Annotated in this window: 53 protein-coding genes (1 of these 53 cut by a window edge); 14 read left to right on the top strand and 39 right to left on the bottom strand. The window is 67.9% G+C overall.

What is annotated here, in order from left to right:
* The 8 genes from ACUDCK_RS00265 to ACUDCK_RS00230 all read left to right on the top strand — a co-directional run.
* Positions 1-1,017, top strand: the 3' portion of a protein-coding gene (locus ACUDCK_RS00265; protein ID WP_054418762.1) for a BMP family protein. Its footprint begins 15 nt before the window's first position; only the last 1,017 of its 1,032 coding nucleotides appear in the window; the start codon falls outside the window, past its left edge; its stop codon occupies positions 1,015-1,017.
* Positions 1,014-2,543: an ABC transporter ATP-binding protein gene (locus ACUDCK_RS00260; RefSeq protein WP_175167322.1), complete on the top strand. Its 1,530-nt coding sequence runs from the start codon at positions 1,014-1,016 to the stop codon at positions 2,541-2,543. Before ACUDCK_RS00265 ends, ACUDCK_RS00260 begins: the two co-directional genes overlap by 4 nt.
* A 31-nt stretch (positions 2,544-2,574) precedes the next feature.
* Positions 2,575-3,648, top strand: coding sequence for an ABC transporter permease (locus ACUDCK_RS00255; protein WP_049070390.1), 1,074 nt, complete (start codon positions 2,575-2,577; stop codon positions 3,646-3,648).
* Positions 3,649-3,658: 10 nt separating this feature from the next.
* On the top strand, positions 3,659-4,609 hold the full coding sequence (locus tag ACUDCK_RS00250) for an ABC transporter permease (protein ID WP_054418758.1): 951 nt from the start codon (positions 3,659-3,661) through the stop codon (positions 4,607-4,609).
* A gap of 16 nt (positions 4,610-4,625) precedes the next feature.
* Positions 4,626-5,900 carry an amidohydrolase family protein gene (locus tag ACUDCK_RS00245; RefSeq protein ID WP_175143550.1) on the top strand — a complete coding sequence of 425 codons (1,275 nt, stop codon included), beginning with the start codon at positions 4,626-4,628 and terminating at the stop codon, positions 5,898-5,900.
* Between the two features lie 38 nt (positions 5,901-5,938).
* Positions 5,939-6,133, top strand: a complete 195-nt coding sequence (locus ACUDCK_RS00240) for a DUF3396 domain-containing protein (RefSeq protein ID WP_167517673.1) — start codon at positions 5,939-5,941, stop codon at positions 6,131-6,133.
* A 115-nt stretch (positions 6,134-6,248) separates the two neighbouring features.
* Positions 6,249-6,611 carry a hypothetical protein gene (locus ACUDCK_RS00235; RefSeq protein ID WP_049070384.1) on the top strand — a complete coding sequence of 121 codons (363 nt, stop codon included), beginning with the start codon at positions 6,249-6,251 and terminating at the stop codon, positions 6,609-6,611.
* Positions 6,611-7,243: an AAA family ATPase gene (locus tag ACUDCK_RS00230; RefSeq protein WP_063583033.1), complete on the top strand. Its 633-nt coding sequence runs from the start codon at positions 6,611-6,613 to the stop codon at positions 7,241-7,243. The genes ACUDCK_RS00235 and ACUDCK_RS00230 overlap by 1 nt, the downstream gene beginning before the upstream one ends.
* Before the next feature lie 213 nt (positions 7,244-7,456).
* On the opposite strand, the gene ACUDCK_RS00225 is transcribed toward ACUDCK_RS00230, so the two are convergent.
* The 10 genes from ACUDCK_RS00225 to ACUDCK_RS00180 all read right to left on the bottom strand — a co-directional run bounded on the left by ACUDCK_RS00225 (position 7,457) and on the right by ACUDCK_RS00180 (position 16,709).
* Complete coding sequence (locus ACUDCK_RS00225) at positions 7,457-7,924, bottom strand: hypothetical protein (RefSeq protein WP_175167323.1); 468 nt, start codon at positions 7,922-7,924, stop codon at positions 7,457-7,459.
* A 532-nt stretch (positions 7,925-8,456) separates the two neighbouring features.
* Positions 8,457-8,843, bottom strand: a complete 387-nt coding sequence (locus tag ACUDCK_RS00220) for a RidA family protein (protein ID WP_054504489.1) — start codon at positions 8,841-8,843, stop codon at positions 8,457-8,459.
* On the bottom strand, positions 8,840-10,003 hold the full coding sequence (locus tag ACUDCK_RS00215) for an NAD(P)/FAD-dependent oxidoreductase (RefSeq protein WP_175167324.1): 1,164 nt from the start codon (positions 10,001-10,003) through the stop codon (positions 8,840-8,842). The genes ACUDCK_RS00220 and ACUDCK_RS00215 overlap by 4 nt, the downstream gene beginning before the upstream one ends.
* A 9-nt stretch (positions 10,004-10,012) precedes the next feature.
* Complete coding sequence (locus tag ACUDCK_RS00210) at positions 10,013-11,455, bottom strand: FAD/NAD(P)-dependent oxidoreductase (RefSeq protein ID WP_175167325.1); 1,443 nt, start codon at positions 11,453-11,455, stop codon at positions 10,013-10,015.
* Positions 11,452-11,760 carry a (2Fe-2S)-binding protein gene (locus ACUDCK_RS00205; protein WP_175167326.1) on the bottom strand — a complete coding sequence of 103 codons (309 nt, stop codon included), beginning with the start codon at positions 11,758-11,760 and terminating at the stop codon, positions 11,452-11,454. Before ACUDCK_RS00205 ends, ACUDCK_RS00210 begins: the two co-directional genes overlap by 4 nt.
* The gene (locus ACUDCK_RS00200; RefSeq protein ID WP_175167327.1) at positions 11,744-12,901 is read right to left on the bottom strand and encodes an NAD(P)/FAD-dependent oxidoreductase; all 1,158 of its coding nucleotides are present in this window, start codon (positions 12,899-12,901) and stop codon (positions 11,744-11,746) included. The genes ACUDCK_RS00205 and ACUDCK_RS00200 overlap by 17 nt, the downstream gene beginning before the upstream one ends.
* The gene (locus tag ACUDCK_RS00195; protein ID WP_054499250.1) at positions 12,901-13,701 is read right to left on the bottom strand and encodes an ABC transporter permease; all 801 of its coding nucleotides are present in this window, start codon (positions 13,699-13,701) and stop codon (positions 12,901-12,903) included. The genes ACUDCK_RS00200 and ACUDCK_RS00195 overlap by 1 nt, the downstream gene beginning before the upstream one ends.
* A 1-nt stretch (position 13,702) precedes the next feature.
* Positions 13,703-14,569, bottom strand: a complete 867-nt coding sequence (locus tag ACUDCK_RS00190; RefSeq protein WP_054504485.1) for an ABC transporter permease — start codon at positions 14,567-14,569, stop codon at positions 13,703-13,705.
* Complete coding sequence (locus ACUDCK_RS00185) at positions 14,566-15,621, bottom strand: ABC transporter ATP-binding protein (RefSeq protein ID WP_175143552.1); 1,056 nt, start codon at positions 15,619-15,621, stop codon at positions 14,566-14,568. Before ACUDCK_RS00185 ends, ACUDCK_RS00190 begins: the two co-directional genes overlap by 4 nt.
* Positions 15,622-15,677: 56 nt before the next feature.
* Complete coding sequence (locus ACUDCK_RS00180; RefSeq protein ID WP_049070372.1) at positions 15,678-16,709, bottom strand: ABC transporter substrate-binding protein; 1,032 nt, start codon at positions 16,707-16,709, stop codon at positions 15,678-15,680.
* A 229-nt stretch (positions 16,710-16,938) separates the two neighbouring features.
* Here ACUDCK_RS00180 and ACUDCK_RS00175 point away from each other — a divergent pair, with 229 nt between their 5' ends.
* Positions 16,939-17,736 (top strand): GntR family transcriptional regulator, encoded by a 798-nt coding sequence (locus ACUDCK_RS00175; protein ID WP_144656282.1) that lies wholly within the window; start codon positions 16,939-16,941, stop codon positions 17,734-17,736.
* Here ACUDCK_RS00175 and ACUDCK_RS00170 read toward each other — a convergent pair.
* The 3 genes from ACUDCK_RS00170 to ACUDCK_RS00160 are packed head-to-tail and all read right to left on the bottom strand — an operon-like array spanning position 17,723 to position 22,524.
* Positions 17,723-19,453, bottom strand: coding sequence for a hydantoinase B/oxoprolinase family protein (locus ACUDCK_RS00170; RefSeq protein ID WP_116791259.1), 1,731 nt, complete (start codon positions 19,451-19,453; stop codon positions 17,723-17,725). The genes ACUDCK_RS00175 and ACUDCK_RS00170 overlap by 14 nt on opposite strands.
* On the bottom strand, positions 19,446-21,503 hold the full coding sequence (locus tag ACUDCK_RS00165) for a hydantoinase/oxoprolinase family protein (protein ID WP_175167328.1): 2,058 nt from the start codon (positions 21,501-21,503) through the stop codon (positions 19,446-19,448). The genes ACUDCK_RS00170 and ACUDCK_RS00165 overlap by 8 nt, the downstream gene beginning before the upstream one ends.
* A 40-nt stretch (positions 21,504-21,543) precedes the next feature.
* A complete protein-coding gene (locus ACUDCK_RS00160; RefSeq protein WP_238874632.1) occupies positions 21,544-22,524 on the bottom strand; it encodes a Bug family tripartite tricarboxylate transporter substrate binding protein in 981 nt (326 codons plus the stop codon).
* A gap of 169 nt (positions 22,525-22,693) precedes the next feature.
* Here ACUDCK_RS00160 and ACUDCK_RS00155 point away from each other — a divergent pair, with 169 nt between their 5' ends.
* Positions 22,694-23,590 (top strand): LysR family transcriptional regulator, encoded by an 897-nt coding sequence (locus ACUDCK_RS00155; RefSeq protein WP_006389505.1) that lies wholly within the window; start codon positions 22,694-22,696, stop codon positions 23,588-23,590.
* Positions 23,591-23,663: 73 nt separating this feature from the next.
* Here ACUDCK_RS00155 and ACUDCK_RS00150 read toward each other — a convergent pair whose 3' ends face one another.
* The 9 genes from ACUDCK_RS00150 to ACUDCK_RS00110 all read right to left on the bottom strand — a co-directional run bounded on the left by ACUDCK_RS00150 (position 23,664) and on the right by ACUDCK_RS00110 (position 32,653).
* Entirely contained in the window at positions 23,664-24,497 is an 834-nt protein-coding gene (locus ACUDCK_RS00150) for an AraC family transcriptional regulator (RefSeq protein ID WP_175167329.1), read from the bottom strand.
* 368 nt (positions 24,498-24,865) lie between these two features.
* Positions 24,866-25,804 (bottom strand): 2-hydroxyacid dehydrogenase, encoded by a 939-nt coding sequence (locus ACUDCK_RS00145; protein WP_175167330.1) that lies wholly within the window; start codon positions 25,802-25,804, stop codon positions 24,866-24,868.
* A 97-nt stretch (positions 25,805-25,901) separates the two neighbouring features.
* Complete coding sequence (locus tag ACUDCK_RS00140) at positions 25,902-26,969, bottom strand: ABC transporter substrate-binding protein (RefSeq protein ID WP_054485421.1); 1,068 nt, start codon at positions 26,967-26,969, stop codon at positions 25,902-25,904.
* Entirely contained in the window at positions 26,966-28,138 is a 1,173-nt protein-coding gene (locus ACUDCK_RS00135; RefSeq protein ID WP_064527378.1) for an NAD(P)/FAD-dependent oxidoreductase, read from the bottom strand. The genes ACUDCK_RS00140 and ACUDCK_RS00135 overlap by 4 nt, the downstream gene beginning before the upstream one ends.
* Positions 28,135-29,520, bottom strand: coding sequence for an FAD/NAD(P)-dependent oxidoreductase (locus tag ACUDCK_RS00130; protein ID WP_054504477.1), 1,386 nt, complete (start codon positions 29,518-29,520; stop codon positions 28,135-28,137). Before ACUDCK_RS00130 ends, ACUDCK_RS00135 begins: the two co-directional genes overlap by 4 nt.
* Positions 29,517-29,846: a (2Fe-2S)-binding protein gene (locus tag ACUDCK_RS00125; RefSeq protein WP_054418833.1), complete on the bottom strand. Its 330-nt coding sequence runs from the start codon at positions 29,844-29,846 to the stop codon at positions 29,517-29,519. Before ACUDCK_RS00125 ends, ACUDCK_RS00130 begins: the two co-directional genes overlap by 4 nt.
* A gap of 37 nt (positions 29,847-29,883) precedes the next feature.
* The gene (locus ACUDCK_RS00120; RefSeq protein ID WP_049070355.1) at positions 29,884-30,678 is read right to left on the bottom strand and encodes an ABC transporter permease; all 795 of its coding nucleotides are present in this window, start codon (positions 30,676-30,678) and stop codon (positions 29,884-29,886) included.
* 15 nt (positions 30,679-30,693) lie between these two features.
* Entirely contained in the window at positions 30,694-31,581 is an 888-nt protein-coding gene (locus ACUDCK_RS00115; RefSeq protein WP_049070352.1) for an ABC transporter permease, read from the bottom strand.
* A gap of 1 nt (position 31,582) precedes the next feature.
* A complete protein-coding gene (locus ACUDCK_RS00110; protein WP_063584720.1) occupies positions 31,583-32,653 on the bottom strand; it encodes an ABC transporter ATP-binding protein in 1,071 nt (356 codons plus the stop codon).
* A gap of 197 nt (positions 32,654-32,850) precedes the next feature.
* Between ACUDCK_RS00110 and ACUDCK_RS00105 the strand changes: the two genes are divergently transcribed.
* Positions 32,851-33,693, top strand: a complete 843-nt coding sequence (locus tag ACUDCK_RS00105) for an IclR family transcriptional regulator (protein WP_054504475.1) — start codon at positions 32,851-32,853, stop codon at positions 33,691-33,693.
* Positions 33,694-34,163: 470 nt separating this feature from the next.
* Here the strand turns inward: ACUDCK_RS00105 and ACUDCK_RS00100 are convergent, their stop codons facing one another.
* Positions 34,164-35,327, bottom strand: a complete 1,164-nt coding sequence (locus tag ACUDCK_RS00100; RefSeq protein ID WP_054418839.1) for an alpha-hydroxy acid oxidase — start codon at positions 35,325-35,327, stop codon at positions 34,164-34,166.
* A 219-nt stretch (positions 35,328-35,546) separates the two neighbouring features.
* A complete protein-coding gene (locus tag ACUDCK_RS00095; RefSeq protein WP_054504474.1) occupies positions 35,547-36,443 on the bottom strand; it encodes a phytanoyl-CoA dioxygenase family protein in 897 nt (298 codons plus the stop codon).
* A gap of 161 nt (positions 36,444-36,604) precedes the next feature.
* Between ACUDCK_RS00095 and ACUDCK_RS00090 the strand changes: the two genes are divergently transcribed.
* Entirely contained in the window at positions 36,605-36,889 is a 285-nt protein-coding gene (locus ACUDCK_RS00090) for an acylphosphatase (RefSeq protein ID WP_054504473.1), read from the top strand.
* A 68-nt stretch (positions 36,890-36,957) separates the two neighbouring features.
* Here ACUDCK_RS00090 and ACUDCK_RS00085 read toward each other — a convergent pair whose 3' ends face one another.
* The 6 genes from ACUDCK_RS00085 to ACUDCK_RS00060 form a co-directional block, all read right to left on the bottom strand.
* A complete protein-coding gene (locus ACUDCK_RS00085; protein ID WP_054504472.1) occupies positions 36,958-37,866 on the bottom strand; it encodes an EamA family transporter in 909 nt (302 codons plus the stop codon).
* Between the two features lie 39 nt (positions 37,867-37,905).
* Entirely contained in the window at positions 37,906-38,964 is a 1,059-nt protein-coding gene (locus ACUDCK_RS00080) for a threonine aldolase family protein (RefSeq protein WP_116791265.1), read from the bottom strand.
* A gap of 5 nt (positions 38,965-38,969) precedes the next feature.
* Positions 38,970-39,704 (bottom strand): amino acid ABC transporter ATP-binding protein, encoded by a 735-nt coding sequence (locus tag ACUDCK_RS00075; RefSeq protein WP_175167331.1) that lies wholly within the window; start codon positions 39,702-39,704, stop codon positions 38,970-38,972.
* A gap of 51 nt (positions 39,705-39,755) precedes the next feature.
* Entirely contained in the window at positions 39,756-40,445 is a 690-nt protein-coding gene (locus ACUDCK_RS00070; protein WP_049070337.1) for an amino acid ABC transporter permease, read from the bottom strand.
* 8 nt (positions 40,446-40,453) lie between these two features.
* Positions 40,454-41,206: an amino acid ABC transporter permease gene (locus tag ACUDCK_RS00065; RefSeq protein WP_054504470.1), complete on the bottom strand. Its 753-nt coding sequence runs from the start codon at positions 41,204-41,206 to the stop codon at positions 40,454-40,456.
* A 103-nt stretch (positions 41,207-41,309) separates the two neighbouring features.
* Positions 41,310-42,218: an amino acid ABC transporter substrate-binding protein gene (locus tag ACUDCK_RS00060; RefSeq protein ID WP_054504469.1), complete on the bottom strand. Its 909-nt coding sequence runs from the start codon at positions 42,216-42,218 to the stop codon at positions 41,310-41,312.
* A 171-nt stretch (positions 42,219-42,389) separates the two neighbouring features.
* Between ACUDCK_RS00060 and ACUDCK_RS00055 the strand changes: the two genes are divergently transcribed.
* Complete coding sequence (locus ACUDCK_RS00055) at positions 42,390-43,322, top strand: LysR substrate-binding domain-containing protein (protein ID WP_006389526.1); 933 nt, start codon at positions 42,390-42,392, stop codon at positions 43,320-43,322.
* 73 nt (positions 43,323-43,395) lie between these two features.
* Here the strand turns inward: ACUDCK_RS00055 and ACUDCK_RS00050 are convergent, their stop codons facing one another.
* From ACUDCK_RS00050 to ACUDCK_RS00025, 6 genes are all read right to left on the bottom strand, one after another.
* Positions 43,396-43,851, bottom strand: coding sequence for a DoxX family protein (locus ACUDCK_RS00050; RefSeq protein ID WP_054504468.1), 456 nt, complete (start codon positions 43,849-43,851; stop codon positions 43,396-43,398).
* An 11-nt stretch (positions 43,852-43,862) separates the two neighbouring features.
* The gene (locus ACUDCK_RS00045) at positions 43,863-45,758 is read right to left on the bottom strand and encodes an amidohydrolase (RefSeq protein WP_054504467.1); all 1,896 of its coding nucleotides are present in this window, start codon (positions 45,756-45,758) and stop codon (positions 43,863-43,865) included.
* A 129-nt stretch (positions 45,759-45,887) separates the two neighbouring features.
* The gene (locus ACUDCK_RS00040) at positions 45,888-46,148 is read right to left on the bottom strand and encodes a XapX domain-containing protein (protein WP_054504466.1); all 261 of its coding nucleotides are present in this window, start codon (positions 46,146-46,148) and stop codon (positions 45,888-45,890) included.
* A gap of 24 nt (positions 46,149-46,172) precedes the next feature.
* The gene (locus tag ACUDCK_RS00035) at positions 46,173-46,877 is read right to left on the bottom strand and encodes a pirin family protein (RefSeq protein WP_054504465.1); all 705 of its coding nucleotides are present in this window, start codon (positions 46,875-46,877) and stop codon (positions 46,173-46,175) included.
* A 42-nt stretch (positions 46,878-46,919) separates the two neighbouring features.
* The gene (locus ACUDCK_RS00030; RefSeq protein ID WP_175167332.1) at positions 46,920-48,512 is read right to left on the bottom strand and encodes an MFS transporter; all 1,593 of its coding nucleotides are present in this window, start codon (positions 48,510-48,512) and stop codon (positions 46,920-46,922) included.
* A gap of 117 nt (positions 48,513-48,629) precedes the next feature.
* A complete protein-coding gene (locus ACUDCK_RS00025; RefSeq protein WP_047992354.1) occupies positions 48,630-49,316 on the bottom strand; it encodes a hydrolase in 687 nt (228 codons plus the stop codon).
* A 315-nt stretch (positions 49,317-49,631) separates the two neighbouring features.
* On the opposite strand from ACUDCK_RS00025, the gene ACUDCK_RS00020 reads away from it, so the two are divergent.
* The gene (locus ACUDCK_RS00020) at positions 49,632-50,555 is read left to right on the top strand and encodes a LysR family transcriptional regulator (RefSeq protein ID WP_047992353.1); all 924 of its coding nucleotides are present in this window, start codon (positions 49,632-49,634) and stop codon (positions 50,553-50,555) included.
* A gap of 121 nt (positions 50,556-50,676) precedes the next feature.
* On the opposite strand, the gene gyrB is transcribed toward ACUDCK_RS00020, so the two are convergent.
* The 3 genes from gyrB to dnaA form a co-directional block, all read right to left on the bottom strand.
* The gene (gyrB, locus tag ACUDCK_RS00015; RefSeq protein WP_054504463.1) at positions 50,677-53,124 is read right to left on the bottom strand and encodes a DNA topoisomerase (ATP-hydrolyzing) subunit B; all 2,448 of its coding nucleotides are present in this window, start codon (positions 53,122-53,124) and stop codon (positions 50,677-50,679) included.
* Positions 53,125-53,219: 95 nt separating this feature from the next.
* Positions 53,220-54,329, bottom strand: a complete 1,110-nt coding sequence (dnaN, locus tag ACUDCK_RS00010; protein ID WP_024067306.1) for a DNA polymerase III subunit beta — start codon at positions 54,327-54,329, stop codon at positions 53,220-53,222.
* 2 nt (positions 54,330-54,331) lie between these two features.
* Complete coding sequence (gene dnaA, locus ACUDCK_RS00005; protein WP_175167333.1) at positions 54,332-55,792, bottom strand: chromosomal replication initiator protein DnaA; 1,461 nt, start codon at positions 55,790-55,792, stop codon at positions 54,332-54,334.

The raw sequence follows: 55,792 nt of genomic DNA, 5'->3' as shown, positions 1-55,792 counted from the left end.
CTCCCGGCCGCCGGCGGCATCGCCCGCCGTGGCCTGCTGAAGCTGGCCGCGGCCGCCGCCGGCGCGCTGCTGCTGTCGGCTGGCGCCCAGGCCCAGGCGCCCGCCAAGACCAAGGTTGCCGCCATCTACACGGTGCCGGTGGAACAGCAATGGGTGTCGCGCATCCACAAGGCGCTGACCGCCGCGCGCGACCGGGGTGAAATCGAATACACGTTCTCGGAAAACGTCACCAACGCCGACTACGAGCGCGTCATGCGCCAGTACGCCGAGCAGGGCAACAAGCTGGTGGTGGGCGAGGCCTTCGCGGTCGAGGCCGCGGCCCGCAAGGTGGCCAAGGACTACCCGCAGACCGCCTTCCTGATGGGTTCGTCGGGCAAGCCGCAGCAGCCCAACTTCTCGGTGTTCGACAACTACATCCAGGAACCGGCCTACCTGACCGGCATGATCGCCGCCGGCATGAGCAAGACCGGCAAGATCGGCCTAGTGGGCGGCTACCCCATCCCCGAAGTGAACCGCCTGATGCAGGCCTTCATCGAGGGCGCCAAGGAAATAAACCCCAAGACCGAATTCACCGTGACCTTCATCGGTTCGTGGTTCGATCCCCCGAAGGCCAAGGAAGCCGCCTTCGCCATGATCGACAAGGGCGCGGACGTGCTGTACGCCGAGCGCTTCGGCGTGTCGGACGCCGCCAAGGAACGCGGCAAGCTGGCCATCGGCAACGTCATCGACACCCAGCCGCAGTACCCCGAGACCGTGGTGGCCTCGGCGCTGTGGAGCATGGAACCGACCATCGACGAGGCGCTCAAGCAGGTCAAGGCCGGCACCTTCAAGGCCGCCGACTTCGGCCAGTACTCGCTGATGAAATACAAGGGTTCGTCGCTGGCGCCGCTGGGCACCTTCGAAAGCAAGATCCCCGCTGACCTGATCGCCAAGGTGCAGGCCAAGCAGAAGGCCATCCTGGACGGCAGCTTCAGCGTGCAGGTCAACGACAAAGAACCCAAGTCGTCGGCACGATGAATCAAGCGCCTCTCGCCCTGCGGCTGGCAGGGATCACCAAACGCTTCGGCAGCCTGACGGCCAATGACGATGTCTCGCTGACGCTGGCGCAAGGCGAAGTGCTGGCCCTGCTGGGCGAGAACGGCGCCGGCAAATCGACCCTGGTGTCGATCCTGTTCGGCCATTACGTGGCCGACGCCGGCAGCATCGACGTCTTCGGCCAACCCTTGCCGCCGGGCCGGCCCGACGCCGCGCTGGCGGCGGGGGTCGGCATGGTGCACCAGCACTTCACGCTGGCCGACAACCTGACCGTGCTGGACAACATCATGGTCGGCACCGAGTCGCTGTGGAAGCTGGCCTCGGGCCGCGGCCCGGCGCGCCGCCGCCTGGTGGAACTGGGCCAGCGCTTCGGCCTGGGGGTGGATCCGGACGCGCGCGTCGGCAGCCTGTCGGTGGGCGAGAAGCAGCGCGTCGAGATCCTCAAGGCGCTGTACCGCGGCGCCAAGGTGCTGATCCTGGACGAGCCCACCGCCGTCCTCACGCCGCAGGAAGTACAGGACCTGTTCGCCACGCTGCGCGGCTTCGTCGACGAGGGCCTGGCCGTCATCTTCATTTCGCACAAGCTGGACGAGGTCATGGCCGTGTCGCGCCGCGTCGCGGTGCTGCGCCAGGGCAAGCTGGTGGCCGAGCGCGACACCGCCGCCACCACGCCGGCCGAGCTGGCCGAGCTGATGGTGGGCCGCAAAGTCGCCATGCCGCACGCCGAAGCCATGGCGGCGGCCGGCCAGGCCGCGCCGGTGGTGACGCTGTCGCAGGTCACCGTGCGCGACCCGCGCGGCGGCGCGCCGCGCCTGGACAGCCTGGACCTGGTGGTGCACAAGCATGAGATCGTGGCCATCGCCGGCGTCGCCGGCAACGGCCAGCAGGCGCTCGTGTCGGTGCTGACCGGCCTGCGCCAGCCCGCCGACGGCACCATCCGCCTGGGCCCTGAACACGCCGCCGCGCCTACCACGCCGGCCGGCTGGACCGCCGCCCACGTGGGCCGCATTCCCGAGGATCGCCACGGCGAAGGCATGATCGGCGACAGCCCGCTGTGGGAAAACGCCATCGTCGAAGACCTGAAGGACCCGCGCTTCTCGCGCTTCGGGCTGATCCGCGCCAAGGCCGGCCGCGCCTATGCGGCGGCGCTGGCCAGGCAGTTCGACGTGCGCGCCGCTTCGCTCGACGTGCGCACCCGCAGCCTGTCGGGCGGCAACATGCAGAAGCTGATCCTGGGCCGCACCCTGGCGCGCGAACCGCGCTTCATCGTCGCCGACCAGCCCACCTGGGGTCTGGACATCGGCGCGGTGGCCTACGTGCGCGAACAGTTGCTGGCCGCGCGCCGGCGCGGCGCCGGCATCCTGCTGGTGTCGGAAGACCTGGAAGAGATCTTCGCGCTGGCCGACCGCATCGCGGTGCTGTGCGGCGGCAAGCTGGTCGCCGACAAGCCGGTCGCGCAATGGACGCCCGCCACCGTCGGGCTGGCCATGACGGGCACGCGCGCCTGACGCCGTGCCCCCTCTACTGAGCATTTCTCGAATGAAACTGATCCTGGAACGCCGCCCCGAGCCCAGCCGCGCCGCGCTGGCCCTGGCCCCGATCGCGGCCATCCTCTTTACGCTGGCGGTCTGCACGCTGCTGGTGGCCTGGGCCGGCGCGCCGGTGGGCCGCACCTACGCGCTGCTGTTCGAAGGCGCGTTCGGCTCCAAATTCGCGCTGTCCGAGACCCTGACGCGCGCCACGCCGCTGATGCTGACCGGCCTGGCCTGCGCCGTGGCCTTTCGCGCGCGCTTCTACAACATCGGCGCCGAAGGCCAGTTGTACCTGGGCGCGCTGGCCGCGGTGGCGGTGGGCGGCCTGCATGACGGCACCGGCTTCGACCTGCCCCTGCCGGCGCTGTTCGGCGGCATGATGCTGGCGGCGGCGCTGGCCGGCGCCTTGCTGCTGCTGATCCCGGCGCTGCTCAAGACGCGCCTGGGCGTGGACGAAGTGGTGACCACGCTGCTGGGCAACTTCATCGTGCTGCTGTTCGTCTCGATGATGCTGGACGGCCCCATGAAGGACCCGATGGCGATGGGCTGGCCGCAATCGGTCGCGCTCAACCCCGACCTGGAGCTGGGCAAGCTGATCGAGCGCACCCGCGCCCACACCGGCCTGCTGTGGGCCGCCGGCCTGGCGCTGGGCCTGTGGCTGCTGAACCGCTACACGGTGTTCGGCTTCCAGATGCGCGCGGTCGGCGCCAACGCCCACGCCTCGCGCTTCCTGGGCCTGCCGGTCAACCGCGTGATGCTGGGCACGGCCATGCTGTCGGGCGCGCTGGCCGGACTGGCCGGCGCCATCGAGGTGGCCGGCCGCACCGGCTACGTCACGCTCGACATGTCGCCGGGCTACGGCTACACCGGCGTGGTGGTGGCCATGCTGGCCGGCCTGCATCCGCTGGGCGTGATCCTGGCCAGCGTCTTCGTGGCCGGCATGCTGGTGGGCGCGGACAGCATGAGCCGCGCCATCGCGGTGCCGAACTACATCGCCGACGTCATCGTCGCCACCTCGTTGCTCGCCATGCTGGTCGCGACGCTATTCGCGCAGTACCGCCTGCGCCGCAACCGGGCTTGAGGAGCACGCCATGGAATGGATGGACCTGTTGAGTTCCGCGGCCTTCTGGGTCGCGGTGTTGCGGCTGGCGACGCCGCTGATCCTGGGCACGCTGGGCGTGCTGCTGTGCGAGCGCGCCGGCGTGCTGAACCTGGGCATCGAAGGCATCATGGCCGCCGGCGCCTTCACCGGCTGGCTGGTGGTGTACCTGGGCGCGCCGCTGTACGTGGGCGTGCTGGCGGCCGCGCTGGCGGGCGCCGTATTCGGCCTGCTGCACGCGGTGCTGACGGTGCCGCTGGGCCTGTCGCAGCACGTCTCGGGCCTGGGCGTGACGCTGCTGGCCACCAGCCTGAGCTACTTCGCCTACCGCGTCACCTTCCCCAGCGTGAACACGCCGCCGACGATCACGCCGTTCGCCGAAATGAAATTCCTGGACGGCATTCCGCTGATCGGCCCGGTGCTGGCCGGGCAGACGCCGATGACGCTGCTGGCGCTGGCCGCGGTGCCGATCCTGGCCTGGGTACTGAACCGCACCCCGGTCGGCCTGGCGATCCGCATGGTGGGCGAGAACCCCGCCGCCGCCGAGGGCCAGGGCCTGTCGGTGACCAAGCTGCGCATGGGCGCCATCGTCGCCGGCTCGGCGCTGATGGGCGTGGCCGGCAGCTTCCTGACGCTGGCGGCCTTCAACGCCTTCTTCTTCAACATGGTCAACGGCCGCGGCTGGGTCTGCGTGGCGCTGGTGGTGTTCGCCTCGTGGCGGCCCGGCAAGGCGCTGCTGGGCGCGTTGATCTTCGCCTTCTTCGACGCGCTGCAACTGCGGCTGCAGCAGGGTGGGGCGGCGCTGCCGGGGCTGCCCGAGCTGCCCTATCAGGTCTACCTGATGCTGCCCTATATTCTGTCCATCCTGGCCCTGGTGGTGATGGCGCGCCGCGCCGCCTACCCGCAGGCCCTGATGAAGCCCTACCGCAAGGGCGAACGGTAATCCAGAAGGTTTGACTATGCTCGATCTGATCCTCAAGAACTGCACGCTGCCGGACGGCCGCCAGCACATCGACATCGGCGTGGCCCAGGGCCGCATCGCGGCGCTCGAACCGGCGCTGAAGGCCGAGGCCGCGCAGACCATCGACGCCGCCGGCCAACTGGTGACTTCGCCGTTCGTCGACGCCCACTTCCACATGGACTCGACCCTGTCGTTCGGGCTGCCGCGCGTGAACCAGTCGGGCACGCTGCTCGAAGGCATCGCGCTGTGGGGTGAACTCAAGCCGCTGCTGACGCAGGAAGCGCTGGTCGAGCGCGCGCTGGCCTATTGCGACTGGGCGGTGGCGCGCGGCCTGCTGGCGATCCGCTCGCACGTCGACGTGTGCGACCCGCGCCTGCTGGCGGTGGAAGCGCTGCTGCACGTGCGCGAGCAGGTCAAGCCGTACCTGGACCTGCAACTGGTGGCCTTCCCGCAGGACGGCGTGCTGCGCGCGCCGGGCGCGCTCGACAACCTGAAGCGCGCGCTGGACATGGGCGTGGACGTGGTCGGCGGCATTCCGCACTTCGAGCGCACCATGCAGGACGGCGCCGAATCGGTGCGCATCCTGTGCGAACTGGCGGCCGAGCGCGGCCTGCGCGTGGACATGCACTGCGACGAAAGCGACGACCCGCTGTCGCGCCACATCGAGACGCTGGCCTATCACACGCAACGCCTGGGCCTGCAGGGCCGCGTCACGGGCTCGCACCTGACCTCGATGCACTCGATGGACAACTACTACGTGTCCAAGCTGATCCCGCTGATGCGCGAGGCCGGCGTGTCGGCCATCGCCAACCCGCTCATCAACATCACGCTGCAGGGCCGCCACGACACCTATCCGAAGCGCCGCGGCATGACCCGCGTGCCCGAGCTGCTGGCCGCCGGCGTGCCGGTGGCCTTCGGCCACGACTGCGTGATGGACCCCTGGTACAGCCTGGGTTCGGGCGACATGCTGGAAGTGGCGCACATGGGCCTGCACGTGGCGCAGATGACCGGGCAGGACGCCATGCGCGCCTGTTTCCAGGCCGTCACGGCCACGCCGGCGAAGATCCTGGGCCTGGACGAGACCGGGCTGGAAGTGGGCAAGCGCGCCGACATGGTGCTGCTGCAGGCCCGCGACCCGGTCGAGGCGCTGCGCCTGCGCGCCACGCGCCTGATGGTGCTGCGCGCTGGCGAGGTGGTGGCGACGACGCCGCCGGCCACGGCGACGTTGAACCTGCCGGGGCGGCCGGGGCAGGTGAGTTTTCAGGTGCGCTGAGGATGTAGGGGGGACTGGCCCATGGCGGCTTCGGCTTTGTGCTGTCCCCCTCCGAATGGAACAGCGACCAACCGACAGAAGCCTTTGCGTCAGAACAGGCCCGCGGCGTTGACGTGGGGGCACCCGTATTCTCCGCCATGGTGCTCAAACCCGACACGCTCAAGACGGTGTCTTGGGTCACCGCAACCAATCGCGACATGGTGACGCGGCACGGTTTATCCGTCCCCATATAAGAAGGGGTCCGCATGCGCGGTCCCAGAGGGCAATTAGTGATAAAAGGCCAAAAAGGGTAAAATTGACCAAGAGGCCATCAAGGCCGATTCGAAAGCCCTCGTTGGGAGAACGATCATGGCTGCTTCCGCATTGCTCGCTGAACCTATCGCCCGCCTGCCGGCGAAGCCTGCTTCGGCAGTCAAGAAGGACGGCTGGCGGGGTGTCGTCCGCAGTCTTGCCGCCGCCGAAGGAAAGCTCGTCGTCACAAACCACGATGAGCCGGAGGCCGTGATCATGACGGTGGCCGAGTACACGCGCATCATAGACGCGCTGAACGCTGCCCAGGCCGCCGTGCCGGACCCGGTCGAAGAGCTGCGCCGCAGCTTCGATCAACGACTTGCCGCGCTGTCCGCCCCCGACGCGGCTGAGCGCCTGCGAAGCGTTATGCGCAACCCAGGCCCGTTGGCTGGCCGAGTTAAGGCCGGCTCCACGTTTTGATGGAACGCCCAATTCTGTATGTGCTGGCGGGAGTGAATGGCGCCGGCAAAAGCTCAGTGGGCGGCCATATCCTGACTCAGGCCGGCATGGCCTGGTTCAACCCTGACACCTTCGCTCGTGAGCTTGTACAGCGCTTGGGCCGGTCCCAAGATCAGGCCAATGCGGAAGCGTGGGCGGAAGGGGTGCGGCGGCTGGACGCGGCAGTCGCGGCGGGCGGGTCGTTCGCCTTCGAAACCACCCTGGGCGGCCAGACCATCGTGGAAAAGCTCATCGCCGCGGCGTCGACCCACGATGTGCTGGTCTGGTACTGCGGCCTGCGCGACGCCGAGCACCATATTGCGCGTGTGCGGGCCCGGGTGGCGCGCGGTGGCCACGACATCCCCGAAGAACGCATCCGCGAGCGCTGCAAGACGTCCTACCGCAATCTGCTGAAATTGATGCCGCACCTGGTCAGTCTGCGGGTCTACGACAACAGCGTGGACGTGGAGCCTGGCGAGGCCGTACCTGAGCCGGCTCTGGCCCTCTACGTGGACGATGGCCAGGTGCTCTATCCCACTTCGCTAGCGGAGATGCGGGACACGCCCGATTGGGCGAAGCCGCTCGTTGAGGCCTCGTTGTCGGCCAGCGAGTAGTGCGGCCTGCGTACCGACGGTGGGGGGCCGTGTTCTTTACATCTCGAACATCCAGCGTGCCCGTCCCGAGCGCGTTTCGGCCTTCCGGCGCCGCGCGCTCGCTGCTGGAGATCGCCGCGCCGACCAAGGTCGTGTTTCGCGCGACATCCAACTGGAAGCCGCCGTCGCCCGCCTTCAGGCCGGCCTGTTCGCTGGCGGATCGAAAGTCGCTGTTCATCCGGCCTTGGGCGACGTTGCCCGACACCGAATCCTGGCCCGCGTTTCCAGGAACTGCCCGACCTGCTTCTGAGCCTCCGACGCAATCTCGAACCCCGCCTCGATCTTCTCCTTGTCGAAGATCGGCTTGAGCGCATTCAACGTATCCGACGACGTGTCGCGATTCAGCGCGGCGACCGTTTGCACCGCCGTCATCCCCGTCAGATCCTGCTGCGCGGCCTCATCACGGATCACGACGCTGCCGCCGCTGATCGCGCTGCGCGTGGTCGAGCTGGCATTGCCGGAAGCGCGCGCGACAACAGGCAGGCCCGCCGACGCCCCGCTCTTGTCGCCCCGGGTCCCGCGCCTTGTCGGCCCCGCCCGCCGCCTGGCCACCGAGATCGGCAGGGTCTGCGCCAGCACGGGAGTCCAGACCTGCGAGAAGGCCACGGACCATACGATCAGGGAACGGAACTTGGACATCATGCGTACTCGGTTGAACCGAGGATGGGCTGGCGTTGTGAATGTCTCGACAACGCAAGGCGGCGGGGTTCCGGCGTCGTCCCCGCCCACATAGGCGCGCCAGCGCTTGCCCGTGCCGGGCTTGATGATGATGATGTCGGAGTCGCCCAGTTCAGGGCCGGGCGCGCGGCGGCGGCGAACCCAGGGCACAGCGTCAGGCTGGCGGCGCTGTGCGCGGCGGCCCGCTTGTGACGCCGCCAGCCTCGCCGCGCACCATGATGGCCGCGGCAAGAGGGCTCGATATTGCGGATGAAAACCTGACCGGCTGGCACGCTACGAATTCCCGAAGGCCGGACTTGCCGGCCCATCCAAAGCACTTCCTTGTCAACGCGCCGATTATCAACAGCGAGGAAGCGCAAAACCGGGAAAATGCATCGCGGAATAACGAAATAAGGCGTGTCCGAGGCCGGACCTCGCCTTCACCCGCCGCTGTCAGGGTCGCGACGGGAGGCCACTCGAAAGATCCGGCAGCACGCTGCCGGATCGTTGTGGCCGGTCAGGCTTCCGACGCCGGCCCGCCGACGTATCCCGGCCGCTTCGCGGCCGTGACGATGATCTCGACCAGCAGATCGGGCGAGGCCAGCTTGGCCTCGCAGGTCGCGCGCGTCGGCAGCGCATTGGCCGGGGCCCACTCGGCCCACACCGCGTTCATGCCGGCGAAATCGCGCTCGATGTCCTTGAGCCAGATCTGCACCGACAGCAGCCGGGTCTTGTCCGAATCGGCCCGCGCCAGATAGCCGTCGATCTTGGCCAGCACGTCGCGCGTCTGCGCGGCAATGCCGCCTTCGGCCGACGAGGTCACGCCCGCGACGTACACAGTGTTGCCGTGAATCACGATGCGGCTCAGGCGCTCGTTGGAATCCTTGCGCACGATGTCATTCATGAGTGCTGCTCCTTTGAAGTGGATGCCGGCGCGCCCGCGGCGCCGGCGAAACGATCGATGGCGAACGGCGCGATCGGCAGATCGGTCGCGCCAGTGGCGATCAGATCGGCCATGATACGGCCGACGATCGGGCCCAACTCGAAGCCGTGGGCCGAGAAGCCGAAGGCGTGGAAGGCGCTGTCGTAACGCTGGCTGCGCCCGATCACCGGGATCTCGTCGGGCATGGCGGCCTCGATGCCGGCCCAGCCGCGGTTCACGACCGCTTGCCGCATGTGCGGAAACAGGTCGCAGACGGTGCGCGCGCCCTCGGCCAGTGAACGGAAGTCCAGCTCGGTCCATTCCGCGTCGCGATCGACCCAGGCGCGGCGGCCACCGCCGATCAGCACGGTGCCGTTGGCGCGCTGCTTGAACGACAACGGCCGGCCGGTGCCCAGCACCACCGCGTCCAGGAAATGATCCATGCGCAGCGTCACCAGCATCATCGGGCTGATGGCGGTCAGCGGCACCGGCTCGCCCCATTCGGCGGCGATGCGGTCCGCCCAGGCGCCGGCGCAGTTGAGCACCTGCGGCGCGGTGTAGACGCCGGCGTCGGTTTCGACCCGCCATTGCCCATGCTCATGCACGGTGCGCAGCACGCGCACGCCTTCCACGAAGCGCGCCCCCAGGCTGGCGGCCTTGCGGCGGAACGCCAGCGTGGTGCGGTAGGGATCGGCGGCGGCGTCCTCGCGCGCGATCAGGCCGCCTTGCACCGTGGGCGTCAGCGCGGGAATCATCGCCAGCAATTCGTCACGGTCGATCCATTGTTCATGCGTGTAGCCATGCTGTTGCATGGTCGCCAGACGCGCGCGCAGCGCCGCCGCGTCGGCCTCGTTCTCGGCCACGCGCACCTGCCCATGCTGTTCGAAACCGCAATCGTCATCGACCAGCTCGCCAATGCGATACCAGAGCTCGCGCGAGGCCAGCGCCAGCGGCACTTCGGCCAGGTGCCGCGCCAGGGTGCGCACGCCCCCGGCGTTCACGCCCGAGGCGTGGCGGCCGACGTAGTTCTTTTCGATCACCAGCGCCGGCACGCCGGCGCGCGCCAGGTGCAGCGCCGCCGAACTGCCGTGCAGGCCGCCGCCGATGATGATGACGGCGGCCGAGCGCGAAGCGTCCGTCATGGCGGGCTCCTATTTCTTCAGCCGCACCACCGCCTGGCGCGATTCGTCGGTCTGCGGCAGCGAGGCCAGCTCGCCCAGCGTCAACGGCTTGGTCGGGAAGCGCAGGCGGTAGTAGCCGACCTCGGGCACCGGCACGCCGCGTTCCTCGGCGATGATCTCCGACACCGTCAGGCCGCAGAAGCGGCCCTGGCACGGGCCCATGCCGCAGCGCAGGAAGGCCTTCATCTGGTTCGGGCCGCTGCAGCCGAGCTTGACGGTGTCGCGCACCTGCGCCGCCGTCACTTCCTCGCAGCGGCAGACGATCGTGTCGCCGGTGGGGCGGCGGAAGGCTTCGGGCGCCTTGTACAGGGTATCGAAGAAATCGCGTCCGCGCACCGCCCGCGCCAGCGCGGCGCGGGGCGCGGCGGCCTCGCTGTCGCGCCCCGCCGCGTCGATGCGGCCCAGCAGATGCGCGGCCTGCAATGCCGCCAGCCGGCCGCGCTGTTCGGCGGCCAGCGCGCCCGCGATGCCGGCGCCGTCGCCCGCCATGCCCACGCCGTCCACCGAGGTCAGGCCCCAGTCATCCACCTCCGGTTCCCAGCAATCGAGCGCCGCGTTCCAGCGATGCTCGGCGCCGATGGCGCGCGACAGGTTGACGTTGGGCACTACGCCCTGATGCAGCATCAACTGTTGCGCCGGCAGCGTCTTGGTGATGCCGCCGGCGGTGTAGCGCACGCTTTCCAGCTTGTCCTGCCCCAGCGCTTCCAGCGCCGTCACGCGCTTGATGATGGGAATCGCCGCCTTGACGGCGCGCAACAGCGACAGCCCTTTGCCCAGATACGGCGAGCGCAGGAAATCCCACACCTTTGGCAAGGCCTGACGCAGGCGGCCCGGCGGCGTGGTTTCGAGCAGCGCGTCGACCTTGACGCCGGCGTTCAGGTATTGCCAGGCCACCAGGTACAGCAGCGGGCCGCAGCCGGCCAGCACGGTACGGTCGGCCGGCACCACGCCGGCGGACTTCAGCAAGATCTGCGCCGCGCCGGCGGTGATGACGCCGGGCAGCGTCCAGCCCGGAATCGGGAACGGCCGTTCCTGCGCGCCGGTGGCCAGCAGCAGGCGCCGCGCATGCAGGATGCGCGCTTCGCCCGCCACCGAATACGCCACCTCGAAACCGCGCTGCGGCTCGGGCGCGGTGCGCTCGGCCACCGCCCACACGGTCGCGCCCGGCACATAACGCGCGCCCGACTGCCGGAACGGCTCGACCAGGGAGGCGCCGTGCCAGTAATCCGGTCCCAGCACCGCGCGGTCAGTGACCGGCGTGGTGGTGATGGCGCGGTAGATCTGTCCGCCCGGCGCGGGTTGCTCATCCAGCAGCACCGTGTCCACCCCCAGCCGGGCGGCGGTGGTGGCGGCGGCCAACCCGGCGGGGCCCGCGCCCACCACCAGCAAATCGCATTGCGTCGTCTCGATCATGCCTGCACCTTGCGCGCGCCAAGCTGGCGCTCGATCTTCATGCCGTCACGCACGGCCGTCATGCAGCCCTGCTGGTTGGCCTGGCCATCGATCGTGACCAGGCAGTCGTAGCACACACCCATCATGCAATAGGGGCCGCGCGGCACTTCACCGACCGCGGTGTCGCGACAGGCCAGCATGCCGCCGGCAAAGAGCGCCGCGGCCACGCTGTCGCCGGGGCGGCACTGCAGTTCGGCGCCGTTCACCGTCACCCGCACCGGCGCGCCCTGCGCCTGGCGCTGCGCCTCGTCAAGCCTCTTGAACATGGAACCTCCGGGTCGAGAAGGGCGCCATGTCGTCGGCCAGTTGGCCGGCGGCGATCATGGGCCCCAGTTTGAGCGCGTGCGCGGCCGCCAGGGTGACGCCGCTGTGACAGGTGGCGACGAAGGCGCCGGGGCACGTCTCGGATTGTTGATAGATGGGGAAACCGTCCTTGGACATCACCCGCAGCGCGGCCCAGCTACGCACCACCCGCACCTCGCGCAAGGCGGGCAGCGTGCGTACGGCGCGGTCGGCCAGCGTGCCCAGGATCGGCAGGCCGACCTGGTTGTCCACATAGCCGGCCTCTTCCTGCGAATCGCCGATCAACCAGGTGCCTTCGTCGGTCTGGCGCAGCGTCGACAGCGGCGTTTCCAGCAGGCGGCGGGTGCGCTCCAGCACCACGATCTGGCCGCGCTGCGGCCGCACCGGCACCGTCAGGCCGACCTGTTCGCCCAGCGCCTTGTTCGACAGGCCGCTGGCCAGCACCAGCTTACGCGCCCGCACCGTGCCGGTGGGCGTGGTCACCTCGAACACGCCGTCGCGCTGGCGGATCTGTTGCGCCGGACAGCGCGGCAGGTAATCCACAGCCCGCTGTGCAAAACTCATGTGCAGCGCCCGCAGCAGCTTGAGCGGATTGGCGATGCCGTCGACCGGCGTCCAGGTGGCGCCGCGCACCTCGGGGCCGATGCCGGGCACCATGTCGGCAAGCTCGTGGCGGTCCAGCATTTTCCAGTCGTACTGCGCCATGCCGGGCTGCGCCAGCAGCGTGCGCATGAAGGTGGCGCGCGCTTCCATCTCTTCGTCGCTCAACAGCGCGTGCAGGCCGCCGCGCTGTTCCAGGTGCACGTCCACGCCAGTCTGCTCCCGCAGCTCGGCCGCCAGTTGCGGCCAGGCGCCGGCCGAGGTCATGGTCCACACACCGTAGCGCGGCAGGCCCATGCCCTTGCTCTGCACCCAGACCAGCCCGAAGTTGCCGCGCGAAGCGCGATAGGCCACGTCGCCTTCGTCCAATACCGCGACGTGGTCCAGTTCGCGCCGCAGCCCGTAGGCCACGGCCGAGCCGACCAGGCCGCCGCCGATCACCACGGCGTCGTAGACGCCGCGATGCGCCGGCGCGCGCGGCGCCTGTTGTATTTCTTCCGTCATTAGCGTCCCTTTCCGACAAACAGCTTTTCCAGGCCGACCAGGCGGTCCAGGATGAAGATGGCGATGATGGTCACATAGATCAGCACGGCCGACACCGCCGTCACCAGCGGGTCGATGGTGTCCTCGATGTGCAGGAAGATGCGCACCGGCAGCGTGGTGGTGGACGGCGAGGCGATGAAGATCGACATGGTCAACTCGTCGAAGCTGGTGATGAAGGCGATCACCCAGCCGCTGACCACGCCCGGCAGCAGCAACGGCAGCACCACGCGCCGGAACGCGGTCCAGTGGGACGCGCCCAGCGACTGCGCCGCGCGCTCCAGCGCCGGATCGATGCCGGTGGCCGAGGCCAGCACCAGCCGCAGCGCATAGGGCATCACCAGGATCACGTGCGCCACCACCAGCCCCACGTAGGTGCCGGCCAGGTCCACCGTGGTGAAGAACTTCAGGAAGGCCAGCCCCAGCACCACGTGCGGAATCATCAGCGGCGACAGGAAGAACGCCACCAGCGCCTCGCGGCCGCGGAAGCGGTTGCGCGACAACGCCAGCGCGCTCGGCACCGCCAGCGCGATCGCCAGCGTGGCCGACAGCGTGCCCAGCCCCAGGCTGAACCAGAACGCCTCGATGAAGCGCGGGTTGTCGAGAATGGCGCGGAACCAGCGCAGCGACAGCCCCCCGCTGGGCAGCGAAATGAAGCCTTCGGACGTGAACGCCACCGCGCACACCATCACGATGGGCGCCAGGATGAACAGGATGAAAAGCGTATGGAACAGCAGGCCGATGGGACCGTTGCGGAAGTTCATGTCAGGCCCCCGACGGATTGAAGACCGCGCCATAGCGGCGCTCGATCAGCCGGTTGGCCGACAACAGCACCACCACGGTCGCCACCAGCAGCACCACCGCCAGCGCCGCGCCCAGCGGCCAGTTGAGCGTGTTCAGGAACTCGTCGTAGGCGGCGGTGGCCACGTTCTTCAGGCGCCGGCCGCCAATAATGGCGGGCGTGGCGAAGGAACTGGCGGCCATCGCGAACACCATGATCGACCCCGACAGGATGCCCGGCATGACCTGCGGCACGATCACGCGACGGATCACGGTGAACTGGCTGGCGCCCAGCGACAGCGCGGCGGCCTCGGTCGACGGATTGATCCGCTGCAACGACGCCCACACCGCGATCACCATGAACGGCACCAGCACATGCGTGAGCGCGATGCCCACGCCCAGGTTGCTGTACATCAGGTCGATCGGCGTGGCGATCAGGCCGATGCCCATGAGCGCCTTGTTGATGAGTCCGGTGGACCCGAACAGCAGCGCCCAGCCCAGCGTGCGCACCACCACCGAGATCAGCAGCGGCCCCAGCACCACCATCAGGAACAGGCCCTTCCACGGATTGGCCATGCGCGACAGCACGTAGGCCTCGGCCGTGCCCAGCACCAGGCAGGCCAGCGTCACCAGCGCCGCCACGCCGAAGGTGCGGGCGTAGATCTCGTAGTAATAGCCGTCGCTGAAAATCTCGATGTAGTTCTTCCAGGTGAAGGTGACCTGCATGCCGCCGTAGAACTGGAAGTCGAAGAAGCTGATCAGCAGCACCAGCGCCATCGGCACCACCAGGAAGGTGGCGTACACCGCCAGCGCCGGCGCGCTCAGCAGCCAGGGGTTGGCGCGCGCGCTCATTTTGCCGGCTCCTGGCCGGCCACCGCGCACATGTCCTGCGCGCGCCAGCGCAGGTGCACGGTCGCGCCTTCGGCAGGCACCGGCACGCCATCGTTCTGGCGGATCACCATGACTTCGCCCACCGAGGTCTCGACCTGGCACAGCCAGTGGTTGCCCTGGAACACGCGCGTCTTCATGCGGCCGGGCAGGGCACAGGCGCCGGCCTCGGCGAACAGGATCTTCTCGGGCCGCACGATCACCGCGCCCTGCGGCACGGGCTGCCCGTCCATGGCGATGTGGGCCTCGCCGACGCGCGCCCGCACCTCGCCGTCATAAGACTGCGGCGTGGGCGTGAACACATTGGCCTTGCCCAGGAAGCCGCCGACGAAGCGGTTCGACGGCCCTTCATACGCGGCGAACGGCTCGGCCACCTGCTCGACCCGGCCCTGGTTCATCACCACGATGCGGTCGGACAGCGCCAGCGCTTCGGACTGGTCGTGCGTCACCAGGATGGTGGTGGTGCCGACGGTGCGCTGGATGCTGCGCAGCTCCAACTGCATTTCCTCGCGCAGCTTGGCGTCCAGGTTCGACAGCGGCTCGTCCAGCAGCAGCACGCTGGGGCGGATCACCAGCGCGCGCGCCAGCGCCACGCGCTGCTGCTGGCCGCCCGACATGCGCGCCGGATGGCGGTCGGCCAGATGCGACAGGCCCACCAGCTTGAGCGCCTCCGCCACCCGCGCCTGCCGCTCGTCCTTGCCGACCCGCTGCATCTCCAGGCCGAACGACACGTTCTCGGCCGCGGTCATGTGCGGGAACAGCGCGTAGTTCTGGAACACCATGCCCAGCCCGCGCTTGTTGGCCGGCGTGCGGCTGACGTCCTTGCCGTCCAGCACGATGCTGCCGCCGCTGGGCTCGACGAACCCGGCGATCATCTGCAGCGTGGTGGTCTTGCCGCAGCCGGACGGCCCCAGCAGCGAGATGAACTCGCCGCGTTCGACCGACAGACTCAGGTCCTCGACCGCCGTCAGGTCGCCGTAGCGCTTGGACAGGCGGTTCAATACGAGATAACTCATGGATGCTCCCGCTGGCGGCACGCCCGCGCCGCCGTTGCGTCCTGGTGTACGAAACGTCAACGCTCGATTTCACGCGTCCAGCGCTTGTTCCAGTCGTCCCGGTTCTGGTTGACCGTGTCCCAGTCGATCACGATCAGGTCGGCGGCGCGCTTGCCGATCGGCAGCGGCACGCGCGGATCGTCGGCCACCTTGGCCTGCTTGTTGACCGGGCCATAGCCGTAGGCGCTGGCCAACTGCTCCTGCACCTTCGGGCTCACCAGGTAATTGACGAAGGCCTGCGCCAGCGGATTGGCATTGGCCTTGGCCACCGGGCATACCGACGACAGCAGCGCGTAGGCGCCTTCCTGCGGATAGACGAAGCCCACCGGGAAGCCAGTGTCGGCGAAGGCCTTGACGCGGCCACTGCCCCACACGGCGATGGTGGCCTGGCCACTGGAGAACAGCTCGGTCATCTTGCCCGGCGACGGTTCGTACACCAGCACGTTGGGGCCGACCTCGTCCTTGAAGGTCTTGAAGCCGGCGTCGATCTTCTTCTCGCCGCCGCCGCCCTCGCGGGCGTATTCCACCAGCGCGTGCAGGCCGTAGGTGTTGTTCAGCGGCGGCACCACCAATTGCTTTTTGTACTTGGGATCCTTCAGGTCCTTCCACGAGGTGGGCGCGGCCCACTTGCGCTCGTCGAAGACCTTCTTGTTGTACATGATGCCGGTGGCGACGATGCCGATGGCAACCGCCTTGTCGTCCTTGTAGCGCGCGGTGCCGTAGATGTCGTCGGCCGGCAGGCCCTGGATCGGCGCGCAGAAGCCCAGCGCGATGGCCTGGTACATGGGACCGTCGTCGATGATGGCGACGTCGATCTGCTGGTTGCTTTTCTGCGCCTGCAGGCGCGCCACCGTATTGGTGGAGTTGCCGGCCACGTAATCCAGCTCGACGCCGTGCTGCTTGGCGAAGGGCGGGAAGATGTCCTTGCGCATGATGTCTTCGAACGAGCCGCCGTAGCCGGCCACCACCAACTTCTGCTGCGCCTGCGCCGTGGCGCATACACCGACGGCCACTGTGGCCGCCGCCAGGACTGCGAGTACCTTGCCCATGAAAACCCCCGTTTATTGGAAGAGAACTGCAAGAACTGCCGGTGCTGCCTGAATCCGGGGATGGACTCGCCGCAGAAAAAATGCGGACCCGCTTGCCCCGCGACCTCATGTCCGCCGTACAATTTGTCCGTACATGAATGTCCGGACAAATAATGGATCCGCGAGGCGGGCCCTGTCAATGGGTTATTGTCCGTACAAACCCCGATAGAACGAGAAAAGGAGCCACCCCATGACCCGATCCTCCGAACGCGCGCCCGACCCGGCCGCCGCGCGCGAGGCCCGCGGCCAGGCCACGGGGCCGGACGACGAGGCTGGCGGTCCGCGCTACAAGAGCATCTACCAGCAGTTGGCGCGCGACATCGGCAGCGGCCGCTACCCGGTCATGACGCTGCTGCCGACCGAACACGAACTGTGCGAACAATTCGGCGCCAGCCGCCACACCATCCGCGAGGCCATCCGCATGCTGACGGTGGCCGGCATGGTGTCGCGGCGACCCGGCGTCGGCACGCGCGTCGAGACCGCCCACGCCAGCACCCGCTTCACCCAACGCATCTCGCAGTTTCCCGACCTGCTGCAGTACGCGCGCAACGCCGCGCTGCTGGTGCAGGACGTGCGCACCATCAAGCTCACCAAGCGGCTGGCCGAGAGCCTGGGCGCCGAGGCCGGCCAGCCGTGGCTGCACATCAACTCCATCAAGACGCTGGGCGACCAGGACACGCCGGTGGCGTGCACGCTGATCTATGCCGACCCGGCGCATTCCGATCTGCGCGCCGACATCCAGCCGCGCATTTCGCTGCTGCGGCTGATCGAAGATCATTTCGGCAACCGCATCCACGAGGTCAACCAGGAATTCTCGGCCACGCCCATCGCGGCGGGGATCGCCAGACAGCTCCAGGTCGAACCGCAGACGGCGGGCTTTGTCATCACCCGCCGCTACTACGGCAGCGGCGGGGTGTTGCTGCTGGCCACGATCACCACTTTTCCGCATGACAAGATGAAGTACTCGATGTCGCTCAACGTGGCGTAGCGGGGGCTTCGTAGCCATAGGCCGCGCGCGCCGCTTCCGGGCTGATCTTGCCGTCGGCCAGGTCGCGCTCGATGCGGTTGCGGGCCCGCTCGGCCGCGGGGCCGTAGCCGCCCGCACCCGGGGTCTCGATGCGCACGCTCTCGCCCGGCGCCAGCGTGATGTTGGCGGTCTTGGAGAACAGCTCCTCTTGGGCGGGCGTGCCGAAATTGCGCACCAGCCGCGCTCGGCGGCCGTCGGCGCCGCCATCGACACCGGCGGCCACGCCCACCGTGTGGCTGTCCGAGCGCGCCGAGAAGACGATGCCGGGTCCGACCGCGCGGATCTGCTTGGCGATACCCATGCCGCCGCGGGTGCGGCCGGCGCCGCCGGAATCGGGGATCATGGCGTACTCGTCCATCAGCAGCGGATACTCGTTTTCCAGCGCTTCCACCGGCAGGTTGGACGTGTTGGTCATGTGCACGTGCACCGCGTCCATGCCGTCGGCATCGAAGCGCGCGCCGGCCCCGCCGCCCAGCGTCTCCAGGTAGACGAAGTGCCCGGCGCGCTCGCGCCAGCGGCCCGAGAACACGATCGCCGGGCAGCAGTCGTTGCTGGACGCCATGGTCTTTTCCGCCGGCAGCAGGCCGCGGAACGCACCGAAGATGGCGCCCGCGACCTTCTGCGCGGTGATTGAGCGCGCGCCCACCGCCGCCGGATGCTCGGGATTGGTGATGGTGCCGACCGGGGCGGACACGCTGATCGGGTCGAACAGGCCGGCGTTGGGCGCCAGGTCCGGATCCAACAGCGCCTTGACCGCGTAATACACGCAGGCCCGCAGCGCGTTGAACGGCAGGTTCATGGCGCCGCGCGCCTGCTTGCCGGAACCCTCGAAATCGAAATGCAGGCGGTCGCGGCTAACCGTCAGGGTCACCTGGATCGGCACCGGATCGCCGCCCATGCCGTCATCGTCCAGGTCGCTGCGGAAGGTGTAGCTGCCCTGCGCCAGCTCGCCGATGCGGTTGAGCAGGCGGCGGCGCGTGTAGGTGATGACGTCATCGACCGAGCGCAGCACCGCCGCCAGCCCCATCTGCCGGATCAGGCCCTGCACCGCGGCCGCGCCACGGCGGTTGGTGGCCATCTGCACGCGCAGGTCCAGCACCCGTTCCTCGGGGTCGCGGGTGTTGGCGCAGATCAGGCGCAGCAAATCCTCGTCCACCTCGCCGGCGCGCGCGATGCGGCAGGCGGGAATGCGGATGCCTTCCTCGAAGATCGACTTCAGGCCGCCGGCGATCGACCCTGGCACCGCGCCGCCCACATCGGAATGGTGGGCGATGTTGGCGGCGAAAAAGCGCAGCGTGCCTTCCCAGAACACCGGCGTGACGATGTTGATGTCGGGCAGGTGGCTGCCATCGGCCAGGTAGGGGTCGTTGCAGATGAACACGTCGCCGTCGCGGATCTGATCGATCGGGAAGGCGCGCAATATCGCGCCCATGGCGCCGTCCAGCGAGCCCAGGTGCAGCGGGATCTGCGTGCCCTGCGCCACCAGCCGGCCGGCGGCGTCGAACAGCGCCACCGAGCAGTCCTTGCGTTCCTTGATGTTGGTCGAGAACGAGGCCCGCACCAGCGTGTTGTTCATGTCTTCGGTGATCGACAGCAGGCGGTTGCAGAACACCTCCATGCCGACCGGATCGGCCAGGGCCACGCCGGTGTCTTGATTGGCTTCATGGGCTTCACGCATGCGAGCCTCCTTGCAAACGGATGATCAGGTTGCCGTAGGCGTCGACCTCGACGTCCTGGCCGGCGCCGACCACGGTGGTCGAACTCATTTCCTCCAGCAGCGCCGGGCCGCGGAAGCGCGCCCCGGTGGGCACGCGGTCGCGGTCATAGACCGGCGTGTCCAGCCAGCCGTGGAGCTCGCCGAAATAGGCGCGGCGTTCGCCGATGCGGGCGCCGTCCAGCGTGCCATCGACCTGGCGCGGCGCCAGCGGCGCCTTCACCACCTGGCCCACCGCCTGCATGCGGCAGTTGATGATCTGCACCTTGCGGTCGTCGACGGTGTAGCCGTACTCGCGCTCGTGCGCCTCGGCGAAGCGGCGCGCGAACTCGGCGTAGCCGCCGGCGCCGGTGTCGTCCAGCGCCACCTGCACCTCGAAGTTCTGGCCCTCGTAGCGCGCGTCGATGGCGCTGCGGTACAGGCGCAGCGCCGGTTCCACGCGTTCCTCCTCCAGCCAGCGCTCGGCCTGATCGCGCAGCCCGTCGAAGATCGTCGATACGCCGTCCCAGCTTTCCGCGCTGGCCAGCGCGATCTCGCTGCGCACGAAGTCGAACGAGATGTCGCTGAGCAGGATGCCGCGCGCGCACATGGTGCCCGGCTCCTGCGGCACGATCACCGTGGGGATGCCGCATTCCTCGGCCACCTCGACCGCGTGCAGCGGGCCCGCGCCGCCATAGGCATACAGGGCGAATTGCGACAGGTCGTGGCCGCGCTCGGTCGACACGGCGCGGATGGCGCGGCTCATGTTGGCCGCCGCGATGCGCAGGATGCCTTCGGCCGCGGCCTCGCGCGTCAGGCCCAGCGGCCGCGCCACGCGTTCGTCGATCACCTGGCGCGCGGCCTCGGCGTGCACCGGCATGCGGCCGTTCAGCAGCGCCACCGGATTCAGGCGCTGCAAGGCGATCTCGGCATCGGTGATGGTCGGCTCGGTGCCGCCGCGGCCGTAGCCCACCGGCCCCGGCACCGCGCCGGCGCTGTGCGGCCCGACCTTCAGCGCGCCCGCGTCGTCGAGCCAGGCGATGCTGCCGCCGCCCGCGCCGATCACGTGGATGTCCACCATCGGCGTCTTCACCGGATAGCCCGCCACCTGGCGGTGCGAGGTGAACAACGGTCGGCCATCGCAGATCAGCGACACGTCGGTGCTGGTGCCGCCGACGTCGAACGTCACCAGGTTCAGGCTGCCGATGGCGCGACCCACCGCGGCCGCGCCCACCACGCCGGCGGCCGGCCCCGACAGGCAGGTGCGCACCGGATACTGGCGCACCGTGGCGATCGACATCAGGCCGCCATTGGAATGGATGGTGTGCGGCTCGTGGCCGATATCCAGCTCGCGCACGCGCTGCAGGAAGCGTTCCAGGTAACGCGCCATCTTCGGCCCCACCGCCGCGTTCAGCACCGTGGTCGACAGGCGTTCGTATTCGCGGAACTCCGGCAGCACGTCCGACGACAGGCTGATATACGCATCGGGCATTTCCTCGGCCACGATGCGCGCGGCCTGTTGCTCGTGCGCCGGGTTGCGGTAGGCATGCAGGAAGCAGATGGTCACGGCATCGATGCCGGCGGCGGCAAAGCGCCGCGCCGCCGCCCGCACCGCGTCCCCATCCAGCGGCGTCAGCACCTCGCCGTGCGCATTGACGCGTTCATTAACCTCGGCGCGGAACTCGCGCGGCACCGCCACCGGCGGCTTGCCGACGCTGTAGTCGTACAGGTGCGGCCGCGTCTGCCGGCCGATCTCCAGCACGTCGCGAAACCCCTGCGTGGTGATCAGGCCGACGCGCGCGCCCTTGCGCTCGATGATGAGGTTGGTCGCCACCGTGGTGCCATGGCCCACATGCGACACCTGCGACGGCGCCACGCCATGGTCCTTGAGCATCTGCGCGATGCCGGTGGCGATGGCTTCCGATGGGTCCGACGGCGTCGACGGCACCTTGTGAAAATGCACGATGCCTTGATCTTCGTCGATCATCGTGAAGTCGGTAAACGTGCCTCCGACGTCTATCCCTATGCGATACATGCTTGTGCTTCCCTGAATGAAAAGAAGGGCGCGGCGGCGCTCAGTCCAGCTTGATGCCGGCCTGCTTGACCACGCCGCACCATTTGTCGATTTCGCTCTTGATCATGGCGCCGAAGGCCGGCCCGGCCACGTCCGAGACCTGCGCGCCCTGTTGTTCCAGATAGGTCTTCATGGCGGGCGCGTGCAGCGTCTGCGCCAGCGCATCGGTCAGCTTGACGCGCAACGGCTCGGGCAGCTTGGCCGGGGCCAGCATGCCGAACCACACCATCGCTTCGTAACCGGGATAGCCGGACTCGGCCACCGTCGGCACGTCGGGCAGCATCGGCGAGCGTTGCGGCGACGTCACCGCCAGCGCCTTGATCTTGCCGTCCTTGATATACGGATAGGACGTCATCACCACGTCCATCATCATGTTGATCTGGCCACCCACCAGGTCGATCAACGCCGGGCCCGAACCGCGGTACGGCACGTGCACCATCGACACGCCGGCCGTGCTCTTGAACAGCTCGGCGGCCAGGTGGTTGGAGGTGCCCTGGCCGTTGGAGGCGAACGAATATTTCTCGGGCTCCTTCTTGAGCAGCGCCACGAACTCCCGCAGATTGTTGGCCGGCACCGACTGGTTCACCGACATGACGTTGGGAATGGTGGCGACGACGGTCAGCGGCGTGAAATCCTTGAGCGCGTCGTACGGCAGCTTCGAATACACGCAGGGCGCGCTGCCGTGCGTGCTGACCGAACCCATCAGGATGGTGTAGCCATCGGCCGGCTGGCGCGCCACGTACTCGGTGCCGACGGTGCCGCCGGCGCCGGGCCGGTTCTCGACAATGACATTGGCCGACAGGCGCTGGCCCAGGCCCTCCGCGATCTTGCGCGCGATCAGGTCGGTGGACCCGCCCGCCGCGAACGGCACCACGATGCGGATCACCTTGTCGGGCCACTCGGCGCGGGCCGGTAGCGCGGCGGCGGCCAGCGCGGCCGCCCCGAATGCAAGACAGCAACTGCGAATGAACGCTGCGTTCATGACTTCCCCTTGTTGATAGAACTTCCTTGCGGCCCGATCATGGACGCCGGGCCTGAGAGGCATTGCCTCGGGTTCACTGCAACAACGGGAACATCCTAGGCCTGGCCGGCGCGCGCCAGCAGTCCTTGCGGTTTATATTGATATAGATGCTATTTATAGGTGGGCGGCGGTGAAGCATCCGGACCTGAATCTGCTTGTGCATTTCGACGCGTTGATGACCTGCCGCAATGTGTCGCGCGCGGCCGAGCAACTCGGCATCAGCCAACCCGCCATGAGCGCCGCGATGAACCGTCTGCGGCAACTGTTCGGCGATCCGCTGCTGGTGCGCGAAGGCGGCGCGTGGCAGCCGACGCAGCGCGCGCATGAACTGCACCAGGGCTTTCTGCCGCTATTGGAAGGTTGGCGCCGCGCCACCCGCACGCGCGAGGTGTTCGACCCGGCACACTCGGCGCGCAGCCTGTCGTTCTACGCCACCGATTACGTGCAGTACACGCTGCTGCCCAAGCTGATCCCGCGCCTGGCGGTGGATGCGCCGCACTTCCAATTGCTGATCGTGCCGGCGCGGCCGCAGCACGGCCTGAGCATGCTGGACACCAACCATGTGGAGCTGATCGCCGGCTACTTTCCGGACCCGGCGCCGGACCTGCGCACGCGCTTCCTGTACCAGGAGCCGGCGGTGTGCATCGTGCGCGAAGGCCATCCCTGTCTGCGCAAGCGCTGGAACCTGGACGCCTACCTGAGCTACGGCCACCTGGACCTGGCGGCCCACACGCGCTACTTCAGCAAGGCCATCGACCGCATCCTGATGGGACAGAACCGCAGCCGCCGCATCGTGGCGACGCTGTCGAGCTACATGGTGTGCCCGTTCATCGTCGAGGCCTCGGACCTCATCGCCACGATGCCGGTGAGCATCGCCAAGGCCATGTCGGGCAGCGCGCGCATCGTCACGCTCAAGGCGCCGCTGAGCCTGCCGGCGATCACCGTGTCGCTGTACTGGCACGAGCGCTACCAGGATGACCCGGCGCATGCATGGCTGCGGCAGTACCTGGCGGGCGTGCTGGGGTAGCGGCGGCGCGAAGCCAAGCCCGTGCCGCGCGCGACGGCCACGTCAACGCGGGCCATCGCGCGGCTTGCGGCGCTTACTTCAACGGCATGCAGATGCGCGTCTGCAATTGCGCGGGCGGCGTGGTGCGCGGATCATTCAGGTACTGCTCGAACATGGGGAAGTCCGCCGGCACCATGCCGCTGGCGGGCAGCCATTCCGAGAACATCCAGTTGTAGGGCTTGTCCATCTCGTTGTAAGGGCCGGTATAGGTCAGCATCGCACAACGGGTGGCGGGGATCTCGAAGCGTTCCAGTTCGTCGCCCAGCTCGGCGTCGGGCGCGACCGCCACACCCGCCATCGAGCGCAACTGGGCCGGCGGCACCTGCTCGGGGTCGTCGAAGTAGACGCCGAAGCCGATGGCCTCGGGACGCGCCAGGCCGCGGCTGGCGGCGAGCATGAAGGCGCGGGAGAAGACCGGGCCGATTTCCTGGTAGCTGCCACGGTGCGGCAGGGCGGCCAGCACGGCGCCGGGGAAGGTCTCGATGGTGATGGGGTACATGCCTGGCTCCTTGGGGTTGAAGGGTCGGGAGCGGGTCGCGCGGTAGCGCCCCGGCGGGATGCCGAAGGTCGCGCCGAACGCGCGGTTGAAGGCGGCGTCCGACTCGTAGCCGGCGCGCTGCGCAACGTCACGCAAGGAATCCCCGGTACTGCCCAATGAAACGGCCGCGCGGTGCATGCGGATGCGCTGCACGGTGGCGTTCACGGTTTCGCCCATCACGGCGCGGTAGACGCGGTGGAAGTGATAGGGCGAGAGGCAAGCCAGATCGGCCAACTGATACAGGTCGGGGTCGGCGTCGGGGTGGCTGGCCAGCCAGCGCAGGACGGGGTCCAGGCGGTGGGCGTAGGTGGTGCGGGTTTGAGGTTTCAAGTGCGTGGCTCCTTGGGGAGCAAATGTAGGCGGCCTTGGTTTGCAGATTTTGCGGTTTTTTTGTTGAACCGTTTTTTGCTGGCGGGGAACGGGGTTCTTTAGACGCCCGGGGCGCCGTGGCATGGCGGTGCGGGGCTACGATTGCGGTCCGGAGCGTTCGCTCCGGACTGCCCCATACTCAACCTCGTCCGCCTTCGGCTCCCTTCGGTTTCCGTCGGGCGCATCTACACGCCCCGCACCGCCATGCCACGACGCCCCGGGCTGCGATTGATTTCACTTCGCGGATGCTGGGGACGAAATCGAGTTGTCCACAGGCCTTGGGATTTTGGCGCAAAGCGCAAGCTGTGGACAACTGCTTGGCGGTGTTTTCAGTAGCCGCGAACGGGGTCGTAGATGTTGGGCAAGGCCTCTCCGCGTTCGTTGGCGGTGATGAGCCAGGCGGTGTGGCGGGCGCGTTCCTGGCGGTCGGGGATGGCCGCGCAATGTGGGGTGATGATGATGTTGGGGTGGGTCCAGAGGGGGGATTCGGGCGGCAGGGGTTCGGGGTCGAAGACGTCCAGCAGGGCCTGGTGCAGGTGACCGCTGTCCAGGGCGTCGAGGAGGTCCTGCGTGACCATGTGGGCGCCGCGGCCGGCGTTGATGATGCTGGCGCCGCGCGGGAGGTGGGCGAAGGTGTCGCGGTTGAGGATGCCGCGGGTGGCTTCGGTGGCGGGCAGCAGGCAGACCAGCAGGTCGGTGCGGGACAGGAATTCGGGGAACTGGTCGGGACCGGCGTAGGAGGGCAGGCCGTCGGGCAAGGTGGTCGCGCCGCGCGACCAGCCGCTGACGGGGAAACCGACCTTGGCCAGCAGGCGGGCGGCGGCGATGCCGAGGTGGCCCAGGCCCATGATGCCGACGCGCATGTCGGCGGCCACGCGCAGCGAGTCGTACAGTTCCCAGTGGCGACGGGCCTGCTGGTCGATGGCGCGCTTGAGGTCGCGGGTCAGCATCAGGGCGCTGGTCAGCACGAACTCGGCCATCTCGGTTTCGGTGCGCGGGGTGACCATGCGGGCGATGCGCAGGTGGCGCGGCCAGGCGGGGTCGGAGACGATGTGGTCGACGCCGGCGCCGGCGCTGATGATGAGCTTGAGGTTGGGGAAGGTGGCCAGGCGGCCGGGGTCGGGGGCCCAGACCAGGGCGTAGTCGATCGAGGCGGGGTCGACGTCGTCGAACCAACTGACGATCTCCAGATCGGGCGCGTGGCGCTTGAACTGCTCGCGCCATTCTTCCATGGCCGAGTGGCCGCCAGACCTGATGATGAGCCGCATGCCTCGCTCCTGCGTGAAGGGCGCGCGCGCCCTGGGTGTGATCGGTGCCTTGCCGTCCGCGACGCGCGCAGCGTCGCGGACGAAGGCGCGCCTGTCCTCAGCGTTCGACCGTGCGGTTCCAGCGCGCGTTGAAGGCGGGACGGGTGGCGTTGATCTGGTCCCAGTCCAGGATCTTGGCGTTGGCCATGTAGCCCTGGAAGCGCTTGAGCGCCTCTTCGGTGCCGGCCGGCGGTTGAACGTTCTTATTGGACGGGAAATGGCCGCCCATTTCCAGTGCCTTGGCCTGCGCCTGCGGCGACAGCAGGTACAGCGCCAGCTTCTGCGCCAGTTCCGGCTCGCTGTTCTTGGCGATGACGCACTCGGCCACCATCAGGATCACCGAGCCTTCCTTGGGCTGGGCGTATTCCACCGGGATGTCGCGCTTCTTCAGGCGGGCGATGGCGGTGGGCGTGAGCGGGAAGATGGCGGCTTCGTTGGACTGGATCATCTCGGCCAGCTTGGCTGAGTTGGGGATGTATTCCAGCACGTTGGGGCCGATGGTGGACGGCCACTGCTTGAAGCCGGGCTCGGTGTTCTGGTCGTTGCCGCCCTGGATGCGGTTGAACATCAGGAAGCCGTGCAGGCCGAAGGTGCTGCCCGAGGCCGACTGGAACACCACTTTGCCCTTGAACTTGGGATCGGCCAGGTCCATCCACGAGGTCGGCGCGGCCCAGCCTTTCTCCTTGAACAGGCGGGTGTTGTAGCCCAGGCCGGTCATGCCGATGTCGATGCCCGCGGCCATGCGGTCCTTCATGACGGCGGTGGGGTACAGGTCCTTGAGCACCGGATCGTCGTTGAGCGGCTCGCACAGGCCCATGGAGATGGCGCGCGCCATGATGCCGTCGTCCAGGAACATGACGTGCATCTGCGGCTTGTCCTTGAACGCCTGGGCCTTGGCCAGCACGTCGGTGGACGTGCCGGGCACCACCACGATCTTGACGTTGTTGGCCTTCTCGAAATCCGGGAACACGTACTGCGTGAAGGCGCGCTCCATGTCGCCGCCGTTCATGCCGACGTACAGCGTCTTCTGCTGCGCCATGGCGCCCGCCGACAGCGCGGCCAGCGCCAGGCCCAGCAGCCACTTCCCCTTGGACGGGCGGCGAACGCCCTGTTTGTTATGCTTCATGGTGACTCCAGCGTTTGCTCACGAACAGGCCCCAACCGAGCCACGGCGCCGTGAGCGGCCCCCGTGTATCGTCCGATGCCGAAGGCGTCGATGGGAATGGAAGACCGGCCGTTAACGACCAGTTCGGAAAGCACTTCGCCCACGGCGGGGCCGATCTGGAAGCCCGCGCCGGACAGGCCGAAGGCATGGAACAGGCCCGGCACGGTGGCGCTGGGGCCCAGCACCGGGTTGTGGTCGGGCATGTTGCCCTCCACCCCGGTCCAGAAGCGGATGACCTGCGCCCCGCGCAACGGCGGCAGCAGGCGCGCGGCGTTGGCCATCAGCGGGCCCAGCGCCTCGCGGCCGGGACGGGCGTAATCGGGGCCGGCGGACACGGCGCGGCCGCCGCCGATGACACAGTTGCCGCGCGCCACCTGGCGCGCATAGATGCCGCCACCCTGCATGCCGAGGCTGACGTCCATGAACAGCGGCAGCGGCTCGGTCACCATCATCAGCGGATGAATCGCGGTCTCGGGCACGGCTTCGCCGAAGTCCTGTGCGAAGCGTCCGGCCCACGCTCCGGCGCAATTGAGCAGGAAGCGCGAACGCACCTCCAGCGCGTCGCCGACGCGCAGGATGAAGCGGTCGCCGTCATGGACCGCTTCGGTGACGCGGGTCGATTCGCGCACGTCTGCGCCCAGCGCGCGGGCGGCGCGGCCAAAGGCGGGCGACACGAGCCGCGGGTTGGCGTGGCCGTCCTCGGGACAGAACGAGCCGCCCACCACGTGCGCGCCCAGCCAGCCGAAACGCCGCGCCAGCGCCGCGCGGTCCAGCATTTCCAGATTCATGCCGAAGCCGCGGGTCTGCGCGCGGTAGGCGTGCAGGGCGTCCAGGTCCGCATCCGAGCACGCCAGCTTCAAGTGGCCCGAGCGCACGTATTCGCCGTCGATGCCGATCAGTTGCGGCAGTTGGCCCCAAAGCTCGTGCGCGCGGCGCGCCAGCGGCATCTGCTCCAGGCCACGGCCCTGGCGGCGCACGCCGCCGTAGTTGACGCCGCTGGCGCGGGCGCCGCACAGCGCGGCCTCCAGCAGCACCACCGGCACGCCCAGCCGGCGCAGGAACAGCGCGGCGCTGCCGCCGACGATGCCGCCGCCGAGAATGGCGACTTCGGTGTCGATGCGTTCGGTCATGGCGCGGCCTTCTCCGTGCGGTCGAGACAGACGATATCCACGGGGATCGGCTTGACCGGCGGCTGGCCACGCAGGCGGCCGACGCCGTCCGGCCCGGCGCCGCAGGCCTGCGCCAGCACTTCGGCCGCGCCGGCGCCGCACATGCGGCCCTGGCAGCGTCCCATGCCGACACGCGTCAGCGCCTTCAGGCGGTTCAGTTCGCGCGCGCCGGTGCCGTGGACCGCCGCGCGCAACGTGCCGGCGGTGACTTCCTCACAGCGGCACACCACGGTGTCGTCGGCGATGTCGGCGGCCCAATCCTCGGGAAACGGAAAGGCGCGTTCGAGCGCGTCGCGCACGCGGCCGTTGGCGGCCAGGCGGGCTTCGAGTTCGCGCGCCCGCTGCGCCGGCTGCGCATGGCCCGCATCCTCCAGCAAGGCGAGCGCGGCGCGCTCGCCGGCGAGCTCGGCCGCGTCGGCGCCGCCGATGCCGGCGCCGTCGCCGGCCACGTACACGCCGGCCACGCTGCTGCGTCCGGCCGCATCCAGGCGCGGCGTCCAGGCACGGTCACGCGCGTTGAAAATGAACTGGCAGCCCGCCAGGCTGGCCAGTTGCGTTTCGGAGCGCAGCGACAGGCCGTAGCCCAAGGCATCGCAATCGACGCGCCGCTGCCGCGATCCCTGGCGGTAGACCAGCCCGGTGACGCGCGTCTCGCCCTCGGCCCGCACCGGCCGCACGCCGCTGGCCATCGGCACGCCATGCGCGCGCAGCCAGGCCATGTAGTACAGCCCCTTGGCCAGCAGGCCCGGCGCGCGCAACATGGCGGGCAAGGCCGCCAGACGGTCGGCGAAGCGCGAGGTATCCAGCACCGCGACAACACGGGCGCCGGCCTTGGCGTACTGATAGGCGACCAGATAAAGCAGGGGGCCGGTGCCCAGGAACGCGACGCGCTCGCCGATGGCGCAGCCCTGGTGCTTCAACGCCACCTGCGAACCGCCCAGGGTGTACACGCCCGGCGTCAGCCAGCCCGGGAACGGCAGCACGCGGTCGGTGGCGCCGGTGGCCAGGATCAAATGGGTGTAGGGCACGGGCGCGCTCTTGCCGTCGCGCAGCACATCGAGCGTCTTGCCTTCGGCGTTCCACACCAGGCTGCCGGGCCGGTAGTCCAGTTGCGGCGCCAGCTCGTCCATCTTGCGGTGCAGCGCATCGGCCTTGCGGTGCTCGAAGCCGTACAACGCCGCCTTGGATCGCGCGAAGCCCGGCGGCGGCTGGCGGTAGATCTGGCCGCCAGCGCGCGGCGCCTCGTCCAGCACCACCGGCCGCAGGCCCTGGGCCGCCAGCGTCTGCGCGGCGCGGATGCCGGCGGGGCCGGCGCCCACGATCACGGGCAGGATCAGGTTCATGATGCCTCGCCCTCCGCCGCCAACGTGCCCGGCATGTATTCCGCACGCGGCGGCGCGCTGCGCAGGCGCATGCCCGCTTCGATGTAGGTGGAACAGGCGCGCAGCCGCGTGCCGTCCTCGCGCTGCATCCAGCAGTCCTGGCAGGCGCCCATCATGCAGAAGCCGGCGCGCGGCCCGCCGCCGAATTCCGAGACGCGCAGGCGTTCGGCCTGCGTCAGCACCGCCGTCAGCACGGTATCGCCGGCCAGCGCGCTGCAGGGTTTGCCGTCCAGCGTGAAGGCGACGGCGGGCCGGGCCGTTTCGGCCAGGCGTTTCAGTATTGCCATGATGGCGGGGTCTCCCGTTGCGTACCCGGCGTGATCGTCATTTCTGTCCCACCAGCACGCGGTCCAGGCCGTAGACACGGTCCAGCAGCAGCATGGTCACCGCGGTCAGGCCGATCACCAGCGCCGACACGGCCGCCATCATCGGGTCGATCGACTCGGTGGCGTACATGTACATGCGCACCGGCAGCGTGATGGTCGAGGGCGCGGTGATGAACACCGACATGGTCAGCTCGTCGAAACTGTTGATGAAGGCCAGCAGCCAGCCGCCCGACACGCCTGGAATGATGAGCGGCAGCGTCACCTGGAAGAACACGGTGGCGCGGCTCGCGCCCAGCGACAGCGCGGCATGCTCGACCGAGCGGTCAAAGCCCACCAGCGCGCCGATCACCAGCCGCATCACGTAGGGCGTGATCACCACCACGTGGCTGAACACCAGCCAGCCGAAGCTGCCGGTGGTGCCCATCAGCGCGAAAAAGCGCAGCAGCGCGACGCCCAGCACCAGGTGCGGGATCATCAGCGGCGACAGGAACAGGCCGTTGAGCGCATCGCGCCCTGGAAAGCGGTAGCGCGTGATGGCGATGGCCGCCGGCACCGCCAGGCACACGGCGATGCTGGCCGACAGGAACGCCAGCCACAGGCTGTTCTTGAACGCCTGCATGAAATTGGGATGCTCGAACACCGCGTGGAACCAGCGCAGCGAAAACCGCGTGGTCGGCACCGTCAGGGTCGACTCGGGCGTGAACGCCACCAGGCACACGATGGCCAGCGGCGCCAGCACGAACATCACCACCAGGGCATTGAAGGCCAATGCGAAAGGACCGTTCTTCTGCATGATTGCTGTCCTCGCTCAACCCAGGCTGCGCCGGTAGGAACGCTCCACCACGCGGTTGTACGCCATCATGATGACGACGTTGACCACCAGCAGCACGATGGCGATGGCCGCGCCCAGCGGCCAGTTCAATTCGGTCAGGAATTCGTCGTAGACCACCGTGGCCACCATCTTCAGGCGGCGTCCGCCCAGCAGCGCGGGAATCGCGAAAGAACTGGCCGACAGCCCGAACACGATCAGGCTGCCCGACAGGATGCCCGGCATGGCCTGCGGCAGCACGATGCGCAGCAGCGTCTGCAAGCGCGACGCATTGAGCGACAGCGCCGCGTGCTCCACGGTCGGGTCCAGCTTCTGCAGCGAGGTCCACACCGGAATCACCATGAACGGCAGCATCACGTGCACCAGGCCGATGATGACGGCGGTAGGCGTGTACAGCAGTGGTCCCAGGCCCAGCGCCGCGGCCGCGCGGCCGATGGCCCCGCCCGGCCCCAGCAGCATGCTCCAGCCGAAGGCGCGCACCACCAGCGAGATCAAGAGCGGCGACAGCACCACCAGCAGGAAGATCGAGCGCCACGGCTTGCCCATGCGCGACAGGATGTAGGCCTCGGGCGCGCCGATCAGCACGCAGATCAGCGTGGTCACGCCCGCGATCCAGAACGTGCGCCAGAAGATCTCCAGGAAATAGCCGTCGGTCACAACCGCCAGGTAGTGTTCGAAGGTGTGCCCGGGCAGGATGCCCGCGCTGTAATCGAACGGACGGAACGACAGCACCAGCGTCAACGCCAGCGGCGTCAGCACCAGCGTCAGGAACACGATCGCCAGCGGAATCGAACCGAGGATGGCCAGCAGCCCGTCGGTGCGCGGCTTGGGCGCGCTGGCGGCGCCGGGTTGGGTCAGCGTCGCCATGTCAGGCCTCTTCGGCAACGGCCGCGACGGGCAGCACGCGCAGCACCCCCTCGGCCCAGTCCAGGCCGATCTGTTCGCCATCGTCGTGCGGCGGGCGGCCGTCGTTGGGCGTCAGCACCGTCAGCGCCCCCACCGGCGAATCCAGCCCGTACATCCACTGGCTGCCCAGGAAGTAGCGGGTGCTGACCACACAGGACAGCTTGCCCTGGCCCGCCGGCACCGGCACCAGCTTCTCCGGCCGCAGCGACAACTGCACACTGTCGCCATGGCGCAGCCCCGCGCCGTCGACCAGCACGCGCAGCGCGCCGGTCTCCACCTCGGCCTGCGCGCCGCAGCGCGTCACGCGGCCCGGCAGCAGGTTGGTCTTGCCGACGAAACGCGAGATGAACTCGCTCTGCGGATGCTCGTACATGCGGTAGGGCGCATCCACCTGCGTGGCGCGGCCGTCCTGCATCACCACCACGCGGTCGCTGATCGACAGCGCCTCTGCCTGGTCGTGCGTCACCATCACGGTGGTGGTGCCGATCTGCTTCTGGATGCTGCGCAGCTCGAACTGCATGTCCTCGCGCAGCTTGGCGTCCAGGTTCGACAACGGCTCGTCCAGCAGCAGCACCGGCGGCCGGATCACCAGCGCGCGCGCCAGCGCCACCCGCTGCCGCTGCCCGCCCGACAGCTCGCGCGGAAAGCGGTCGGCGTGCTTGTCCAGCTTCACCAGCGCCAGCGCCTCGCGCACCCGCGCCTGGCGCTCGGCGCGCTCGACCTTACGCATCTTCAGCCCGAACGCCACGTTGTCCGCCACCGTCAGGTGCGGAAACAGCGCATAGCTCTGGAACACGATGCCCAGCCCGCGCGTGTTCGGCTTGGCATGGGTGATGTCGCGGCCATCGAGCGTGATGCTGCCGCGCGTCACGTCGGCAAAGCCCGCGATCATCTGCAGCGTGGTGGTCTTGCCGCAGCCCGACGGCCCCAGCAAGGACACGAATTCCCCTTTCTCGACCGCCAGGCTCAGGTCCGAGACCACCCGCAGGTCGCCGTAATTCTTGGAGACGTTGTCCAGCCGCAGAAATGACATATTCCAACCCCCTGCCCGGTAAGGCGCGGTGCGCGGGACCCGCCCGCGTTGCAATCGATGCTGGGCAGTCTAGGAGGGGCCGAAAAGGCCGGTCAATTAGGGTTTTCCGAACAATCGAATTTTTTACTTATTATTTCCGTATAACTGAATTTCCTGATAAAAATACAGTCGTATATTTTGATTATCGGAATTGAACAATGAAGAAATCAGAAGCCGCCGACGACGCCGGCGCCCAGGGCGTCCTGCAACGCGCCTTCGCCGTGCTGCGTGTCCTGTCCGACGCCAAGGGCGAAAAATTGCGCCTGACCGACATCGCCGCCCGCACCGGCCAGGCCCAGGCCACCGTGCACCGCGTGCTGCAGGGCCTGGTGCAGGAAGGCATGGTCGAACAGCCCGCGCAGAGCAAGGGCTACCAGCTCAGCGTCGCCTTCTTCTCCCTGGCCGCCGCCGCCGGCAACCACCAATCGACCCTGCGTTCGATCTACCGCCCCGTCATGCTGCGCCTGAGCGGCATGCTCAACGACACCATCTTCCTGCTGGTGCGCAGCGGCTTCGACGCCGTCTGCCTGGACCGCATCGACGGCGCCTTCCCGGTCCGCTCGCACACCGGCGACATCGGCGGCCGCGTCCCGCTTGGCCTGGGCCAGGCCGGCCTGCTGCTGCTGGCCAACCTGCCCGAAGCCGAACGCGAGGAAGTCCTGCGCTTCAACATTCCGCGCCTGCACCACCTGGGCTTCGTCGACGAAATCTCGATGCGCGCCGGCATCAAGGAATGCCAGGAACTCCAATACGCCCGCAGCAAGGGCCAGGGCATCTTCCCCAACATCGCCGGCCTCGCCGTCCCCGTGCACGACCCCAACGGCGTCACCGTCGCCGCCCTCAGCATCGCCGCCCCCGTCGAACGCATCAGCGACGAACGCCTGCCCCTCATCGTCGAAATCCTGCGCCGCGAAGCCGCCGGCATCAGCGCCCAACTCAACCCCTTCGACCCGGCGCTAAGACGCCCCAGCCAATTCCTTGGAACCGGCAACCGCGACTGAAACGACCAGCCAAACCGCCCCCTCTCCCCCCAAGGCCGGGCCAACCCAGCCCCGCATCAACGCCGCGCAGCGCACATCGCGCCACCACAAGACACCGCGTAAGTCATGGCCGGCTGCCCGCGCAGCCGACCATGACGGGCAACACACACTCTTCATGCCCCCTCCGCTCCAACAACGCCTCAACTCTCGACACACGCAGGCCGGCGCGGCGAGGGGCGGGCGGGGCGCGCCGTGTAGATGCGCCCGAGGGAATCCGTAGGCAGCCGCCTCAGGCGGCAACGAGGATGACGATGGGGCAGTCCGGAGCGAAGGCTCCGGACCGCAATCGTAGGCGCGCCCCGCCCGCCCCTCGCCGCGCCGGCCGACCTACGAAGCACGACTCGCCAAGCAAAAACCCCAAAGCAAGAAAACAAAAAAGCCGGCAAGCCGCAATCCGCGACCCACCGGCTTCCAGCCGATCAGAGAAACGCTCAAACGGGATAAGTCCCCGGCAGCAAGATGCTCCGATCCCCGACTTCGATATTGCGCCGCCCGCAAAGCGCCATCGTCGTATCCATTTCCTTGTACAGGATCTCCAGCACGCGCTTGACGCCCGCCTGCCCATATGCGCCCAGGCCGTAAAGGAACGCCCGCCCGATCATCGCCCCGCGCGCGCCCAGCGCCACCGCCTTGAGGATGTCCTGCCCCGAGCGCACACCGCCATCCATCCACACTTCGATCTTCGACCCCACCGCATCCGCGATCGACGGCAGCGCCGCGATCGACGACATCGCGCCATCGAGCTGGCGCCCGCCGTGGTTGCTGACGATCAGCGCATCCGCGCCGCTGTTGGCCGCCAACTGCGCATCCTCGACATCCAGGATGCCCTTGATGATCAGCTTGCCGCCCCAACGCTGCTTGATCCATTCCACATCGTCCCAGCTCAACCGCGGATCGAACTGCTCGGCCGTCCACGACGACAGCGACGACAGGTCGCTCACGCCCTTGGCGTGGCCGACGATGTTGCCGAAAGTGCGGCGCTTGGTGCCCAGCATGCCCAGGCACCAGCGCGGCTTGGTCGCCAGGTTGATCAGGTTGCGGATCGTCGGCTTGGGCGGCGTCGACAGCCCGTTCTTGATGTCCTTGTGGCGCTGGCCCAGGATCTGCAGGTCCAGCGTCAGCACCAGCGCCGAGCAGCCCGCCGCCTTGGCCCGGTCGATCAGGTTGCCGACGAACTCGCGGTCGCGCATCACGTAGAGCTGGAACCAGAACGGCTTGCCGGTGGCCGCCGCCACGTCTTCCAGCGAGCAGATGCTCATGGTCGACAGCGTGAACGGCACGCCGAAATCGGCCGCCGCCTTGGCCGCCAGGATCTCGCCATCGGCATGCTGCATGCCGGTCAGGCCCGTCGGCGAAATCGCCAGCGGCATCACCGCGTCCTGGCCCACCAGCGTGGTGCGCAGCGAACGGCCTTCCATGTTCACCGCCACGCGCTGGCGCAGCTTGATCTTCTGGAAATCGCTTTCGTTGGCGCGGTAGGTGCCTTCCGTCCAGGCGCCCGAATCGGCGTAGTCGTAGAACATGCGCGGCACGCGCTTGCGCGCAATCGCACGCAGGTCTTCGATGCAGGTGATCGTGGAGAGGTCAGCGGTCATGGTTATTTTTCTGGGGAAAGTGGGACGCGATCCCGCGGCGGCCAGCCCCGCGCGAACCCGCATGCGTCGTCCAGACACCCGCCGTTCACGCCGGGCGGCAAGGCCCGCGGCGCCGCCCAGTATACGCGCCGGGGCCGGCAAGCGCCCCTTGCCGGCCCCGGTTCCCCCCTTCATCGCGACCGCTTTGCGCCGCTGCCGACGCGGCCGCCGCCCCTGCCGCTAGCGCGGCCAGACCTTGCTCACCGCCCGGATCGTGGCCCATGCCACCCAGCGCGGGCTGGTCAGGCGCGCCCCCGGCAGGCGCCGCAGCACGTCCACCGCCAGGCCGCCGCGCCGGTGCCATTCCTTCTTGCGGGTCTGGCTGTCGGTCCAGCGGCCTTCGAGCCACGGAAATTCGCGCCGCCCCGGCTTGTAGACCGGCGGCGTGTTGTAGATCAGGATGTACGCCAGCCGCGGCTGCGGCGAGGTATTGGCGCCCGTGAAATGCAGCGTGCGCGCATCGTGCACGGTGCAGCCGCCGGGTTGCAGCGGCTCGGCCACCGCCTGCTCGCGCGGAAAATCGGCGCAGCATTCAAGCGGGTGCAGCGTCTTGTCGCCGCCGGGCGAGCGGTGCTCCAGCACCTCGCCTTTGTTCGAGCCCGGGATGAACTGCATGCAGCCGTTCTCCAGCGTGGCCGGCTGCAGCGCCAGCCAGATGCTCAGTTCGTTGTAGACGAAATCGGGCGAGCGGAACGCCTCGTCCTGGTGCCACGGCGTCTCGGGGCCGACCAGCGCCGGCTTGAGCAACGCGTGCTCGCCGTACAGCGCGGCGTCCTCGCCCAGCAACTGGCGCGCCAGCTCCAGCGTGCGCTCGTGATAGGTGGTCTTCAGCAGGCCCGGGGCATAATGGCGCGGATCGTGCAAACTGGGAAACTTGGCCGGCTTGGACGGGTCGTCGCGGCTGATGAAGTCGTATTGCGCCCCCTCGTTGTAGCCCGTCTTGTTCGCGAACAGTTCCAGCAGCGTGCGCCGGATATAGCCCACTTCGTCCTGCGGGCACATATCTTGCAGAGCCAGGTATCCCTGGTCCCTGTAGCGCGCTGTTTCTGCTTCCGACAACAAACTGGTCTCTTCCATAATGGCTTCTCCAAGCTTTGCTTGCGGGCGTTCCCGTTGGCACGTTTTGACATGTGCTCTAACGTATCGCTTCGATGCCCGAGGGGCCTATCGACCATCCGCTGTAGCCGGAACCGCCTAGGTCACCCGCGCGCCGCGGCGCATCATCCGAAGGAAAACCAATGCAAGACACCCATATCGAGACCGTCCACGTCACCGTCAGCGGTACCGTGCAGGGCGTGGGCTACCGCCATGCGGCGGTGCGGCGCGCGCACCTGCTGGGCGCCCGCGGCTGGGTGCAGAACATGCTGGACGGCACGGTCGAAGCCCTGGTGCAGGGCACTCCCGACCAGGTCGATCACATGCTGGAATGGCTGCGGCGCGGCCCGCCCGGGGCCGAGGTCGTCGAAATGGTCACGCGACGGGAGTACACCGATAAGCGTTATGCCCATTTCGAACAGCTGTAGGGCGCGCGCCGCGGCCTGCGACGCTCATCCGAAAGCGGGTAGGAGACGCGGCGCGAAGAAGGATGAGCTCAGCGGTTGCGCAGCCAACGCCCGCCGACCTGGTTGATGATCAGGCCGGCGAGCACGCAGCCCGCGCCCAGCCATTGCAGCGGCTGCAGCCGCTCGCCGAAGGCGGCCGACGCCGCCCACAGGCCCACCACCGGCACCAGCAGCGAGAAGGGCGCGATCTTGGCGGCCGGATGACGCGTCAGGAGCTGCGTCCACAGCGTATACGCCAACAGCGTGGCCAGCACCGCCAGGTACAGCACCGACAGCGCCTCGCCCCAGCCGATCCCCAGGATCATGCCCGCCACCGCGTCCCAGCCGTCGGCCAGCACCGCCAGTCCCACGAACGGCAGCACCGGCGCGGCGCTGCTCCAGGCAATGAAGGCAAACGGGTCGTAGCCGGGCGCCGTGCGGCTGGCCAGCCGCACGATGATGTTCGACACCGCCCACATCGAGGCGCCGCCCAACGTCAGCACGAATCCCAGCATGGGCATCTGGCCCGGCCCCTCGCCACGGCCGGCGGCAATCACCGCCAACCCCAGCGCCGCCACGCCCAGCCCAATCCAGTGATGCGGCCGCGCGCGCTCGCGCAGCACCGGCGCGGCCAGCAGCAGCGTGAAGAAGGCTTGGGTCTGGATCACCAGCGAGGCCATGCCCGCCGGCATGCCGAATTTCAGGGCCGTGAACAGCAGGCCGAACTGGCCCAGCCCCTGCACCAGCCCGTAGGCGGCGATCCACTGCCACGGCAGGCGCGGCGGACGCACGAACAGCACCAGGGGGAAGGCCGCCAGGGCGAATCGCAGGGCGCCCAGCATCATGGGGGAGAGGCCCTTGAGGCCGATCTTCATGATGACGAAGTTCAGGCCCCAGATCACCACCACCGTCAGGGCGCAGAGATAGTCTTTCTTGGAAAGTGGGGTAGCGGCGGACATCGCCCATTATCGCATTGCCCGCCCCCGAAAAACGCCGATTCAGCGGCTTGCCAGCACCTTTTTGAAGGCCTCGATGGCGCGGTCGATATCCTCGTCGTCGATATGGCGATGCGTCACGCAGCGCAGCCGCGTGCGGCCCCACGGACGGGTCAACAGGCCCGCGGCCTCCAGCGCGGTGACCCAGTGCGCATTGGTCATGCCGGTATCGGCGGTCTCGACCTGCACGATGTTGGTCTGCGGCACCGTCGCCGCCAAGGACGGGTCGAGCCGGTTCAGGCCATCGCTCAGGCGACGCGCGCGCGCGTGGTCCTCGACCAGGCGGTCGCCCATGGTCTGCACGCCTTCCAGCCCGGCCGCGGCCATGATGCCGGCCTGGCGCTGGGTGCCGCCAAGCATGCGGCGCAGCATGCGGGCGCGCGCCATCACCGGCCGCGCGCCGGTCAGCACCGCGCCCACCGGCGCGCTCAGGCCCTTGGACAGGCACAGCGACACCGTGTCGGCATGGCGCGTGATCTCGGCCGGCGCCACGCCCAGCGCCACCGCGGCGTTGAACAGGCGCGCGCCATCCAGGTGCACCGGCACGCCGCAAGCCTGCGCCATGCCGTGAACCGCCTGCATGTGGTCCAGCGGCAGCACCGTGCCGCCGGCGTTGTTGTGCGAGGTCTCCATCGCCACCAGCGCGGTCTTGAGCTTGTGGCCGCCGGACTGCAGCGCCTCTTCCAGGCGGTTCAGGTCCATGGCGCCATCGGTGCCCGGCACGCCCTGGTAGAACAGGCCGGTGAAGGTGGCGGCGCCGCGCTCGGACGTATACATGTGCGCGGCCGATTCCAGCACCACCTGCTCATTGCGCTGGGTCTGCGCCAGCACCGCCAGCAGGTTCGCCATGGTGCAACTGGGCACGAACAGCCCGGCTTCCTTGCCCAGGCGCGCGGCCACGTGGGCCTCCAGCGCGCGCACGCTGGGGTCGCCGTCGAGCCCGTCGTCACCGATCGGGGCGGTGCGCATGCGCTCGTACATGGCGGCGGTGGGGTGGGTCACCGTGTCGCTGCGCAGGTCGACGAGTGCGCTGGAGGAGTCGACGGAAATCCGCTGGGTCATAACGATCAGTGCTGCAAAATTTTGGAAAGAAACTGGCGCGTGCGCGGCGCGCGCGCCTCGACATCGTCGAAGAAGGCCGCTTTCGGGCAGTCCTCGACGATCTTGCCGCCGTCCATGAAGATCACCCGGTCGGCGACGCGGCGGGCGAATCCCATTTCATGGGTCACCACCATCATCGTCATGCCTTCGCCGGCCAGGTCGGTCATCACGTCCAGCACTTCGTTGACCATCTCCGGATCGAGCGCCGAGGTCGGCTCGTCGAACAGCATCACCACCGGATCCATCGACAGGGCGCGGGCGATCGCCACGCGTTGCTGCTGGCCGCCGGACAACTCGCCCGGATGCTTGTCCTTGTGCGCCGACAGGCCGACCCGCTCCAGCAGCGCCAGGGCGCGTGCGCGCGCCTCGTCCTTGCCGCGCTTGAGCACCTTGAGCTGGCCCAGGCACAGGTTCTCGGTCACCGTCAGGTGCGGGAACAGTTCGAAGTGCTGGAACACCATGCCGGCCACCGAACGCAGCTTGGGCAGGTTGGTGCGCGGATCGCCCACCTGGATGCCGTTGACCACGATATCGCCCTTCTGGAAGGGTTCGAGCGCGTTGACGGTCTTGATCAAGGTCGATTTGCCCGAGCCTGACGGACCGCACACCACCACGACCTCGCCCCGGCCAACGGTGGTGGAGCAGTCATCCAGCACCTGGAAGTCGCCATACCACTTGCTGACCTGCTTGATCTCGATCATCGGGGGTTTCGAAGAGAGTTGCATCGTTGGACCTGTGGATAACCTGGGCGCCTAGCGCAGCACCCGCACGCGCTTTTCCAGCCGTTTGACCAGACGGGATGCCGTGAAGCAGATCACGAAATACACCACCGCCACGAAGAGATAGAGTTCCACCAGCCGGCCGTCGCGCTGGCCGATCTTGGACGCCGCGCCCAGGAAGTCGGTCAGAGACAGCACGTACACCAGCGAAGTGTCCTGGAACAGGATGATGACCCGCGTCAGCAGCGCCGGCACCATGTTGCGGATGGCCTGCGGCAGGATCACGTAGCGCATGCCCTGCCAGTGGTTCAGGCCCAGCGCCATGCTGGCCGAGACCTGGCCGCGCGAGATCGACTGGATGCCGGCGCGCATGATCTCGCAGAAGTACGCGGCCTCGAACAGCGTGAAGGTCACCACCGCCGAATTGAAGGCCCCCACCCGCAGCGGCGTGGGCGAACCCACGATCCAGGCGGCGATGTAGGGCACCAGGAAGTAGAACCAGAAGATCACCAGCAGCAGCGGCACCGAACGCATCACGTTCACGTAGATGCCCGCCGGCACCGACAGGATCCGGAAGCGCGAGAGCCGCATCATGGCCAGCACCGTGCCCAGCGCCAGCCCCATCACCGCCGCCAGCAGCGTCAGGGTCAGCGTGAAGGTCATGCCGGTCTGGAACAGGTACGGCAGCGCGCTGCCGATGACGTCGAAATCGAATTTGCCCATGTCGATTCCTAGCGTCCGTTCTTGGCCGCCGCGCCGATCAGGCCGGGAACCGCCACATGGCGTTCAAGCAGGCGCATGCCCAGGACCACCATGCCGTTCAGGATCAGGTAGATCACGGTCGCGGCCGTGAAGGCTTCGAAGATATGGAAGCTGAACTCCGCCATCGAGCGGGTCTGCCCGGTCAGCTCCAGCAGGCCGATGGTCAGCGCCACCGACGAATACTTGATCGTGCCCATGAACTCCGAAGTCAGGGGCGGCAGCACGATGCGATAGGCCTCGGGCAGGATGATGTAGCGGTACACCTGCGTCTCGGTCAACCCCAGCGCCGTGCCCGCCTGGAACTGGCCGCGCGGCAGCGACTGGATGCCCGCGCGCAGTTGCTCGGCCACGCGCGCCGAACCGTAGAAGCCCAGGCACAGCACCGCCGGCAGGAACTGCCCCCAGGGCTGCGGCATCTGCTTCATGGCCAGCCCCCAGGCGTGCGGCAGCAGCTCGGGCAGCACGAAGTACCACAGGAACATCTGCACCAGCAGCGGCACGTTGCGGAAAATCTCGACATAGGTCGCGCCGACGGCATTGGCCAGGCGCGACGAGGCGGTGCGCATCACGCCCAGGCACGACCCCAGCAACAGCGAGAACACCCACGCCGTCAGGGCCAGCGCCAGGGTCCAGCCCACGCCGATCAGGATCGTCTCCAGGAAGGTATGCACGCCGTCGGGCGACATCTCCAGGAAGATGCTCCAGTTCCAGTTGTAATTCATGCTTCAGGACCTGTGGACAACCAAAGAAGAGGGCGCCGGCGGGCGGCGCCCCGGGTCGCGCGGCGCCGCGACGCCCATGACAGGGCCGCCGCGGCGGGCCGGCTTACTCGTAGGCCTTGGGGTCGCCGGAGTCGGTCGGATGCGCCAGCGCGCGCTTGAGCGCGTCGCTCATCGGGTACTTCAGGTTGATCTGCTTGGGCGGGATCGGCGAGTTGAAGTACTTGTCGTAGATCGCGGCGACGCGGCCGCTCTTCATCAAGTCCAGCACGGCCTCGTCCACCACTTTCTTGAAGGCCGGGTCGTCCTTGGGCTGCATGATGCCGTAGGGCGCCAGTTCCAGGCCCTTGGTGCCGATCACGAAGGCGTCCGGGTTCTTGGACGAGGCCACCACGCCATAGGCGATGCCGTCATCGTTGGCCGACCCGGCGGCGCGTCCGGATTCCACCATCAGCAGCGTTTCCGCCGTATCCTTGGTGGGCGCCATGGTGATGCCCAGGTTGCCCTCGGCGTTCAGGCGCGAGATCAGCTTGAAGGTCTGGCCGCCGGCCTGCGCGGCGATGGTCTTGCCGCGGAACGACGCCAGGTTGTTGGGATCGACGCCGCCGTCCTTGCGCGCCACCAGCACCACCTGCGCCACGAACGTGGTGGGCGCGAACGACACCAGCTTGTGGCGTTCGAGGTTGTTGGTGGTGTTGCCGCATTCCAGGTCGATGGTGCCGTTGGCCAGCAGCGGGATGCGCGTGGCCGACGTGGTCGGGTTGTAGCGCACGTCCAGCTTGGGCAGCTTCAGCGCGGTCTTGATGTGCTGGGCGATTTCCTGGCAGATTTCGACGGTATAGCCGATCGGCTTCTGGTTGCCGTCCAGGTAGGCGAACGGCACCGAGGTCTCGGGGTGACCGATGGTGATCACGCCGGTGTCGCGGATCTTGTCCAGGCGGCTGGGGCCTTCGGCGTGGGCGGCGGCGCTGCCGAACAGGACGGCGGCGACCGAAATCGCGGCAAATGCTTTCATCGTATTCCCTTGGCGCCGGTCGAGCGGCGCATGTTTATGTTCACGAACAGCGGTGCCGGATTGCATGCGACCCGCCGCGTCCCGCGATGAGCCCCGCGGCTGGCAAAAAGTATCAACTAGCGTTATGGTTTTATCCAGTTCCAATCGGGTATTCCTCTATACGGATTTGATATGGCCATTACACGAATGGGCTTGCGACACATCGAGGCTTTCCGTGCTGTCATGATGACCGGATCCATGACTGCGGCGGCGCGCCGAGTGCATACCTCGCAGCCGCACGTTAGCCGCTTAATCGCGCAATTGGAAGCAATCACCCAGTTTCCCCTGTTCGACCGCAACGGCAGCCGCCTGACCCCCACCCAGGACGGCTCGCGCTTCTTTCAAGAGGTTGAAAAGACCTTCATCGGCCTGGCCGGCCTGGAATCGGCGGCGGCCAGCATCCGCTCGTTCAGCGCCAGCCGCCTGAGCGTGGCGGCCATGCCGCGCCTGGCCGGCGGCCTGCTGGCGCGCATCGTGGCCGCCTTCAAGACCGAATACCCGGACGTCATGGTCTCGATCCACTCCGGCAACGCCAGCGCCGTGCACAACTGGATCAGCTCGGGCTTCTGCGACACCGGCCTGGCCATGCTGTCGGGCGACAGCCCGGGCATCCAGGTCGAACCGGTGCTGACCATGAACTGCGTGGCGGTGCTGCCCAAGGGCCACCGGCTGACCAAGCTGAAAAAGCTCAAGCCCGCCGACTTTGCCGGCGAGCCCTTCATCGCCTTCCCCAGCGCCACGCCGCTGCGGGAGAAGATCGACGCGGTCTTCAAGGCCGCCAAGGTCGAGCGCCAGACGGTGGCCGAGGCCGGGCTGGGTTCGTCGGTATGCGCGCTGGTCGGCGCCGGCCTGGGCGTGGCGCTGATCAACCCGCTGGCGGCGCGCGAGGAATACGAGGCCAACGGCGTCGAGGTCCGCCCCTTCAGCCCGGCGGTGCCGGTCACGGTGGCGCTGCTGTACCCGCCGTACCATACCCGTACCCGGCTGGTGAGCGTGTTCTCGCGCTATGCGCACCAGTTGATGCAGGAGGAAATGGCGGACCTGAAGGCGCGGCCGGGGCGATGAGGGCAGCGGCCCCTCGCCTGGAAACGACAAGGCCACGGAATCGGGGCCTTTTTTTGCCCACGGCGGCCCGCCGTCAGGCGGTCGCGCCTTCCGGGCGCGGCTCGCGCAGATCCAGCCACGCCACCAGCAGCAATCCCCCCGCCAGCCCAAGATGCTCATAGAACGCATTGGCGGCCATGAAGCGCTCCTGCCCGGGCGCCATTTCCCAATAGCGCAGCGCAATGCCCGTGGCCACCAGCGTGAAGGCGGCCAGCGCCAGCGCCCCAAGCCAGCGCAGGCGGCCGCTCAGGATCATGGCGGAGGCCGTCAGTTCCAGCGCGATCACCAGCACCGCGAACAACGGTCCGGGCGCCAGCCCGAAATGCGCCATCTCCGCCAGCGCGCCGGGAAAGTCGGTCAGCTTGACCAGCCCGCCCTGCAGGTACGCGGCGCACAGGCCCAGGTAGGCCAGGAACCGCACGGCGGAGGAGCCGAACAGCGGCCGGGCCAGGCTGGCCAGCCGCCGCTCCCATTGAAAGGTCGCGTTCATGGCCGGCCCCCTCAGACAGCCCAGCAGGAACAACCCAGGGCGCCGAAGAAGCCCTGGAGGTCGGAACTGGGCGCGTTCGAGGCCCAGGCCTTGGCATGGTCATGCCCGTGCAGTCCGCAGTTGCTGGCGCACGCGCAGGCCGCCATGTTGCGATAGCCCAGCGAATTGCGGCCGGCGCCGTCGGGGTCGCCCCAGGCGGCATAGCCGCCGAACAGGCGCGTGGGCGACCAGTCCGGCATGGCCGGCGGCAGCGCGTTGTCGTCCTCGGCCCCGAATTCGCCCGCGCCGTAGACCACGCGGCCGCCGACCACCGTCAGGTCCGAGGTCAGGAACGAGATCTCGTCCTCGCTACACCGGAAGTAATCCTTGCTCGGCACGATGAAGTCGGCCAACTGGCCCGGCTGGATGCGGCCGCGCTTGCCTTCCTCGTTGGCGAACCAGGCCACGTTCTCGGTCCACATGCGCAGCGCGGTCTCGCGGTCCAGGCAGTTGCGCGCCGGGTAGAGGCGGGTGCCGCCCACGGTCTTGCCCGTCACCATCCACGACAGCGACACCCACGGGTTATAGGACGCGACCCGGGTGGCGTCGGTGCCGGCCGAGACCTTCACGCCGCGATCCAGCATCTTGGCAATGGGCGGCGTGGCCTCGGCCGCGACCGCGCCGTAGCGCTCGATGAAATACTCGCCCTGGTAGGCCATGCGGTGCTGCACGGCGATGCCGCCGCCCAGCGCGGCGATGCGATCGATCGACTTGTCGGAAATGGTCTCGGCATGGTCGAAGAACCAGTTCAGGCCGGTCAGCGGCGTGTCCTGGTTGACCTTCTCGAACACGTCCAGCGCGCGCGAAATGGTCTCGTCATAGGTGGCATGCAGCCGCCACGGCCACTTGTTCTGCACCAGCACGCGCACCACTTCCTCCAGCTCGCCTTCCATCTCGGGCGGCATGTCCGGGCGCTCGACGCGGAAGTCCTCGAAGTCGGCGGCCGAGAACACCAGCATCTCGCCGGCGCCGTTGTGGCGGAAGTAGTCGGTGCCCTGCTTGTACTTCACGCTCGAAGTCCACTTGAGGAAGTCTTCCTTTTCCTGCTTGGGCTTCTGCGTGAACAGGTTGTAGGCCAGCCGCACCGTCATCTGGCCCTCGTCGGCCAGCTTCTGGATCACGGCGTAGTCGTCGGGATAGTTCTGGAAGCCGCCGCCCGCGTCGATCACGCCGGTCACGCCCAGGCGGTTCAGCTCGCGCATGAAATGGCGCGTGGAATTGACCTGGTAGTCGAACGGCAGCTTGGGGCCCTTCGCCAGGGTCGCATACAGGATGGTCGCATTCGGCTTGGCCAGCAGCAGCCCGGTGGGGTTGCCCTGCGCATCGCGGATGATCTCGCCGCCCGGCGGGTTGGGCGTGGTCTTGGTGTAGCCCACCGCGCGCAGCGCGGCGCCGTTGAGCAGGGCGCGGTCGTACAGGTGCAGCAGGAACACCGGCGTGTCGGGCGCGATGGCGTTGATTTCTTCGATCGTGGGCAGGCGCTTTTCGGCGAACTGGTGCTCGGTGAAACCGCCCACCACCCGCACCCATTGCGGCGCCGGCGTGATGGCGACCTGGCGCTTGAGCATCGCCATGGCGTCGGCCAGCGAGCGCACGCCGTCCCAGCGCAGTTCCATGTTGTAGTTCAGGCCGCCACGCACCACGTGGGTGTGGTTGTCGAACAGACCGGGCAGGGCGCTTCGCTGCTTGAGGTCGACGCGCCGGGTGCCGGGCCCGGCCAGCGCCATGACCTCGGCGTCGGTGCCGACGGCGACGAAGCGGCCGTCCTTGATGGCCACGGCGCTGGCCAGCGGCTTGGCGCGGTCCAGCGTGGTGATGCGGCCGTTGTGGAAGATGACATCGGGAGTGGCGTTCGAGGCATTTGACATGGGGGGTTCTCCTTTGGAACGGGCAGTGGCACATCCGCCCAACAGGCTGTTCAGAGCAAGCGTGGAAGCAACACCGATAAGGTCGCGGCGGGTCGGCATACGATTATCTCCTCTGGTGCGGGAAGGGAATCAGCTATGGTCCTTGTCTTTCCCCTGTCGGCCGGGCAGTTGCCCGAATACGTGGCTGACCGCCTTCTCCTTGTCGCAGGCGGCAACGAACGCCGTGCCGTTGAGCAGTTGCTTGCCCACCGGCACGATCTGCTCGCCGACCAGGATGCCGAGCAGGCCGATCAGCGCCACCAGCGGCGGCGCGGGCGAACGCACCTGCAGCAGGCTGTACACCACGCCGACCAGCAGGCCGGCGCCCAGGGAAAGTAGATAGATCTTCATGTGCGTCCTCGTGTGTGTGATGGGTCATGCATGGGTATCGGCCAACAGCAGCTCGGCATCGTCCAGCGCGGTGATGCGCACGTCGGTCTCGTCCAGGATCGCGGCGCCGTCGCCGCTGCCGATCTCGACATCGTTGACGGTCAGCCGTCCCTTGGAAGACACCAGGTAGCCACGGCGCCGTCCGTGCGCAAAGCGATACGTGGCGGCTTCGCCGGCCTTGAGCGCCACGGCCAGCAGCCGCGCGTCGCTGCGGATCGGCAGGGCGTCGTCGTCACCCTCGATGCCGCTGGCCAGCGTGACGAAGCGGCCGTTGCAGGCCTCGCGGGCGAACGACTTGCGGCCCCAGCTAGGCGGCACGCCGCGGCGGTCCGGCTCCAGCCAGATCTGGAACACCCGCGCGGGGCCGCCTTCCATATTGAATTCGGCGTGCGTCACGCCGCTGCCGGCGCTCATGACCTGCACGTCGCCGGCACGCGTGCGGCCGCGGTTGCCCAGGTCATCCTCGTGCGTCAGCGCGCCTTCGCGCACGCAGGTAATGATTTCCACATCCGTGTGCAGCAACGGTTCAAAGCCCGCGCCTGGCGCGATGGTCTCGTCGTTCCAGGCGCGTAGCGCCCCCCAGCGCATGCGCGCGGGATCCTGGTAGTTGGCAAAGGAGAAATGATGCTTCACGTCGAGCCAGCCGCGGCGGGCATGGCCCAGGGTGGTAAGGGGACGGCGCTCGATCATGACGAGACTCCAGGTCGGGGGAATGGGTGCCGCGCGATGCGGTCAGCGTTTCAACGCCAGGAAGTGATGCACTTCGGGCTTGTGGGGGCCGATATGGAAGCGCAGCGCCTCGGCCTGCAGGTCGGCATCGGCGTGCGAGACGCGATGATGCTGGCGCAGATGCTCGGCCCACGACTCCACGAAGAACCACTCCATCACGCGCTCCGGATCGCCCGTGTGCTCGACCACGCCCCAGGCGTAGGCGCCGTCGCGCAGCCGCTCCTGCGACAGGCGCTGCATCGCCTCCAGGAAGGCGGGACGATCCTCCTGCCGAACGCGATACTCGACCTGGATCAGCACCGGACCGCGGTCATTGGCCACCGGCGCGGACACCAGCGGCTCGGGCCAGTGGTTCGACGCCTGCAGGTCGGCCTCGCCCACCGGCAGCCGCACCCGGTGGAACAGCAGCGCCACGGCCACCAGGCCGACCGCGCTCACCACCAGCGCATACGGCACGCCGATCTCCCGCGCCACCAGGCCCCAGCCCAGGCTGCCCGCCGCCATCGCGCCGTTGAACACCATCAGGTACACCGCCAGGCCGCGGCCCCGCACCCAGTTGGGCAGAATCGCCTGGGCCACGCCATTGAACGTGGTCAACGCGGTAATCCAGCCCATGCCCAGCAGCACCAGCATCAGCACCGCCAGCCACTTGGGCGGCGCGAACACCAGCACGCCCATCACCACCGCGCTGACGACCGAGGCCAGCAGCACCAGGCCGTCCGCATTGAGCTTGGCGCCCAGCTTGGGCATGACCAGCGCGCCGATGATGGCCCCCGCGCCCACGGCGCCCAGCAGCACGCCATAGAAGCCCGAGGAGCCGCCCAGCATCTGCCGCGCCACCAGCGGCAGCAGGGCCCAGACCGCGCTGGCGAACAGGAAGAACACGGCGGCGCGAAGCAGCACGCGATGCAGTTCCTTGCTGGCCCGCGTGTAGCGCAGGCCGGCACGGAACGCGCCGAAGAAATTCTCCGACAGGGCGCTATCGACCTTGGCCGGCCGCTTCCACCACAGCAGGGCCGCGATCACGAACACATAGCTCAAGACGTCCATGCCGTAGGTCACCGCCGCGCCGAAGCTGGCCAGGATCAGGCCGCCCGCCGCCGGACCGATGGCGCGCGCGATGTTGATGCCCAGGGAATTGAGCGCCACGGCGCCCTTGAGGTCCTCGCGCGGCACCAGCTCCGGCACGATCGACTGCCACGTCGGGCCCATCAGCGCCGCGCCGATGCCGCCGACGAACGTCAGGGCGATCAGGTAGTCCACCGTCAACGCGCCAAAGTGCGACAGCAGCAGCAACGTGCCGCTGACCGATGCCAGCAGCAACTGCACGAAGATCAGGAAACGCCGGCGGTCGAGGATGTCCGACAGCACGCCGGCCGGAATCGCCAGCAGGAAGATCGGCAGCGTCGCCGCCGTCTGGATCAGCGCCACCGCCGCCGGGCTGGCCGACAGATCGGTCACCAGCCAGGAGCTGGCGACGTCGCGCATGAAGCTGCCGACGTTGCCCAGCACCGCGGCCGCCCACAGTACGGCGAAGACGGGTTGGCGCAGCGGCGCGAAGCCGCTGCCCGGGGAATGGGGGGGGTTGTTCGGCATGGAACGCTCCTGGATCGCTCGGGGTCGCCAGGGGCGTTCATCATGCCGCCTGCCGTGTTCGAAAGAGAATCACGCCGGGCCGGCCGGGGCGCTACCGCCGCCGGCCCGGCACGCGGCTTACTTGGCCGGGTTGGGGCCGATGCGTTCGCCGTGCGTCACGCGCTCGGCCAGCTTGTGCACATGGGTGACGGCGTAGTCGATGCCCATGCCGTAGGCGCCCGAGTGTTCCTTGGCGATGCCGGTCACGGCGTCATAGGTCTCCTTGCGGGCCCAGTCGCGCTGCCATTCCAGCATCACCTGCTGCCAGGTCACCGGCACCACGCCGGCCTGGATCATGCGGTCCATCGCGTACTTGTGCGCGTCGGCCGAGGTGCCGCCCGAGGCGTCGGCCACCATGTAGATCTCGTAGTCGCCTTCCAGCATGGCGCACAGGGCGAAGGTGGTGTTGCACACTTCGGTCCACAGGCCGGCCACGACGATCTTCTTGCGGCCGTTGGCGGCCAGCGCATCGCGCACGTTCTGGTCGTCCCACGAGTTCATCGAGGTGCGTTCCAGGATCTTGTTCTCGGGGAACACGGCCAGCAGTTCGGGAAAGGTGTTGCCCGAGAAGCCGTCGGTTTCCACGGTGGTGATGGTGGTCGGGATGTTGAAGGTGCGCGCGGCCTTGGCCAGGCCCACCACGTTGTTCTTGAGCGTCTGGCGATCGATCGACTGCACGCCGAAAGCCATCTGCGGCTGCTGATCGATGAAGATGATCTGGCTGTTTTGCGGGGTCAGGACTTCGAGGTATTTGTTGGCGGACATGGTGGCTCTCTCTTTCAAGGAATCGTTCAAGGAAATGCGGCTAGGTGAATTCGGGCACTGCGCAAACCGTTCCGGCCTGCCCCGCTGCCGTCGTGTCCGAATGCCGCTTGAGGGGTTTCGTTCACGTCGTCTGTCGGTATGGGCATATTAGGGATCCGCCCTTCGCCTGAGAATCCGCAACCGGGAATTGCATCCTTTCCATTTTTTGCATGATCCCCATGACCCGGGTGTTTCCGGCCCGGCCTTCCCCGGGCGTTCTTGTTCGTCACATAGCCAGCCGCTATCATCGACGCCACTTTCTTTGCGAGAATCATCATGAACAAACTGCCGGATCTGGAAGGCTGGGCGATCTTCGCCAAGGTCGCCGACACGGGCTCGTTCGCCAAGGCGGCGGCCGAACTGTCCCTGTCCCAGGCCACGGTGTCCAAGACCATCACGCGTCTGGAGACCAAGATGAAGACCATGCTGTTCCACCGCACCTCGCGCAGCATGTCGTTGACGGAGTCCGGCTATGCGGCGCTGGAGCGCGCCGCGCGCATCCTGGAAGAGGGCGAGGCGGTCGAGGCCGAGGTCACCGAGAAATCCACCAGCCTGCGCGGCAAGATCCGCCTGGCCGCGCCCATGTCCTTCGGCGTCACGCACCTGGCGCCGATGCTGCCGCCCTTCATGCAGGCACATCCCGACGTGGACCTGGAGATCGAATTCAACGACAAGCAGTCGGATCTGGTGTCCGAACGCTTCGACCTGGCCCTGCGCATCTCCAACCTGGTGGACTCGACGCTGCTGGCGCGGCGGCTGTGCTCGGTGCGCATCCTGCTGGTGGGCGCGCCCAGCTATTTCAAGCGCGCCGGCAAGCCCAAGCATCCGCGCGACCTGGCGCAGCACACCGCGCTGCAATACATGTACGCGCGCAACGGCTCGAGCTGGCGTTTCCGCCACGACAAGCACGGCGAGTTCTCGCAGTCGCTGCCGGTGCAGTTGAACGTCAACAACGCAGAAGCCCTGTCACCCGCGCTGCAGGCCGGCCTGGGCCTGGCGCTGCAACCGGAATTCCTGGCCTGGGAAGACCTGCAATCGGGCGCGCTGGAAACCGCCATGGACGACTGGCAGGTCGACCCGATCGCGCTGCACATCGTCACGCCGCCAGGCCGCCGGCGGCCGGCGCGGGTGCAGGCGCTGATCGAATACCTGGCGGAACGATTGACGGCGGAACCTTGGGCGAGTGACGTGCAGGGCTAGGCAACGGGCCGGGCTGGCGCCCCATGCAAAGGCGCCGGCAAATAAAAAAGGGGCTGCGCAAGGCAGCCCCTTTTTCATGCACGCCGCGAAGCCCCGTCGGGCTTGCGGGCAACCCTGCCGATCAAACGTCGATATTCCCCGCCGACAGCGCATGCGCCTCGATGAAGTTGCGGCGCGGCTCGACGTCGTCGCCCATCAGCGTGGTGAAGACCTCGTCGGCCGCGATGGCGTCCTCGATCTGCACGCGCAGCAGGCGGCGCACCTTCGGGTCCATGGTGGTTTCCCACAACTGATCGGGGTTCATTTCGCCCAGGCCCTTGTAGCGCTGCTTGGAGATGCCGCGTTCGGCTTCGCTGCGCAGCCACTGCATGGCCTCGCGGAAGTCGGAGACGCTTTGCTCCTTGCGCTTGTCGCCTTCGCCACGGGCGACCAGCGACTGCGGGCCGACCTTGCCGGAGAAGCTCTTGGCGGCCTTGGACAGGATGGCGTAATCCGAACCGCCAATGAAGTCGGCGTCGATGATGCTGACGCGCACGTTGCCGTGATGCATGCGCTGGATCGACAGGCGATGGCGTTCGGTGGCCGCGTCGAATTCGGGCACGACTTCGACGCCATTGCCGCTGATCGGATCGCGCATGGCATCGGCCAGGCGCTTGGCCGAATCGGCGGCGGCCTCGGCCGTGTCCAGGTTGATCTCGACGCCCTCGGCCATGGCCGACAGTGCGGCCACGTCGAACACGCGCGACAGGCGCGCGATGACGCCGTCGGCGGCCACGTACTGGCGCGCCAGTTCGTTGAGCTCATCGCCGCGGATGATGTTGCCGCCCGCGATGATCTCGGCATCCTTCAGGGCCAGTTGCAGCATGAACTGCGCTTCTTCCTGGTCATCCTTCAGGTAGCGCTCTTCGCGGCCGACCTTGACCTTGTAGAGCGGCGGCTGGGCGATGTACACATAACCGCGCTGCACCAGCTCGGGCATCTGGCGGTACAGCAGCGTCAGCAGCAGCGTGCGGATGTGCGCGCCGTCCACGTCCGCGTCGGTCATGATGATCAGGCGGTGGTAGCGCAGCTTGTCGACGTTGAAGTCCGGGCCGATGCTGGTGCCCAGCGCGGTGATCAGCGTGGCGATCTGCTCGCTGGCGATCAGGCGGTCAAAGCGCGCCTTCTCGACGTTCAGCACCTTGCCGCGCAGCGGCAGGATGGCCTGGAACTTGCGGTCGCGGCCCTGCTTGGCCGAGCCGCCTGCCGAGTCGCCCTCGACGATGTACAGCTCGCACAGCGCCGGGTCTTTCTCCTGGCAGTCGGCCAGCTTGCCGGGCAGGCCGGCGCCTTCCAGCACGCTCTTGCGGCGCGTCATTTCGCGCGCCTTGCGGGCCGCTTCGCGCGCGCGGGCGGCTTCGACGATCTTGCCGCACAGGGCCTTGGCGTCGTTCGGATGCTCCAGCAGCCAGGTTTCCAGCGTGCGGGCCACGGCTTCTTCGACCGCCGGACGCACTTCGCTCGAGACCAGCTTGTCCTTGGTCTGGCTGCTGAACTTGGGCTCGGGCACCTTCACCGACAGCACGCAGGCCAGGCCTTCGCGCATGTCGTCGCCGGAGGTCTCGACCTTGGCCTTCTTGGCCAGTTCGTTGTCGGTGATGTACTTGTTGATGATGCGGGTCATCGCCGCGCGCAGGCCGGTCAGGTGCGAGCCGCCGTCGCGTTGCGGGATGTTGTTGGTGAAGCACAGCACGCTTTCGCTGTAGCTGTCGTTCCACTGCATCGCCACTTCCACGCCCACCGGCACGCCGCCGGCGGTGGACTCGGTGGTGACCGAGAACACGTTCGGGTGCAGCACCGTCTTGGCGCGGTTGATGTATTCGACAAAGCCCTTCACGCCGCCGGAGAAGGCGAAGTTCTCTTCCTTGCCCTGGCGCTGGTCGATCAGGCGGATCTTGACGCCGTTGTTCAGGAACGAGAGCTCGCGCAGGCGCTTGGAGAGGATCTCGTAGTGGTATTCGACGTTGGTGAAGATGATTGGGTCGGCCAGGAAGCGCACTTCGGTGCCGCGCTTGTCGGTCGTGCCGGTCACGGCCAGGGGCGCGACGCGCTCGCCCTGGCGGAATTCCATCTGGTGCACTTCGCCGTTGCGGCGGATGGTCAGGCGCAGCCACTCGGACAGCGCGTTCACGCACGACACGCCCACGCCGTGCAGGCCGCCGGACACCTTGTACGAGTTCTGGTCGAACTTGCCGCCCGCGTGCAGTTCGGTCATGACGATTTCCGCTGCGCTGCGGTGGAATTCGTCGTCCTTGTGGATATCCGTGGGAATGCCGCGGCCGTTGTCGGTGACCGAGATCGAGTTGTCGGTGTGGATGGTGACGACGATGTCGTCGCAATAGCCGGCCAGCGCTTCGTCAATGGCGTTGTCGACGACTTCGAACACCATGTGGTGCAGACCGGTGCCGTCCGATGTGTCGCCGATGTACATGCCGGGGCGCTTGCGCACGGCCTCCAGCCCCTTGAGCATCTTGATCGAGTCGGCGCCGTAGCCGCCGTTCTCGGGAGTGGTGTTCTGCTGATCTGACATGTCTGTATCGATAACGCTTTAAAGAACGGCCTGGCGGCCGGACCGCCGGCGGGCCATCGGGCCCGCGGGCGGCACAAACCCACAGTTGCGCGGACTCAGATCCGCATGGGCATGACGACGTACTTGAACTGGTCGTCTTCGGGCAGGGTGATGAGCGCCGACGCGTTGGCATCGGGCATGACCGACCACTGGATGTTGTCCACCTTGACGTTGGACAGCACGTCGAGCAGGTAGCCGACGTTGAAGCCCACGTCCAGCGGCTCGTGGCCGTAGTCGATGTCGATTTCTTCCTGCGCCTCTTCCTGCTCGGCGTTGGAAGAAGAAATCTTCATCTGGTTCTGCGCCAGTTGCAGGCGCACGCCCTTGAACTTGTCGGTGGTCAGGATGGCGGCGCGCTGCAGGCTGCCCTGCAGGGCTTCGCGGCCCACCAGGAAGTGGCGCGTGTAGTTGGTCGGGATGACGCGGGTGAAGTCGGGGAACTTGCCTTCGACCAGCTTGGACACCAGCTCGACGTCGCCGAAGCGGAAACGGATCTGGCCCGGCGCCACGTCGATCGAGACGGGTTCGTCGGAGTCTTCCAGCAGGCGCTGCATTTCCAGCACGGTCTTGCGCGGCACGATCACTTCGTGGCGCTCGCTGATGCCGTCGGCTTCGGTGGAGCAGTGCGCCAGGCGGTGGCCGTCGGTGGCGACCGCGCGCACGCGGCCCGGTTCGAACACCAGCAGCATGCCGTTCAGGTAGTAGCGGATGTCCTGTTGCGCCATGGCGAAGTGCACCATGTTGAACAGGTGGCGCAGCGTGCGTTGCGGCATGGTCAGCGACACGTCCCACTGCTCGGGCTGGGCCACGGTGGGGAATTCGCTGGCGGCCAGCGTCTGCAGCGCGAAGCGGCTCTTGGCCGACTGCACCGACAGCTTGTTGCTGGCCAGCGCCAGGCGCACGTCGCCGGTGTCCGGCAGGGCTTTCAGGATGTCCAGCAGCTTGCGCGCCGCCACCGTGGTGGACTCGTTGTCGTGACCCACGCCGAAGTCGGCGTGCGTGGTGATCTGCACTTCCAGGTCGGTCGCAATGAAGGCAACCTTGTTGCCTTCCTTGCGCATCAGGATGTTCGCCAGGATGGGCAGGGTATGGCGTCTTTCGACGATGCCCGCCACGGTCGACAGCGGTTTCAGCAATGCATCGCGTGTGGTTTGTACGAGTTGCATGGTCATCCTTTTAGAGTTTGTTCCAACACGTGCAGGGTATGGTTGAGCTCCGCTTGCTTGGCGCGGGCGTCGGAAATCTTGCGTACGGCGTGCAGCACGGTGGTGTGGTCACGGCCACCGAACAGATCGCCGATTTCCGGCAGGCTTTTCTGGGTCAGCTCCTTGGCCAGGTACATGGCGACCTGGCGCGGCAAAGCGATATTGGCCGGCCGGCGTTTCGAATACATGTCGGCCACCTTGATCTTGTAGAAATCCGCCACCGTCTTCTGGATGTTCTCGACGGTGATCTGGCCGTTGGACACGGACAGCAGATCCTTCAAGGCTTCCTTGCAGACGTCCACGGTGAGCACGTCGCGGCCATGGAAGCGGGCGTAGGCCAGCACCTTGCGCAACGCGCCTTCGAGTTCGCGCACGTTGCTGCGCAGGTGCTTGGCGATGAAGAACGCCACTTCCTCGGGCATCGGCACGCCCTCGGACTCGGCCTTGCGCAGCAGGATCGCCACGCGCATTTCGAGTTCGGGCGGCTCGATCGCGACCGTCAGGCCGGAATCGAAGCGCGAGATCAGGCGGCTGTCGATGCCCGACAGTTCCTTCGGATAGGTATCGCTGGTGATGATGATCTGCTTGCGCTGCGCCACCATCGCTTCGAACGCATAGAAGAATTCTTCCTGCGTGCGGTTCTTGCCGGAGAAGAACTGGATATCGTCGATCAGCAGCAGGTCGAGCGAATGGTAGTAGCGCTTGAAGTCATCGAACGCCTTGCGCTGGTACGCCTTGACCACGTCGGACACGTACTGGTCGGCATGCACGTAGCGCACGCGCACCCCGGTGCCCGCCGCCACCATGGCGTTGCCGATGGCGTGGATCAGGTGGGTCTTGCCCAGGCCCACGCCGCCGTACAGGAACAGCGGGTTGTACGACGTGCCCGGGTTCTCGGCCACCTGCAGCGCGGCGGCGCGCGCCAACTGGTTGGCCTTACCCGTCACGAAGTTCTCGAACGTCAGGTCGGTGTTCAGGCGCGAGCGCTCGTACACGATGTTGGCGGCGTCCGCGTTCACGGCCGCGGCCGCCGCGGTGGTCGCGACGGGGGCGGGCGCGGCGGGCTGCGCCGGCATGCCTGGCGGTGGCGCGCCGCCCAGGGGCGAGGCGGCCGAAGGCGCGGTCTGCACGGGCGGCTGCGCGCGCACCGGCGCCACCGGCATGCGCGGGGTGGCGCCTTGCGTGGGCAATTCGAACAGGACCTGTACCGGACGCTCGAACCACTCCGCGGCCAACGCTTCGATCTGGTGGGAGAAGTTCTTGCGCACCCAGTCCAGCTTGAACCGGTTGGGGGCGGCAACGCGCAGCACCGCCTGCGTTTCGTCATACGCAAGCGGGACCAGCGGTCGTATCCACGCGCTGATTTGTTGGGGGGGGAGTTCCTGCTCAAGACGACTGACGCAGGTCTGCCAGAATTCTTTCAT

The sequence above is a fragment of the Achromobacter sp. CF-sbj1-Ac2-l genome (assembly GCF_052698165.1).
The sequence above is the reverse complement of the archived record's forward strand: the minus strand, read 5'-3'. Positions and strand labels throughout refer to the sequence as shown.

Excerpts from the sequence above, each read along its gene's own strand:
- ACUDCK_RS00235 (WP_049070384.1), top strand. The coding sequence starts at position 6,249 with ATGGCTGCTTCCGCATTGCTCGCTGAACCTATCGCCCGCCTGCCGGCG.
- ACUDCK_RS00165 (WP_175167328.1), bottom strand. The coding sequence starts at position 21,503 with ATGTATCGCATAGGGATAGACGTCGGAGGCACGTTTACCGACTTCACG.
- ACUDCK_RS00110 (WP_063584720.1), bottom strand. The coding sequence starts at position 32,653 with ATGTCATTTCTGCGGCTGGACAACGTCTCCAAGAATTACGGCGACCTG.
- ACUDCK_RS00060 (WP_054504469.1), bottom strand. The coding sequence starts at position 42,218 with ATGAAAGCATTTGCCGCGATTTCGGTCGCCGCCGTCCTGTTCGGCAGC.
- ACUDCK_RS00050 (WP_054504468.1), bottom strand. The coding sequence starts at position 43,851 with ATGAACGCGACCTTTCAATGGGAGCGGCGGCTGGCCAGCCTGGCCCGG.
- ACUDCK_RS00030 (WP_175167332.1), bottom strand. The coding sequence starts at position 48,512 with ATGCCGAACAACCCCCCCCATTCCCCGGGCAGCGGCTTCGCGCCGCTG.
- ACUDCK_RS00120 (WP_049070355.1), bottom strand. The coding sequence starts at position 30,678 with ATGCAGAAGAACGGTCCTTTCGCATTGGCCTTCAATGCCCTGGTGGTG.
- ACUDCK_RS00210 (WP_175167325.1), bottom strand. The coding sequence starts at position 11,455 with ATGATCGAGACGACGCAATGCGATTTGCTGGTGGTGGGCGCGGGCCCC.
- ACUDCK_RS00160 (WP_238874632.1), bottom strand. The coding sequence starts at position 22,524 with ATGAACGCAGCGTTCATTCGCAGTTGCTGTCTTGCATTCGGGGCGGCC.
- ACUDCK_RS00215 (WP_175167324.1), bottom strand. The coding sequence starts at position 10,003 with ATGACGGACGCTTCGCGCTCGGCCGCCGTCATCATCATCGGCGGCGGC.
- ACUDCK_RS00055 (WP_006389526.1), top strand. The coding sequence starts at position 42,390 with ATGGCCATTACACGAATGGGCTTGCGACACATCGAGGCTTTCCGTGCT.
- ACUDCK_RS00135 (WP_064527378.1), bottom strand. The coding sequence starts at position 28,138 with ATGACCGAACGCATCGACACCGAAGTCGCCATTCTCGGCGGCGGCATC.
- ACUDCK_RS00075 (WP_175167331.1), bottom strand. The coding sequence starts at position 39,704 with ATGATCGAGATCAAGCAGGTCAGCAAGTGGTATGGCGACTTCCAGGTG.
- ACUDCK_RS00175 (WP_144656282.1), top strand. The coding sequence starts at position 16,939 with ATGACCCGATCCTCCGAACGCGCGCCCGACCCGGCCGCCGCGCGCGAG.
- ACUDCK_RS00095 (WP_054504474.1), bottom strand. The coding sequence starts at position 36,443 with ATGGAAGAGACCAGTTTGTTGTCGGAAGCAGAAACAGCGCGCTACAGG.
- ACUDCK_RS00140 (WP_054485421.1), bottom strand. The coding sequence starts at position 26,969 with ATGAAGCATAACAAACAGGGCGTTCGCCGCCCGTCCAAGGGGAAGTGG.
- ACUDCK_RS00250 (WP_054418758.1), top strand. The coding sequence starts at position 3,659 with ATGGAATGGATGGACCTGTTGAGTTCCGCGGCCTTCTGGGTCGCGGTG.
- ACUDCK_RS00180 (WP_049070372.1), bottom strand. The coding sequence starts at position 16,709 with ATGGGCAAGGTACTCGCAGTCCTGGCGGCGGCCACAGTGGCCGTCGGT.
- ACUDCK_RS00080 (WP_116791265.1), bottom strand. The coding sequence starts at position 38,964 with ATGACCCAGCGGATTTCCGTCGACTCCTCCAGCGCACTCGTCGACCTG.
- ACUDCK_RS00090 (WP_054504473.1), top strand. The coding sequence starts at position 36,605 with ATGCAAGACACCCATATCGAGACCGTCCACGTCACCGTCAGCGGTACC.
- ACUDCK_RS00035 (WP_054504465.1), bottom strand. The coding sequence starts at position 46,877 with ATGATCGAGCGCCGTCCCCTTACCACCCTGGGCCATGCCCGCCGCGGC.
- ACUDCK_RS00190 (WP_054504485.1), bottom strand. The coding sequence starts at position 14,569 with ATGAGCGCGCGCGCCAACCCCTGGCTGCTGAGCGCGCCGGCGCTGGCG.
- ACUDCK_RS00065 (WP_054504470.1), bottom strand. The coding sequence starts at position 41,206 with ATGAATTACAACTGGAACTGGAGCATCTTCCTGGAGATGTCGCCCGAC.
- ACUDCK_RS00220 (WP_054504489.1), bottom strand. The coding sequence starts at position 8,843 with ATGAATGACATCGTGCGCAAGGATTCCAACGAGCGCCTGAGCCGCATC.
- ACUDCK_RS00230 (WP_063583033.1), top strand. The coding sequence starts at position 6,611 with ATGGAACGCCCAATTCTGTATGTGCTGGCGGGAGTGAATGGCGCCGGC.
- ACUDCK_RS00025 (WP_047992354.1), bottom strand. The coding sequence starts at position 49,316 with ATGTCCGCCAACAAATACCTCGAAGTCCTGACCCCGCAAAACAGCCAG.
- ACUDCK_RS00130 (WP_054504477.1), bottom strand. The coding sequence starts at position 29,520 with ATGAACCTGATCCTGCCCGTGATCGTGGGCGCCGGCCCCGCCGGCATC.
- ACUDCK_RS00205 (WP_175167326.1), bottom strand. The coding sequence starts at position 11,760 with ATGTTCAAGAGGCTTGACGAGGCGCAGCGCCAGGCGCAGGGCGCGCCG.
- ACUDCK_RS00045 (WP_054504467.1), bottom strand. The coding sequence starts at position 45,758 with ATGTCAAATGCCTCGAACGCCACTCCCGATGTCATCTTCCACAACGGC.
- dnaN (WP_024067306.1), bottom strand. The coding sequence starts at position 54,329 with ATGCAACTCGTACAAACCACACGCGATGCATTGCTGAAACCGCTGTCG.
- ACUDCK_RS00170 (WP_116791259.1), bottom strand. The coding sequence starts at position 19,453 with ATGCGTGAAGCCCATGAAGCCAATCAAGACACCGGCGTGGCCCTGGCC.
- gyrB (WP_054504463.1), bottom strand. The coding sequence starts at position 53,124 with ATGTCAGATCAGCAGAACACCACTCCCGAGAACGGCGGCTACGGCGCC.
- ACUDCK_RS00200 (WP_175167327.1), bottom strand. The coding sequence starts at position 12,901 with ATGACGGAAGAAATACAACAGGCGCCGCGCGCGCCGGCGCATCGCGGC.
- ACUDCK_RS00245 (WP_175143550.1), top strand. The coding sequence starts at position 4,626 with ATGCTCGATCTGATCCTCAAGAACTGCACGCTGCCGGACGGCCGCCAG.
- ACUDCK_RS00020 (WP_047992353.1), top strand. The coding sequence starts at position 49,632 with ATGAACAAACTGCCGGATCTGGAAGGCTGGGCGATCTTCGCCAAGGTC.
- ACUDCK_RS00145 (WP_175167330.1), bottom strand. The coding sequence starts at position 25,804 with ATGCGGCTCATCATCAGGTCTGGCGGCCACTCGGCCATGGAAGAATGG.
- ACUDCK_RS00070 (WP_049070337.1), bottom strand. The coding sequence starts at position 40,445 with ATGGGCAAATTCGATTTCGACGTCATCGGCAGCGCGCTGCCGTACCTG.
- ACUDCK_RS00125 (WP_054418833.1), bottom strand. The coding sequence starts at position 29,846 with ATGGCAATACTGAAACGCCTGGCCGAAACGGCCCGGCCCGCCGTCGCC.
- ACUDCK_RS00195 (WP_054499250.1), bottom strand. The coding sequence starts at position 13,701 with ATGAACTTCCGCAACGGTCCCATCGGCCTGCTGTTCCATACGCTTTTC.
- ACUDCK_RS00105 (WP_054504475.1), top strand. The coding sequence starts at position 32,851 with ATGAAGAAATCAGAAGCCGCCGACGACGCCGGCGCCCAGGGCGTCCTG.
- ACUDCK_RS00185 (WP_175143552.1), bottom strand. The coding sequence starts at position 15,621 with ATGAGTTATCTCGTATTGAACCGCCTGTCCAAGCGCTACGGCGACCTG.
- ACUDCK_RS00260 (WP_175167322.1), top strand. The coding sequence starts at position 1,014 with ATGAATCAAGCGCCTCTCGCCCTGCGGCTGGCAGGGATCACCAAACGC.
- ACUDCK_RS00085 (WP_054504472.1), bottom strand. The coding sequence starts at position 37,866 with ATGTCCGCCGCTACCCCACTTTCCAAGAAAGACTATCTCTGCGCCCTG.
- ACUDCK_RS00100 (WP_054418839.1), bottom strand. The coding sequence starts at position 35,327 with ATGACCGCTGACCTCTCCACGATCACCTGCATCGAAGACCTGCGTGCG.
- ACUDCK_RS00115 (WP_049070352.1), bottom strand. The coding sequence starts at position 31,581 with ATGGCGACGCTGACCCAACCCGGCGCCGCCAGCGCGCCCAAGCCGCGC.
- ACUDCK_RS00225 (WP_175167323.1), bottom strand. The coding sequence starts at position 7,924 with ATGATGTCCAAGTTCCGTTCCCTGATCGTATGGTCCGTGGCCTTCTCG.
- ACUDCK_RS00255 (WP_049070390.1), top strand. The coding sequence starts at position 2,575 with ATGAAACTGATCCTGGAACGCCGCCCCGAGCCCAGCCGCGCCGCGCTG.
- ACUDCK_RS00040 (WP_054504466.1), bottom strand. The coding sequence starts at position 46,148 with ATGAAGATCTATCTACTTTCCCTGGGCGCCGGCCTGCTGGTCGGCGTG.
- dnaA (WP_175167333.1), bottom strand. The coding sequence starts at position 55,792 with ATGAAAGAATTCTGGCAGACCTGCGTCAGTCGTCTTGAGCAGGAACTC.